33 protein-coding genes and 2 pseudogenes (1 of these 35 only partly in view) are annotated in these 45,835 nt (G+C 57.5%); 19 read left to right on the top strand and 16 right to left on the bottom strand.

Annotated elements, in window-relative coordinates:
* Positions 1 to 90: 90 nt before the first annotated feature.
* From ACR0EZ_RS10495 to ACR0EZ_RS10465, 7 genes and pseudogenes are all read left to right on the top strand, one after another.
* Positions 91 to 1,092: pseudogene (locus ACR0EZ_RS10495) on the top strand (transposase); the annotation flags it as partial.
* A 337-nt stretch (positions 1,093 to 1,429) separates the two neighbouring features.
* Complete coding sequence (locus tag ACR0EZ_RS10490) at positions 1,430 to 2,311, top strand: LysR family transcriptional regulator (protein ID WP_480612747.1); 882 nt, start codon at positions 1,430 to 1,432, stop codon at positions 2,309 to 2,311.
* A 42-nt stretch (positions 2,312 to 2,353) separates the two neighbouring features.
* Entirely contained in the window at positions 2,354 to 3,214 is an 861-nt protein-coding gene (locus ACR0EZ_RS10485) for a putative hydro-lyase (RefSeq protein WP_480612746.1), read from the top strand.
* A 20-nt stretch (positions 3,215 to 3,234) separates the two neighbouring features.
* A complete protein-coding gene (locus ACR0EZ_RS10480; RefSeq protein ID WP_480612744.1) occupies positions 3,235 to 4,272 on the top strand; it encodes a TRAP transporter substrate-binding protein in 1,038 nt (345 codons plus the stop codon).
* Between the two features lie 64 nt (positions 4,273 to 4,336).
* Positions 4,337 to 4,900, top strand: a complete 564-nt coding sequence (locus ACR0EZ_RS10475; RefSeq protein WP_480612742.1) for a TRAP transporter small permease subunit — start codon at positions 4,337 to 4,339, stop codon at positions 4,898 to 4,900.
* A 4-nt stretch (positions 4,901 to 4,904) separates the two neighbouring features.
* Positions 4,905 to 6,188: a TRAP transporter large permease gene (locus ACR0EZ_RS10470; RefSeq protein ID WP_480612740.1), complete on the top strand. Its 1,284-nt coding sequence runs from the start codon at positions 4,905 to 4,907 to the stop codon at positions 6,186 to 6,188.
* A gap of 71 nt (positions 6,189 to 6,259) precedes the next feature.
* Complete coding sequence (locus tag ACR0EZ_RS10465) at positions 6,260 to 9,844, top strand: hydantoinase B/oxoprolinase family protein (protein WP_480612738.1); 3,585 nt, start codon at positions 6,260 to 6,262, stop codon at positions 9,842 to 9,844.
* A gap of 471 nt (positions 9,845 to 10,315) precedes the next feature.
* Here ACR0EZ_RS10465 and ACR0EZ_RS10460 read toward each other — a convergent pair whose 3' ends face one another.
* Both ACR0EZ_RS10460 and ACR0EZ_RS10455 read right to left on the bottom strand, forming a co-directional pair.
* Complete coding sequence (locus tag ACR0EZ_RS10460; protein ID WP_480612736.1) at positions 10,316 to 11,158, bottom strand: SDR family NAD(P)-dependent oxidoreductase; 843 nt, start codon at positions 11,156 to 11,158, stop codon at positions 10,316 to 10,318.
* 38 nt (positions 11,159 to 11,196) lie between these two features.
* Complete coding sequence (locus tag ACR0EZ_RS10455; RefSeq protein ID WP_480612734.1) at positions 11,197 to 12,009, bottom strand: SDR family oxidoreductase; 813 nt, start codon at positions 12,007 to 12,009, stop codon at positions 11,197 to 11,199.
* Positions 12,010 to 12,169: 160 nt separating this feature from the next.
* Between ACR0EZ_RS10455 and ACR0EZ_RS10450 the strand changes: the two genes are divergently transcribed.
* Positions 12,170 to 13,060 carry an AraC family transcriptional regulator gene (locus ACR0EZ_RS10450; protein WP_480612732.1) on the top strand — a complete coding sequence of 297 codons (891 nt, stop codon included), beginning with the start codon at positions 12,170 to 12,172 and terminating at the stop codon, positions 13,058 to 13,060.
* A 404-nt stretch (positions 13,061 to 13,464) separates the two neighbouring features.
* Here ACR0EZ_RS10450 and ACR0EZ_RS10445 read toward each other — a convergent pair whose 3' ends face one another.
* From ACR0EZ_RS10445 to ACR0EZ_RS10430, 4 genes are all read right to left on the bottom strand, one after another.
* Positions 13,465 to 14,166: a hypothetical protein gene (locus ACR0EZ_RS10445; protein WP_480612730.1), complete on the bottom strand. Its 702-nt coding sequence runs from the start codon at positions 14,164 to 14,166 to the stop codon at positions 13,465 to 13,467.
* Positions 14,167 to 14,486: 320 nt separating this feature from the next.
* Positions 14,487 to 15,215 (bottom strand): DUF3299 domain-containing protein, encoded by a 729-nt coding sequence (locus ACR0EZ_RS10440; RefSeq protein ID WP_480612728.1) that lies wholly within the window; start codon positions 15,213 to 15,215, stop codon positions 14,487 to 14,489.
* Positions 15,215 to 16,528, bottom strand: coding sequence for a metal-dependent hydrolase family protein (locus ACR0EZ_RS10435; protein WP_480612726.1), 1,314 nt, complete (start codon positions 16,526 to 16,528; stop codon positions 15,215 to 15,217). Before ACR0EZ_RS10435 ends, ACR0EZ_RS10440 begins: the two co-directional genes overlap by 1 nt.
* 244 nt (positions 16,529 to 16,772) lie before the next feature.
* Positions 16,773 to 16,952, bottom strand: a complete 180-nt coding sequence (locus tag ACR0EZ_RS10430; RefSeq protein WP_480612769.1) for a hypothetical protein — start codon at positions 16,950 to 16,952, stop codon at positions 16,773 to 16,775.
* On the opposite strand from ACR0EZ_RS10430, the pseudogene ACR0EZ_RS10425 reads away from it, so the two are divergent.
* A pseudogene (locus tag ACR0EZ_RS10425) lies at positions 16,896 to 17,540 on the top strand (IS6 family transposase). The gene ACR0EZ_RS10430 and the pseudogene ACR0EZ_RS10425 overlap by 57 nt on opposite strands.
* A gap of 275 nt (positions 17,541 to 17,815) precedes the next feature.
* The gene (locus tag ACR0EZ_RS10420) at positions 17,816 to 19,639 is read left to right on the top strand and encodes a caspase family protein (RefSeq protein ID WP_480612724.1); all 1,824 of its coding nucleotides are present in this window, start codon (positions 17,816 to 17,818) and stop codon (positions 19,637 to 19,639) included.
* A gap of 21 nt (positions 19,640 to 19,660) precedes the next feature.
* Here ACR0EZ_RS10420 and ACR0EZ_RS10415 read toward each other — a convergent pair whose 3' ends face one another.
* Positions 19,661 to 21,382: a caspase family protein gene (locus ACR0EZ_RS10415; RefSeq protein WP_480612722.1), complete on the bottom strand. Its 1,722-nt coding sequence runs from the start codon at positions 21,380 to 21,382 to the stop codon at positions 19,661 to 19,663.
* A gap of 250 nt (positions 21,383 to 21,632) precedes the next feature.
* Here ACR0EZ_RS10415 and ACR0EZ_RS10410 point away from each other — a divergent pair, with 250 nt between their 5' ends.
* From ACR0EZ_RS10410 to ACR0EZ_RS10400, 3 genes are read left to right on the top strand one after another with little or no spacing between them, the layout of a single operon-like run.
* Positions 21,633 to 22,286, top strand: coding sequence for a hypothetical protein (locus ACR0EZ_RS10410; RefSeq protein WP_480612720.1), 654 nt, complete (start codon positions 21,633 to 21,635; stop codon positions 22,284 to 22,286).
* A 50-nt stretch (positions 22,287 to 22,336) separates the two neighbouring features.
* The gene (locus ACR0EZ_RS10405; RefSeq protein WP_480612767.1) at positions 22,337 to 24,202 is read left to right on the top strand and encodes a CHASE2 domain-containing protein; all 1,866 of its coding nucleotides are present in this window, start codon (positions 22,337 to 22,339) and stop codon (positions 24,200 to 24,202) included.
* A gap of 60 nt (positions 24,203 to 24,262) precedes the next feature.
* The gene (locus ACR0EZ_RS10400; protein ID WP_480612718.1) at positions 24,263 to 24,970 is read left to right on the top strand and encodes an IS6 family transposase; all 708 of its coding nucleotides are present in this window, start codon (positions 24,263 to 24,265) and stop codon (positions 24,968 to 24,970) included.
* Positions 24,971 to 25,250: 280 nt separating this feature from the next.
* Here the strand turns inward: ACR0EZ_RS10400 and ACR0EZ_RS10395 are convergent, their stop codons facing one another.
* Genes ACR0EZ_RS10395 through ACR0EZ_RS10370 form a run of 6 tightly spaced genes read right to left on the bottom strand, consistent with a single transcriptional unit; the run spans position 25,251 to position 32,561 of the window.
* On the bottom strand, positions 25,251 to 26,297 hold the full coding sequence (locus tag ACR0EZ_RS10395) for an ABC transporter ATP-binding protein (protein ID WP_480612716.1): 1,047 nt from the start codon (positions 26,295 to 26,297) through the stop codon (positions 25,251 to 25,253).
* On the bottom strand, positions 26,297 to 27,544 hold the full coding sequence (locus ACR0EZ_RS10390) for an MGH1-like glycoside hydrolase domain-containing protein (RefSeq protein WP_480612714.1): 1,248 nt from the start codon (positions 27,542 to 27,544) through the stop codon (positions 26,297 to 26,299). Before ACR0EZ_RS10390 ends, ACR0EZ_RS10395 begins: the two co-directional genes overlap by 1 nt.
* A 5-nt stretch (positions 27,545 to 27,549) precedes the next feature.
* Entirely contained in the window at positions 27,550 to 28,758 is a 1,209-nt protein-coding gene (locus ACR0EZ_RS10385; protein ID WP_480612712.1) for a carbohydrate ABC transporter permease, read from the bottom strand.
* Positions 28,758 to 29,990: a carbohydrate ABC transporter permease gene (locus ACR0EZ_RS10380; protein ID WP_480612710.1), complete on the bottom strand. Its 1,233-nt coding sequence runs from the start codon at positions 29,988 to 29,990 to the stop codon at positions 28,758 to 28,760. Before ACR0EZ_RS10380 ends, ACR0EZ_RS10385 begins: the two co-directional genes overlap by 1 nt.
* A 57-nt stretch (positions 29,991 to 30,047) precedes the next feature.
* Positions 30,048 to 31,403, bottom strand: a complete 1,356-nt coding sequence (locus ACR0EZ_RS10375) for an ABC transporter substrate-binding protein (protein WP_480612708.1) — start codon at positions 31,401 to 31,403, stop codon at positions 30,048 to 30,050.
* Between the two features lie 24 nt (positions 31,404 to 31,427).
* Positions 31,428 to 32,561: a LacI family DNA-binding transcriptional regulator gene (locus ACR0EZ_RS10370; protein ID WP_480612706.1), complete on the bottom strand. Its 1,134-nt coding sequence runs from the start codon at positions 32,559 to 32,561 to the stop codon at positions 31,428 to 31,430.
* Positions 32,562 to 32,831: 270 nt separating this feature from the next.
* Here ACR0EZ_RS10370 and ACR0EZ_RS10365 point away from each other — a divergent pair, with 270 nt between their 5' ends.
* The 5 genes from ACR0EZ_RS10365 (at position 32,832) to ACR0EZ_RS10345 (ending at position 39,802) form a co-directional block, all read left to right on the top strand.
* Positions 32,832 to 34,412, top strand: a complete 1,581-nt coding sequence (locus ACR0EZ_RS10365; protein ID WP_480612705.1) for an ABC transporter substrate-binding protein — start codon at positions 32,832 to 32,834, stop codon at positions 34,410 to 34,412.
* Positions 34,413 to 34,503: 91 nt separating this feature from the next.
* A complete protein-coding gene (locus tag ACR0EZ_RS10360) occupies positions 34,504 to 36,069 on the top strand; it encodes an ABC transporter substrate-binding protein (protein ID WP_480612703.1) in 1,566 nt (521 codons plus the stop codon).
* A gap of 100 nt (positions 36,070 to 36,169) precedes the next feature.
* Positions 36,170 to 37,147, top strand: coding sequence for an ABC transporter permease (locus ACR0EZ_RS10355; protein WP_480612701.1), 978 nt, complete (start codon positions 36,170 to 36,172; stop codon positions 37,145 to 37,147).
* A complete protein-coding gene (locus ACR0EZ_RS10350) occupies positions 37,144 to 38,094 on the top strand; it encodes an ABC transporter permease (RefSeq protein ID WP_480612699.1) in 951 nt (316 codons plus the stop codon). The genes ACR0EZ_RS10355 and ACR0EZ_RS10350 overlap by 4 nt, the downstream gene beginning before the upstream one ends.
* A gap of 4 nt (positions 38,095 to 38,098) precedes the next feature.
* A complete protein-coding gene (locus tag ACR0EZ_RS10345; RefSeq protein ID WP_480612697.1) occupies positions 38,099 to 39,802 on the top strand; it encodes an ABC transporter ATP-binding protein in 1,704 nt (567 codons plus the stop codon).
* A gap of 63 nt (positions 39,803 to 39,865) precedes the next feature.
* Here the strand turns inward: ACR0EZ_RS10345 and ACR0EZ_RS10340 are convergent, their stop codons facing one another.
* The 3 genes from ACR0EZ_RS10340 to ACR0EZ_RS10330 all read right to left on the bottom strand — a co-directional run bounded on the left by ACR0EZ_RS10340 (position 39,866) and on the right by ACR0EZ_RS10330 (position 45,352).
* Positions 39,866 to 42,658 (bottom strand): bifunctional aconitate hydratase 2/2-methylisocitrate dehydratase, encoded by a 2,793-nt coding sequence (locus ACR0EZ_RS10340; RefSeq protein WP_480612695.1) that lies wholly within the window; start codon positions 42,656 to 42,658, stop codon positions 39,866 to 39,868.
* A gap of 168 nt (positions 42,659 to 42,826) precedes the next feature.
* Positions 42,827 to 44,683 carry an SLC13 family permease gene (locus ACR0EZ_RS10335; protein WP_480612765.1) on the bottom strand — a complete coding sequence of 619 codons (1,857 nt, stop codon included), beginning with the start codon at positions 44,681 to 44,683 and terminating at the stop codon, positions 42,827 to 42,829.
* Positions 44,684 to 44,908: 225 nt separating this feature from the next.
* Positions 44,909 to 45,352: a putative molybdenum carrier protein gene (locus ACR0EZ_RS10330; protein ID WP_480612763.1), complete on the bottom strand. Its 444-nt coding sequence runs from the start codon at positions 45,350 to 45,352 to the stop codon at positions 44,909 to 44,911.
* 203 nt (positions 45,353 to 45,555) lie between these two features.
* On the opposite strand from ACR0EZ_RS10330, the gene ACR0EZ_RS10325 reads away from it, so the two are divergent.
* Positions 45,556 to 45,835: the beginning of a class I adenylate-forming enzyme family protein gene (locus ACR0EZ_RS10325; protein ID WP_480612693.1), read on the top strand. 1,226 nt of this gene lie beyond the right edge of the window; only the first 280 of its 1,506 coding nucleotides appear in the window; it begins with the start codon at positions 45,556 to 45,558; its stop codon lies beyond the right edge, outside the window.

Genomic DNA, 45,835 nt, shown 5'->3' with positions numbered 1-45,835 from the left:
CAAATCCGCCGCATAATCAAACCAACCAGATGCGCCAGATCCTCTCTTAGCTCAGGCAGCCATCTGTCCCAAAATCCCTGACAACGGACACGCATGGCAATCGATGCCAGCCTGTTCGTGGCCGATGCCAACATACAGAATTCAACGCCAAAAGAAGAATGGGATGCATCAACCATCGATCCAGAAGATGCGCTTCGCGCGGTCCGCGAGTATCTCAACACTCTGGATGAGGCGGCTTTTGGAGCTGCGAGCGAGGTGTAACCAAAGTTCACCTCCCATTCTGATCCGGCCAGCCAGTGGACGGCGGCCCGTAAAGGCCCAGCATTCTTTAGCTATTCCGACAACTATCTGATCGACACGGACCATGGCGTCATCGTCCCCTCTCATCGTTTGCAGAGCAAACGACTGCCGGGCAACGGATGTGAAAGCCACACGGTCCATCCGACAAGCTGAGGTCGGATCAACCAAAACCATGCTGGACCGGGTAGAGGACAAGTTCGATCTGCATCCTGAACGGCTGATCGCCGACACGGCTTATGGCACCGGGCCACTTCTGGGCTGGCTGGTTGACCGCGAGATCGCACCGCACATTCCTGTCTTTGATAAATCCGGGCGCAACGACGGCACCTGGACGCGCGCCGACTTCGAATGGGATGCCGGGAACGATCAATACATCTGCCCGGAAGACCACGCCCTGAAGCAGTTCCGCCGCAACTACTCCGATCCGAACCGAGGTCCGACCGGCAAAGGCACGGCACGTTATCGCGCCTTGAAAGAGGTCTGTCAGATCTGTCCATCGAAAGCCAAATGCTGTCCAAACACCGATGCACGCAAATCACCCGCGAAGAACACGAAGATGCCCGCCAGGTTGCCCGCGAGATCTCCAAGACCCGCCAATACGACATCTCGATGAAACTTAGAAAGAAGGTCGAGATGCTCTTCGCCCACCTCAAACGCATCCTCGGGATCGGACGGCTCCGATTACGGGGACCATGCGGTGCAAATGACGAATTCCTCCTCGCCGCCACCGCCCAAAACCTCCGCAAATTGGCCAAGATCTTTCCCGCACCGCAGCAAATGCGCAAAGCCTGACCAGAAAGGCGTTCGTGTCGTGCTAAGCTCACCCCAATCTGCGTCAGCAACACGTTGTTTTTCAACAGAATCGGATGGAAGCAGCCATTCGCTGCGAGAGCAAACAGGTCTTCACAAATGATTGAAAGCTGCCATTCAAGTCAGAGTTTTTACCCAGTCAATTAGCTGCGAGGGCATGACAGCAAAACCCCTTGGTTCATTAACGGATCCATTCCAATGTTGCATTCAGTGAAATGTCCAGTTTTCAACAAAGTAATATCACCTCTAACCACAGACAATTTGAACGTCGACAATACGATAGTAAGATCAGGACCGTTCTCAGCAGAAAGCGATCAACGTGTCTCGGCTCAAACTTGAACATCTACAGACATTTCTTGCTGTTGTACGTTTCGGCAGCGTCAGCAAGGCAGCGGAAGTGCTTAACCTGACGCAGCCTGCCGTGACAACTCGCATCAAGTCCCTGGAAGACGCCTTGGGGACGTCGTTGTTCGAACGCGAAAGCGCCGGAATGCGCCTGACCAAGCGTGGGGATATGCTGGTCCACTATGCCGAACAATTTCAGCACCTTTCCGATCTGGTCGAAGAGCACGTTGTGGATACGTGCGCCGTTGACAGGTTGATCCGCCTTGGCGTGTCCGAGACTATCGCCCAAAGTTGGCTGCCCGAATTCGTCGGCGCGTTGCGAGCAAAGTACCCGTCTCTCAAGATCGAGATCAGCGTCGACATTTCGTTGAACCTACGGGACCAGTTGCTGGGGCGTGAAATCGATCTGGGTATCCTGCTTGGGCCGGTCTCAGACTACACGGTTGACAACGTGGTATTGCCGGATGTGCCACTGGCATGGTTCCAGGCGTCGGGTGGACCTGTTGGTCAAAATGTCGATCTGGCCGGCATTCCTATCGCGACCTACGCCAAGAACACTCGGCCGTATCGGGAATTGAGGGCCGCTCTGTTCGAACGATTCGGCTCCGAAATCTCCCTGTTCCCGTCCTCCTCTTTGTCATCTTGTTTTCGTATGGTTGAGGCCGGGTTATGCGTGGGCGCCCTGCCGATCTCGCTGGCAAAAAAACTGGTGCAAGAGGAAAAACTGGTCGAATTCAACCCGGGTTGGGTTCCCGAACCCCTTCAATTTTCTGCGTCTTATCTGGGTGAACCACGCAACCATCTGCTTGAGGCTGCAGCGGGCATCGCCAAGGAAATAGCGCTTCAACATCCATAAAAGTTTTTTATGTAGAAGGTAAAAATAATACAATTTGATTTTATGCCTCGGGCGCACGAACGTATCCCAAATGAGGGAGGCGTCGTAGTGAACGATCTGTATGAGCCACTAAAATCTGTGACAACAGCGTCTGTGCGCGCGCAGATTAGGTCACAGGCCTATCGCGGACACACCGCCGGTTTGGGCGGGAATACCCTGCAGGCCAACCTGGCCATTTTACCCGAGCACTACGCGTTGGATTTCATGCGCTACTGCCAGCGAAACCCAAAACCCTGCCCGATTGTTGGCGTTTCTGACACAGGCAATCCGAACATGGACACCTTGGGCGGTGATATCGATATCCGCACCGATACTCCGGCCTATTACATTTATCGCGATGGCATCCACACCGAAACGGTTCATGATCTCAGAAACCTGTGGCGCGATGATTTTGTGGCTTTCGCATTGGGGTGCTCTTTTACCTTCGAGCATGCTTTGCAACAGGCCAAAGTACCGCTCTGGCACATCGAAAATGACCGTACCGTGCCGATGTTCGTGACCAATATCCAAACGGTTAAATCTGGGCCGTTTGAGGGGCCAATGGTTGTCAGCATGCGGGCGATCCCTGATGCAAGGGTGGACGAGGTTGTCGAAATCTCGCGCAAGTTTCCTTTGGCACACGGCGGTCCGGTGCATTGGGGCGATCCGGCGATCATTGGTATCGCCGATGTTAGCAGCCCGGATTGGGGCGATCCGGCTCCGATCCCAGACGGAACCACGCCAATGTTCTGGGCTTGTGGCGTCACACCGCAGGCTGCGATCAGGAATGCCAAACCTTCAATCGCGATCACACACAAGCCGGGCCACATGCTGATCACCGACATCGCTGATGATGCCGAAACACCAATCTACCAATCAAAATAAAGCAACAGGAGAGAAATCAGATGAAGAAGCTCGCAACAACACTCGGCGCGCTCGCTGTTTCAGCAACCGCAGCCATCGCCGACAATCCCGTGGTTCTGAACGCTGTGGGAACGTGGTCCAGCCTGACGAATTACCAGAAACACGAAGAGCCTTTCTTTAACCAGCGGCTCAACGAGGCATCGGGCGGAGAAATAGTCGGAAAGATCCAGTCGCAATCCGGTTTGGGGTTAAAGGGCTTCGAGATCATGCGCATGGTCAAGAACGGCGTCTTTGACTTTGCATTTGGGTTGCCCGGCTACGTCGCCGCCGAAAACGCGATTTTCGAGGGCGCAGATTTGTCTACCCTGACACAGGATATCGACACTCAACGAAAGGTGGCCGACGCCTATTTCGACACGCTGTCCGCGGCGTTCGAAGAAATCTACAATGCCAAGCTGCTGATGCTGTACCCGTTCCCAAGCCAAACCTTGTGGTGCAACGCTGAAGTGAACGGGATTGCCGATCTGGAAGGCAAGAAAATCCGTGTCTATTCAACGACCTTAGGTGACTTCGTCGAGGGCGTCGGGGGCACATCCGTGACAGTCGCCTTTTCCGAGGTTATCCCGGCATTGGAGAAAGGTGTCGTCGACTGCGCGATCACCGGGACCATGTCAGCCTATACGGCCAAGTGGAACCAGGTCGCCACCCACGCTTATACCTTGCGTGTCGGCTGGGGCCTGGCATTCGGAGCCATGAACCTGGACAAATGGAACAGCCTGTCGCCCGAACAACAGGCACTCTTGGAAACCGAACTCGCAGCGCTGACGGACTCCATGTGGGCAGAGACGGCAACCGAGGATGATATTGCAATTTCCTGCATCACCGGCGGCGCATGTGAGATCGGAGAAGCCGGATCCATGACGCTCGTCGAACCCACGGCAGACGATCTGACCGCACGGGACAAAATCGCAACCGATGTCGTGCTGGCCCGTTGGGCAGAACGCTGCGGCGCCGATTGTGCCGCAAATTGGAATGAAACCGTTGGCCCGATCCTTGGTCTGAAAGCCGAAGCCAAGTAATCCGGCCCATTCGGTGGGGCGGCCAGACTCCCGCCGCCCCACCACAAAACATCAGGTAATCAAAATGTTAGACAAGCTCTTAGGCGGCGCGCAAAGGTTGGGCCTTTGGATGACGTGGCTGGGTGGAACACTGATCGTGTTTTCAGCCTTCCTCATTACTCTCGAAGTCTTTCTGCGCAAAGTTTTCAACATCTCTCTGGGCGGGGCGGACGAAATCTCGGGCTATGCCTTCGGTGTGGCAACCGCTTTGGCGCTGTCTTTTGCGCTGTTTGAACGCGCGCATATCCGGGTTGACGCCCTGCTTGGAGTAATTCCCAAGGCGCTGCACCCGTTTATCAATTTGTTTGGCCTGGTGCTTTTGACAGGATTTGCCTTGGTCATCGTCGTGATGGTGTGGGGCATGGTGGCCGATACGCTGGCTAACGGTTCCCGGTCAATTACACCGATGCGCGTACCGCTGGCCATTCCGCAGATACCTTGGCTGCTGGGTTGGATGTTCTTTGTTGGCTCGGGCGTACTGATCGCTCTGGCTGCAATCAGACAGTATTTTCGAGGCGATCTGGCCCGCGTGCAGGATCTGATTGGCGTGAAATCCCTGGACGAACAAATAGAAGACGAGACGGTGTAGACCGATGCTGATCAAGACACTTCTGATCCTTCTTGCTCTCATCGGTTTGGCCGTTCCTATTGCCGCCTCTTTGGGTTGGCTGGGCCTGATCCTGCAATGGACCGACAGCCCGATGCCGCTGCACCGCGCGATATCGGACATGGCATGGCAGACCAGCACGGACTTTCTGCTAGTGGCTATCCCGATGTTCGTAATGATGGGAGAAATTCTTTTGCGAGCTGGCATCACCGAACGGATGTATGACGGCATCGTCAAATGGCTCGGTTGGTTGCCAGGTGGGTTGATGCATTCCAACATCGGGTCCTCGGCCTTGTTTGCGGCAACGTCTGGGTCGTCCGTGGCAACAGCGGCAACGATCGGAACGGTGGCTGTGCCGCAGATCAAAAAGCGGGGTTACAACGAACGGCTGTTTCTTGGCACGGTGGCTGCCGGAGGAACGCTCGGCATTCTGATCCCGCCATCGATCAACCTGATCCTGTATGGTTTATTGACTAATACGTCGGTGCCGGAACTGTATCTGGCGGGCTTCCTGCCCGGATTTCTGCTGGCACTGCTGTTCATGGCGACCGTCGTTGTGGCATGCATGATCAAGCCGGAATGGGGCGGGGACCAACTACGCCACAGCTGGGCAGAGCGGCTTGCTGCGCTTCCTGCACTGATCCCTCCACTTGGCATCTTCATGGTAGTCGTCGGCTCCATTTATGCGGGACTGGCAACTCCGACCGAAGCTGCAGCTTTGGGGGTTGTTGCCTCGATGGCGCTTGCGGCGTTCAACGGCAAGATGTCGATGGAAACCATGCGTCACGCAATCGAAGGCACGATGCGCACGACCGCCATGATCATGCTGATCATCATCGCTGCGGTGTTCCTGAACTTTGTCCTTTCGATCATCGGCCTTACCCAGGCTCTGACCGAATTCGTAACAGGGCTGGGCTGGAGTCCCATGCAAACCATGTTGACGATCGTCGCGGTGCTGATCCTGATCGGCTGCTTCATGGAGACGCTTTCGATGCTGTTAACTATGGCACCGCTGGTCACTCCGATCGTTGTGGCGCTCGGCTTTGATCCGGTTTGGTTTGGCATCTTGTTGATGGTACTTCTGGAAACCGCTCTGATCACGCCGCCCATTGGGATCAACCTGTATGTGGTGCAAGGGATCAGAAAAGCAGGACCCATGATGGATGTGATCCGCGGCGCATTGCCATTTGTTGTCACCATGTTCGTCATGCTCGGGCTTCTTTTGGTCTTCCCTAAGCTCGCAACCTGGTTGCCTTCTCTGGTGTACTAAACCGCCAAGGCACCTTTCCCCCTTCATGAAATTCAATGCCGGTTGGGTCGGCAAACAGAGGAGCTATGTCCATGTGGCAGTTTTGGGTAGATCGGGGTGGCACGTTCACCGACATCGTTGCACGCAAGCCGGATGGGAGTTTGCAGACACATAAGTTGCTGTCAGAGAATCCTGAGCGCTATGCTGACGCCGCCGTACAAGGTGTCCGTGAATTACTGGGTTTGGAAAGTGATCAGGACATCCCAAAAGGGTCAATTCGTGCGGTAAAGATGGGAACCACGGTTGCAACCAACGCGTTGCTGGAACGGAAAGGCGACCGAACCATCCTGTTCATAACCAAGGGGCTGCGTGATCTTCTGCGGATCGGATACCAAAACCGACCGCGCCTGTTTGATCTGAATATTCAGTTGCCCGAGCTTCTGTACGAAGACGTTGTCGAAGTCGAAGAACGCGTCGCGGCGGATGGCGAGGTCGTAACACAGCTGGATATCGACAAAACGAAAGCCGCGTTGGAAAAAGCCTATTCGGAAGGATATCGTTCCGTCGCTGTCGCGCTTATGCACAGCTTCCGGCATCCCAATCATGAAAAACTGATTGGCGAGCTGGCGCGTGCCGTTGGGTTTCCACAAATCTCGCTTAGCCACGAGGTGAGCCCGCTGATCAAACTGGTGGGCCGCGGAGACACCGCAGTGGTTGATGCCTATTTGTCACCCATTCTTCGTCGATACGTAGAGCAGGTAGCGACGGCTCTGGGCGCCGATGAAGGCGGGTGTGATCAATTGATGTTCATGCAGTCTAACGGCGGCTTGACCGACGCGGATCTCTTCCAGGGTCGTGATGCCATCTTGTCCGGTCCGGCGGGCGGTGTCGTCGGGATGGTACGCACCGCTGCCGATCATGGCTTTGACAAACTGATTGGTTTCGACATGGGCGGTACGTCTACGGACGTGTGTCACTATGCCGGTGAATATGAACGATCCTTTGAAACCGAGGTTGCCGGCGTCCGGATGCGCGCGCCAATGATGTCGATCCATACCGTCGCTGCAGGTGGCGGATCTATCCTGTCCTTTCGCGATGGCAGGATGCAGGTCGGGCCGGAAAGTGCCGGCGCCAACCCCGGACCAGCTGCCTATAGACGTGGTGGCCCGCTGACCGTCACCGACTGCAATGTTTTGCTTGGCAAACTGCAGCCCGAGCATTTTCCTTCGGTTTTCGGCCATGAAGGCAACGAACCGTTGGATAAGGAAATTGTGCGCAGTAAATTTGAAGCTCTGGCGGCTGAAATGGGCACGGATAAATCGGTTGAGGAACTTGCCCAGGGCTTCTTGCGGATCGCTGTCGAGAACATGGCGAACGCGATCAAGAAAATCAGTGTGCAACGCGGTTACGACGTCACCAAATACACTATGAATTGCTTTGGCGGCGCTGGGGGACAGCACGCCTGTCTGGTCGCCGACGCGTTGGGGATGGAACGAATTTTCATTCACCCTTATGCAGGCGTTTTGTCAGCCTTTGGTATGGGTTTGGCGGACATCACAGCGATCCGGGAACACCAGTTCCAGTCCTCTATTCTGGATACAGAGGCACAGAATATCTGCGATGCTCTGGCGAAGTCCGCCAGGGCTGAGGTTGCGGCTCAGGGCGTGGCCGAAGTAGATATTTCGGTCTCAGCGACTGCCCATATCCGCCCCGCGGATGCTCAGCAAAGTCTATCGGTGCCATTTTCCGACCCGATTTCGATGCGCGACGCGTTTGTTGTGGCGCACAAGCAGCGCTTTGGATTCGCGCCGGATACCAGCGATCTGATCATCGAGATGCTGGTGACAGAGGCAATCGGAAAGACGGGTGAGCAGGTCACCTTGCTCGATTGTGTCGCAACCAACGCCGCTCGGATTCCGGTGACGCTTTATTGCAGCGGGCACCACCAACAGGTTCCTCTTATCGATCGGACGCAGCTTGGCATTGGTCAATCTATCAAAGGCCCGGCGATCTTGACCGAACCAACTGGAACAAATGTCGTCGAAGACGGTTGGACCGCCACCTGTCTGAGCGGTGGCAACCTGGTCCTGACGCGTGAAACACCGCTGCAGCGGGTTGAGGCAGTCGGCACAAATGTCGATCCGGTTATGCTGGAAGTGTTTAACAACCTTTTCATGTCCATCGCGGAACAGATGGGGGCAACGCTCGCGAATACGGCGTATTCAGTGAATATCAAAGAACGGTACGACTTTTCCTGCGCGATATTTGACCAAAAAGGTGATCTGGTTGCCAACGCACCGCATGTGCCCGTGCACTTGGGTTCGATGTCGGAAAGTGTTCGAACTATTCTGCGCCAAAACAAGGGTAAGATCCGACTAGGCGACGTGTTCATGATGAACAACCCCTATAATGGCGGCACCCACCTTCCCGACGTTACAGTCATCACCCCGGTTTTTGACGAAGCAGGTGAGAAAATCGTGTTCACCGTCGCCTCGCGCGGCCATCACGCTGATATCGGAGGGAAAACTCCCGGCTCGGCTCCGCCCGATAGTCGCCACATAGAAGAGGAAGGCGTGTTGATCGACAATTTCTTGTTGGTCGATCGGGGTGAGTTGCGAGAAGACGCTGCGCGCGACCTGTTGGCTTCGGGGCGTTACCCATGTCGCAACGTCGATCAGAACATGGCGGATCTTGCGGCACAGATTGCCGCGAACGAGACCGGAGCAGCCGAACTGCGCAAAATATCGGCACAGTTTGGCCTGCCGACGGTCCACGCCTATATGGGGCACGTGCAGGATAACGCTGAGGAGAGCGTGCGACAGGTTCTCGACGTCCTGCGAGATTGCAGCTTTTCCTACCCATTGGATGGAGGGGCAAAAATCGAAGTGGCAATTTCGGTAGACAGGGCATCCCGAACCGCCACGATCGATTTTTCGGGCACATCCGGTCAATCGCCCCTCAACTACAATGCGCCACTGGCGATTTGCCGTGCCGTCGTCTTGTACGTTTTCCGAACGTTGGTCGGCAGCGACATCCCGATGAACGAAGGTTGTATGAAACCTTTGAATCTGATTGTTCCGGCAGGAACGATGATCAATCCCAACGCGCCCTCGGCTGTCATTTCCGGCAACACAGAAGTCTCGCAAGCCATTGCGGACACCCTCTATGGCGCGCTTGGGGTTGTGGCCGGCAGCCAGGGCACGATGAACAATTTTGTCTACGGCAACTCCACCTATCAAAACTACGAAACCATCTGCGGGGGCACCGGAGCTGGCAAAGGCTTTGACGGCACGAGTGCAGTACACAGCCACATGACAAACACCCGCATGACGGACCCGGAGGTACTGGAAAGCCGGTTCCCGGTGCGGTTGGAGGAATTTTCAATCCGCTCTGGTTCAGGCGGGAACGGTGAGTTCCAAGGTGGTGACGGTATCCGCAGGCGGTTGCAGTTCTTAGAAGAAACAACCGTGACCGTCCTTTCGTCCCACCGGGATACCCATCCACACGGTGCCTCGGGCGGCGCCCCAGGCGCGACGGGACAGAACGCAATTGTTCGTAGCAACGGGTTGATTCAAGAGCTCAGCGGTAACGACCAGTCAGTGCTGCTTCCGGGAGACGTATTCGTAATGGAGACTCCGGGCGGCGGCGGGTTTGGCCAACCAGACAAAGTTGTATGATTTGCAGATACACGATGAAAGAGGGATTGTTGTGGAAAAAGGGTGTTCTTGACTTGCTCGGGATGTGGCAAAAACGCTTTCTTTTGTGACAGGGAAAACAGCTGAGGCCAGTTTCGTCCAGGGACGCTGGCTCACTGCCAATCGGCTATCGCTTATGTTATGAACGACCGCTTTGGGGATCTGTTTTGCGGCATCGAACTGGAGGTTGAAAGGCATCTGTGGGCCGTCTGCTATGAGCCGTCAGGCCGCGTGGCTGTAGACGCTGCATCCGCCCCAATAGCGGCCATGAGCCCAAAGTACTTGATACTGAGATTCTTACGAAATTCCGCTTATGAAGGTCGCGGCACAGCACCCGGTTTCGCCCGCTCAGTTTCAAATTGAGGTGTGAGCTCTGTTGGATGCACTACGGTCGTACTCTCTCAATCGGCGGGCAAGTTCGGTGTATTTTGCACGACCTCTTGCTTGGTTCGACTATTCCAAGACCTCGTGCGCGGCAAAGGCATCCGCATAGTCGGGATGCCAGCGTGAAAGAGCCGGGCGATTGTTGATAATATCACCCGCGGCCCATTCAACCCGTTTGTGGTCGCGCTCTTCGGATACATCATTGTCGGGACAAAGAATATAGAAGTCCCCGTCCGACATGCGCTTCAGCAGATAGTCAATTGCCTCTTCGCTTGTCCAAGCGGCGGCAGGTTTTTCCGGCATGAATTTCACGATCATACCAGTATAGGTAAATCCCGGCACAAACAGATGGGCGGTGATATCCAACTCGGCCTGCCGCAAATCATGCGCCAACATTTCCGTCATGACCTTCACGGCGGCTTTGCTGGTATTGTAAGCGGGGTTTCCGGGCGGTGTGGTGATGCCCTGTTTTGACCCGGTGTTGATCACCACAGCCGGGCGCGCCGCTTTGATCATGCGCGGCAGGAAAGCATGCACGCCGTTCATGACGCCAAAAAGGTTGACCTCTAACAGTTTGCGCCAGTTTTCCGCGTTGTCCCAACTGCCGGACGGCACCGCGATACCGGCATTGTTCATCAGGACAGCCACCTCGCCGAGGGCAAAGATCTGATCCGCCAATGCATTCACAGCAGTGGCGTCGGTAACATCAGTCGGAACCGCCTGAACAGTCGCGGCACCCCCAGCCTGATCGCGCAATTCCGCCTCGGCTTTGTCCAAGACCTCACCCGCAAGATCGACCAGCACGACCCCCAGACCGTCTTGAATAAATCGTTGGGCCGCGGCTTTGCCAACACCGTTTGCTGCCCCGGTTACAACGGCCAGGCCACCTTTATCGATTGCTTCGCGGTACATGGATCATCCTCTTTTGCTGTGAATGACTAAGCGGCCTTTCAGGGCGCCATCTTTTGCTTGACGCCACCGATGAACGTCTCGTCATCCTGTTGTTTGCGCGCATCGAGCAGTTCTTCAGCATCAGGCCCTGCGCGAAAACGCAGGCGGTTGCCGGTCTCGTTGGCCGCATCCCAAATGACCTGCGCGACAGTTTCTGGTGCCGAAGGGTTCGCGGCCAGCTTGCCAAACAGGCGCCCCATGGCTTCGGCCATTGGTGCGTAATCCGGCAGGTTCTCATCCATCGCGAAATCGAATGAGCTGCCGCCAAAGTTGGTCTCTATCATTCCAGGCTGGATGATACGGACCCGAATGCCAAGAGGCTCCAACTCGTAGTGCAGCGCCTCGGAAAGCCCCTCTACTGCGAACTTGGTGCCATGATAGAGCGCGCCAAGTGGGAATGTGATCTGTCCTCCGATGGACGAGATATTTATGACCGTGCCCGACCGGTTCTGACGGAAATGGGGCAGAACCGCTTTGGTCACTTCCATCAACCCGAGTACGTTGGTGTCAAACTGACGCCGGATGCGGTCCATTGTGAAGGCCTCTAACGCACCGTAGGCGCCGTAGCCCGCATTGTTCAGCAAAACATCAATCTGCCCAAACCGTTCGATGCCAGCGCCCACGGCCGATGCGATTAAGTCCGAATCCGTCACATCCAGTTGGGTCAGATGTACGTTGTCCAAATCCCCCAGATCCGTGCTGCCCGCAGGGTTGCGCATCGTGGCAATGACATTCCAACCGTTCGCTTGGAAATGTCGGGCGGTTGCCGCGCCAATACCGGATGAGGCCCCGGTGATCAGAATGGTTTTCATGTTATTGCTCCGCAAATTTCTAAGCACACAATAATCATCAGGAAAGGATGTATCTTTCAGTATTCTCCGTCTTTCTTGCTCAATTCTCCGGAAATGGAAGTTTTCAGTAATAGCGTTTTTGGTTCCGTGCTAACGATGAGGGCAACGACAGGAGGCAGTCATGGGACCTCAGACATTATTGGACTATGTTCTGGCGCTGCTTGACCACGCAGGCGTCGCGCAGGGGGTCCTGACACATAAGGAAAGCGGGACGGTTTTTCTCACCCACCCGTCGACCACCCAACATGACGCAAATGTCTACCGTCCGCTGTTGTGCGCGGTCCTGCAAGGCGCCAAGGAGGTCGGAACCGGCACCAGAACACTCACCGTCCGGGCCGGGCAGTCGCTGATCGTCAGTAACGCGCTGCCGGTTGTCTCAAGGATTACCGAGGCCACACCAGAACGTCCCTATGTCGCGCTCGTGTTCCCCCTTGATCTGGATCTCTTGCGTGTCCTGGCCTCGTCACTGCCGCAGTCATCCACCCATCGAGTGTCGGATCCATTTTCGATCTGCCTCGCTGACACCGGTGATGACATGAAAAGCGCCCTGTTGCGGTATTTCCGCCAGTGCGAAGGCGAAGAGACGCGTCACATGCTGGCGCCGATCACGGTGCGGGAAATCCATGCCCGCCTGCTGATCGGGCAACATGGCGGCACGCTTCAAAAACTGGTGTGGCATGAAAACACGGCCAGCCGGATTTTCGCGGCGACTCACGAAATCCGGTCAGACCTGGCCAATCCCCTTGTCGTCGGAGAACTCGCCGGGCGCGTGGGTATGAGCAGTTCGGCCTTCTTCGAACGGTTCAAGGCCGTCACGGGAACCTCGCCGTTGCAATACCAGAAAGACCTGCGCCTACTTCATGCCCGCAATGAGCTTCAAACCACCGGCGCAAAGATCTCAGAGATTGCCTACGGCGTCGGATATGAAAGCCCCGCTCAATTCTCACGAGAATATGCCCGTAAATTCGGACGTTCCCCGAGGCAGGATCGAGTTTCCGAAACTGTTCGGTAAGGCTGCAGGGAAAAAACGTAAACGTCAGAGCCTTCTCACGAAACATGGCTTTCGAGCCAATCAATTTCTGAAAGCGACAGTTGGCGCAGCTGCGGAGAATTGGTGCTTCGTCCCACATTCAGGTATCGACCATCACTTGAGCTAAGCAGGCACAGTGAATGCTGTGCTCAAAGTCGGCTTAGGGATGTACCAGCTGCTTCACCCAGCAGGTTGCCGTAAATTTTTTCGACTCGTTCAAAACCATCGCTGCTGAGGCAGTGGATGCGCTGATCAACAGGACAACAACGGTCATTGAAGAGAATGCTGGGCCTGTCCAAGTGTTGGTGGTTACGTCACAAAAAGACCGAGAAAAATCGAGCGCCTCATACTAATGCAAGCCCAGTACTTCGTTCAGCGTCGCCGGGTCAGTACCGGGTGACCTCGACTGCGACCGCAGCAAACACCACGCCAATTAAAAGCGCTTTTGTATTCACTGCCGAAAGGCTGGGTAGTTTAACCCGAAGAGACAGGGCAATTATCACACCCCCAGTCAACCCAGTCGCAATTGAATAGATCATGCTACTTTTGTCCGCGTTGAGACCGATCAATATGCCGATTGCAAGCGACGCGACAAAGTATGCGCGTAGCCATCCAGACATATGCCCGGGGTGGGTCTTATAGAGAAAAATATTCACTCCAAACAAATGCAATGAATAGGCCAACGTTCCAATCGCGTACAGCTCGGGTGATGTTCCCGTCGTTTGCATGACTGTAATAGCAAGCAAGCAGTTGTAGGTTCCAAGTGCCACTGTATCCAAGCCAAGCGACAACCGGTTATCGGCCCCCACGTCGCGTCTGGCTTCCAGCAAGTAGTAAAGGAGAAATCCTAGCAGAGAGTAACCATACAGCGAGTGCTCCCACTTCCCGGATGCAGCTAATACAGCGGACAATTCACCGATTTTTGGCAGTAAGAAAAGGAAAGCATAGCCAAGTCCAATCCCAGACGAAAAATCAGATAGCCAGCTTGCTTGGGCGGGGAATCTTCGAAAAAAAGACACGCAGAAGACGTGAACAGTGCCGATGACTGCAATCGATGTTATCGCGAGGTTTGTCGACGCGTCGAACACGGCTAAGATCCAATGAAGACATTACAATTTGTATGAGACACCCGTTGGGATCAAAAGCACAACCCAGAAAATGAGGAAGGTGCGACAGTGGCTTATTCATCGTCCATTCCTCAATGGCTATGAAGAGTGACAAACCCACCCTTAGCAAATTACCATACTTGGACCGACAGGCTCTGACGTCAGACACGTTTGGATACGTGCGATTGGCAAGTATTGACAGTTGCAAGACTCCAGCAGCCACGTGGCAAAGGAAGGTTTCTGATGCCGAGATTTACATCAATTGAGATCCGCATCGGACCTATGGCTGAAATCTTCCGAGGTCATGATGCCGTTCCTCGAGAGCATGGGCCGTCGCCGCTTTGCGAACTACCATCGAAAGCCTCCGGACGCTCCAAAGTCGCTGCGTTGAGCATCCATGTGGTTTCCATCTTTTGCATTCCGTCTGCAACAAAAACAGTTTGTGAACTTGGCTCAATCTGAAGCGGGCCAGTAACTTGCAGCCGTTCATATAGGCGAACCGTGTTTTCACCCTCAGGCAAACGCAGGCGTAAAAGCTGGTTGGGTGGTGGTGGCGGTAAGTGGCTACACATGCCTAGCTGCGGCACCAGATAAGCCATTTGTGTTCCGTCCGCGTTCGGCGGCGCTGGTATCGCGAAACCGGTTATCGACACCTGCCGTCCATTGAGACCGGGATTGCCCGATTTTGCGGCGCGCTCTCGTTTGTCAGCCACGACAAAACGCTGCGAAATGTACCAGTCAATATCCACACCCGCCGCATCGAGAGTTGCTTCGGCCTCTGCCAAGCGGGATTTGGCCAGTTCCAGTTTTTCCGGGTCAGTTATACCATTCTTCAGCAGTTCGCGAACGCGCACCACAACCTGCAAGTTCACGAGATCAATGGCACCAAGTTTCTTGAATGGATCCTCAAAGGTCTGGGCCGACGGGTCGACTAGGTCGCTCCAACTGACAACACGAGGGTTCGCGGCCACGGAAGTCACCACAAGCAAACCCAATATCCCAACCACAAGCAGCCGCATGATGACGCTCATCAGTTCTCAAGCGTGTTTTTGTAGATGACCCCATCCTTCATAATAATCAGAAAGTTCTCTTCCGGTTCGACCAGAAGATTGATGTCCTCGACTGGGTCACCGTCGACGAGGATCAAATCAGCATATGCCCCAGCCTTAATCACCCCAAGCGGGCCTTCCTGGTACGGGTTTCGCGGTCCTGACATCTCGACCAGCTTTGCGGTGTTGTACGTGGCCTGTTGCAAGACTTCTGCCCCAGACCACCAGCGACCACGGCGTTCGAACTCAAGGTTCTGCATTGCCAAGAGCTCTGGGGCTCCGAACAGGTCCACGCCAAAAGCAATCGGAAGGTCGTATTTTTTGATCAACGCAACGTAGTTTTCGACGTTGTCGCGCAGCGGCGCGCCCTTTTCGATGGTAGCAGGATCGCCCGCGGCCAACATTTCCTCATCCGGTGTGAAGATTAGAAACTGCGGGTTGAGAACGGCCCCAGCATCGCGAATGGCGCGAATGGTCTCTTCCTCGAATATCATGTTGCCGTGATCGATGCTCTTTACTCCGCCCTCTAATGACCTGATGACGGATTCATCTGTGTAGGCGTGAACGATGACATAGGTGTTCCAGTCTTCAGCAGCCTCCACTGCGGCACGGATTTCTTCGGGACTGTAATGGGTTGTGTCCAATGGATCGTAAGGGGTTGAGTTACCGCCACCCAGGCTGATCTTTACCTGAGTGGCCCCAAGGCGCAGCACCTCACGGGTGGCTGCCCGCACTTCAGGCACTCCGTCAGCAATGAACGCCCACTCGCGCTCAAAAGCCGTACGTTCAATACGCTGTCGGTGGTGGGTGTCGTTATATAGGCGGAAGTCGAAGTGCCCAGATGTCTGACCTATCCAATGCCCGGAACTAAAGATACGCGGTCCGGGCACGATACCCTCGTCAATGGCCTTGGCGATGCCATAGGACGGACCACCTGCATCGCGCAGCGTCGTAAAGCCCCGCATCAACATAAGTTCAGCTTCCCGCGTGACGAGAGCCCCGGTGTATGTCCAGTGAAGGTTGTACGCCAATGCCAGAGGATTGGACGGCAACATGATGTGGTTGTGGCCGTCGATGAGTCCCGGGATCAAAGTCCTTCCTTGACCGTCAATGACCACGGCACCATTGGTTTCAATCGGATCGGTCGAAACCCTCGCAATCAGATTGCCTTCGACAAGAACATGGGCATTTTCGATCACTGCTGCGTTTTCGCTGTCAAAAACATCGACATTGACAAACAGGGTTCGTTGCAGGTCTTCTTGTGCGATTGCTCCGAATGCCAACAAGAACAGCATTGCAGCGGAGAGAATTGCTCGTATTGAGACCATAGTAATTGTTTAACCCATTCGAAGATGTTGGAGTTCAAGCCAGCATTGCGTCTGACTTGTTTTTAGTCAATGTAGCGGCTTGTATTGGCACACCAATTTGGTGCCGTGGCTCGGCATTTCGGGTTCTCAACTCCGCATTGTTTCCCCCTGAGGGCTACCTCAATTCGACACAAGTTGCTGTGAAAACTGGCGTTAAGCCGGGCGTGGTGCTTTAAAGGGCCTTTTCAGAAGAACTTTGCGTGAGCGGGGCAGGGCGGTTGCGTAGCTTTTGCTCATGACCAGACCTGCCTCTTTCAAGTGCTTTAAATCCATTCCTGAGATCATCTGCCTTGCAATGATGCTGTTCATCCGTTTCCCGCTCTCGCTTAGGAATGTCGAAGATCTGCTGCATGAGCGAGGCATCGACGTGAGCCACGAAACTGTCCGATATTGTTAGAACAGGTTTTGCCCGATGTTTGCTGCTGAGATCAGACGGAAGCGTGTCCAGCAGCTGCGCGCGTTTTCCAGATGGAAGTGGCACTTGGACGAGGTTTTCGTGAAGGTGAATGGCCAACGGCATTATCTTTGGCGGGCTGTTGATCACGAAGGCGAGGTGCTGGAAGCCGTTGTCACCAAACGCCGAAACAAAGTTGCAGCATTGAAATTCTTCAAGAAATTTATGAAGCGACACGGTAAAGCGGAAAACGTTATCAGGGATCGCTTCGCATCGTATCGGGCCGCTCTCAGAGAGTTTGGTGCTACCAAAAACAGCAGACGGGCAGGTGGCTCAACAACCGCGTCGAGAATTTGCACCTGCCGTTCCAACGACGCGACCGCGCGATACAACGGTTCAGGCGCATGCGAATTTTACAGAAATTCGCCTCTGTCCATTCCTCGATACAACCACTTCAACCAGGAAAGATCTCTCACCAGCCGAGACACCTTCAAGCTGACGCGCACCGCGGCTCGCGCCGAGTGGCGCCAACTTGGCGCGGGATAAAGGGCAGCGCCACTGGCCTAACCGAGACAAGTTCGAATTCGTCTCACAACACCTGAGCCCCAGCCCTGGTCGAGACTGGTTCGAATTCACCTGACCGTACCCAACGAAAAGAAGCGGCTCATCAATCAAGACCTTCGATCTCGTGACATGAAGCTCTCAGAGCAAAACGTTTCATTTGGCCTTTTATCGTGAAACAACAGTTGCTCCGTTAGAAAACGACCGGGTTTATGCTAACATCGCTGTAATTATCGGTGCTAATCCCTGAGTGGTTGTTCATGTTCCTCAAATTTTGTCTACGATTCAAAACTTGGCGTCTGCTGTTTTTTTTGGTTTTTGCGACCTCCGCGAATTTGACCCAGGCTAAAGACAAACACGTGGCACTTGTGATTGGTAACTCCGCTTACCAACATGTCTCGAACTTGCGAAACCCGTCGAACGACGCCGAGGATTTATCCCAGTCTCTGAAGCGGATCGGGTTCGACGTCACCGAAGGGTTGAATCTTGACTACAATGGGATGCGCATTGCGTTGCGTGACTTCGCAGAGGCCGCGGCTACTGCGGATGTAGCTTTGATCTATTTTGCAGGTCATGGCATAGAAATCGAGAATACCAACTATCTGATACCCGTTAATGCAACGCTCAAAAGTGATCGCGATGTAGATTTTGAAACAATTCGACTGGATGCCATTGTCAATTCAATCTCAAACTCTCCCGGCCTAAAAATCGTCCTTGTCGACGCCTGCCGGAACAATCCGTTTCTGGCTCAGATGGCACGCGTTTCAGATACGCGATCAATCGGGCGTGGTCTGGCAGCGGTGGAACCGGGGGGTGTTGTCGTTGGCTACGCTGCCCGGGGCGGGACTTTGGCGCAGGATGGCGATGGCAGGAACAGCCCCTACGTGCAGGCCTTGTTGGAGCACATTGAGCAGCCGGGTCTGGAACTGGGCAAGATGTTCCGCAGGGTCAGAGACCGTGTATATGACCTGACCGAGGGGTTTCAGGAACCTTTCATCTACGGCTCGCTTCCCGGGGAAGACATTTACCTGGTGCCCCATGTTGAGCCCGTCGCGTTGCAGGTGCCGAAAAGTCAGGGTGCAGCTGCGCCGGTTCCTCAGCCGGTACCGGTAACACGCCAGGATGTAATGGCGGCCGCGATGAAAACCAACACAATGCGTGGTTGGGCACTGATGGCACAGAAGTACCGTGCCGCTTCGATAACCGAACCTGACGCCCTGAAGCGAATGGCCGAAATCACACCGAAGTGGTTGGCAAAGAGCGGGAAATTGAAAAGTCTGGAAGATGCTCTGGTGCCGGATCGTGATGTCAAAAAGCGCGTTCAGGAAAGTCTCAACAACGCTGGTTTTGACGTTGGCGCAGCCGATGGTGCTTTCGGGCCCAAGACCCGGTCCGGCCTCCGGGCCCTTCAGGCAGCGAATGGGCTAGAACAGACCGGTTTTGTCGACCCCGCCGTTTTGGCCATATTGAGGCTGAGATCGCAGCAAGAGGACAACGAGACTTTCATTAGCAACCCGTTCGCAGTAAGTCAGAAAGTAAGCGAACTGGAGTTGCTAGGAGAATCCGAAGAAACAACGGAGATACTGCGGTGCTTGGGATTGCGGCGGAGCGTTTATGGCAAATTTCGCGGCAGCTTATACGTGATTATGACGTATTGGGGTAATCTCCAAAATGCGCGAAGCGAGGCTCAGAAGTGCGGTGTTGATCTGGCGTCGATCACATCTGCTGAAGAAAATGCTTTCATCGTCAAAATGATGGCAAATGACCCGGCATTCTTTGAAATCGCATACGATAGCAGAACCAACTACAGCTTCAAATCAGGACCCTATTTTGGTTTCAGAAAGGATCCGAAAGAAGGTGACGCCGTCATCGGCTGGCGTTGGTACAGTGGAGAACCAGTGGCTTACACAAACTGGTTGCCTTCTAAGCCGAACAAGACCCACGGTCATGGCAAAAAGGCTTTCGCGCAATTTGCGTATCAGAAGCGTGGGCGTCGGGATCTAAGCAAAGCTATACCTTCGGAATGGTTTGATGGTAATGGCAACCATGCGCATTCAGTTGTACTCGAAGGCCGTCTGAACTGATGCGCCGGAATCAAAACTGCGCTATCTGCTGACCGAGATCGTACATTTCGACCAATCCGAGCCAACAAACTTGTTTGGAACATCTGCGGGCTCAAAAAAATAGGATTGTCGGCTGCCATTTGTCGTCACATGCGTAAGTGACAGTACCCGGTCAGACAGTCGCGCGCCTATTGCCCGCTTGAAAGCGCCGTTTTCATAAGCCAGCCTGCCGGAATAGACCCCATCGCCATCGTGTTTAAGCTGTATCCGCCTGAGATTGAAACCCCCGGCCTCGCCTGGACATGTGACTGTTCGAATCTTCCAGACGCCTTCCAGAAGTTTGGGCTCTTTTACGGCCCGCTTGAGGAACGAGCACTCGGCAGTCGGTTGAGCGCGCAGAACGTTCAGTGTTCGCGCATCGTCCAGCGCAGCCCCTTTTTCGAGTTCCGAAAGCAACGACGCGGCGAGATCATAAGCATTTCGCGTTTGGGCACCTATCACGCCGTCAGGGTCACCGGCTCCGCAGCTCATGCGGTTGAGCTCTTCCTGAACCGAGCGGACCACCAGGGCCGTTGGCATCGCGGCGTCGTCGAATTCGACCAGTGCAATCTTTCGCAGCTTGTAGGATTTCGCGATGCAAGTCGGATCGCTGCCGCATTCATCCCGCGACAGACGCCAATTCCTTTGTTCCACAAGGGCCTGCCCCCGTGCCGCGCCGCTTCGAACAGCATCCAGTCGTCTTTGAAACAGTTCTGATACTTCGCTGTCTCGTTTGAGAAGATCAGGATCGCGGCATATAAGAGACTGGGTTTCGTTCTTGGGGCTATTGCACCATTTCGGCAAGTCGGCAGGCGGCAAGGTCTGAGCAGTGTTTTCACGGTAGCGATCTGCAATCGACAACGCCAGCGCGGCATAGGCCGTGTCGGGATAAGTCTTGGCAAACGCCTCCAGAGCATCCGGTGACGTGCTGTCGCGAAAATCATCCCAGGCTGCTTCGGCTTCTTCGTCAGGTGACCGAGGATTGATTGCGGTTTGTTCGATTGCGACTGCAGGCTGCGGAACGGGCGGGGACACGAGATAGATGTCATGCCCCGGCAACGATCCGTAGGTAAATGGTTCCTGATAGCCATCGGTCAAATCAAACACTGTATCCCGGACCTTGCGGAACATCTTACCCAGTTCCAGACCGGGTTCTTCGATATGGCTTAGTAGTGCTTGCGCATAGGGGCTGTTTCGACCGTCTCCGTCCAGCGCCAACGTGCCGCTGCGCGCCGCATAGCCCACCAAAACACCGCTTGGGTCTATCCGCGCCAGCCCATGGCCAATGGACCGGGTGGAAGAGGTGCGGGCCATGTTCGGCACGAACGGGTTGTTGCGGCATGCATCGATCAGGATGATCTTCAGCCCATCGCCGCCGGAAACCGAGCCAATCAGCGTGTCCAGCCGGATCGCTTCCAGTTCTATGTCCCGGTCACTCTGCAACTCGGCGTCGATTGGAATGAGGTAATTGGTGTTGTCGATTTCAATGCCATGACCTGCGAAGTAGACTACGACCACCTTGGCGTCAGCCGCGGCTTCTGCAAAATCGCGGATCGCTATACGCATATCCCGAAAGCTCAAGTCCAGACCGCGGGTGACTTCGAAGCCTATGCGCTCTAGCGCGTCAGCCAGATCGCGACTGTCATTCTTTGTATTGGGCAAACTGGAAACACGTTCATAGCCGGAATTGCCGATCACCAGCGCGACACGCGCGTCTTCGGCCATTGTCGCTGCCGGGACAGCTAAGAAACACGCCAAAACAAAAGCCCGAATAAGCAAAATGATGTTCTGAAAACCTAAAATCATACAAGAGAACCCGAACCAGCACAGTCAAACATCGCATACCGTACCACATCTTACCGCGCTTTTCGATACGCGGACGACGTGGCTCGGAAACTGGACTCAATCCTGAATCCGACCTAAGCTGACGTCACAAATGGTCTTCTGTTAATCAGTTTGTTTCGCGAGGCATTGTGTGTCGTGCATTGATCTTTCCAAAAACGCCCTGTTTGCTTTTTTGATCCTGATGGCAATGCCGGGCGTCAAGCTGGCGGCTGCCGATGAGAGTGACGCAGCCGACGGCACCGACGAGATCGTGTTTGTCCCCCCTAAGATGGGAACTCCGAAAGATCGGATGGGCGCGGGTACGCGGGGCACTTCCGTGGATGGCGAAGACGGCGTGCTTTTGCTGCTGGCGCCGGAAGACGGTGGCCTGACGACCCTGTCGTCTCCGCCCTTGATCTGGCATTTAAAGTCCGGGCACCGAGGTGATCTGGTGTTCGCCCTGAACCCTGCTGGCGCTCCTGGCGGCGAGCTGCTGATCAATGGGCCGTTTCCGCCGGGATATTATGGGGTGGATTTAGGTCGGCTTCAGCAACACCTGGAAACAGGCAGGATTTATGAATGGCAGATTCTGCTTTTGAACAGCAAGACGAGCACGGTGAGCGAACGGTCGATGCGTCTTGTCGAACGCGTTCCGGAGAGTTTGAGTTCCGGGAATCCGTCCGCGGACGGGTTGTGGTTTGATGCGCTGTCCCCACTGGTTGACATCAGCCTGAGTGGCCGTGTCAGACCTGTGAACACTGATCAGTTTGAACAACTCTTGCAGTCTGCCGGGGTGGCTTATTGAAATCGAAGCGCCGAAAGCAAGCTGGCACTCTGGCCACGCCGCTTTTGCCGATGTGGCAGCGTTGGCTTCTGGTCGTTTCGATTACTCTGATCGTAGGAGCTTCCATAACTTTGCTGCGCAACAAAGGGGCGTTAGAGCCGCTTGAGCTTGCGCAATACGATTGGACCACATCTGCAATTTCCGAAAAAACGCAGGCGGAAGACGTTCATCTTGTTGCAATATCCGATCAGGATCTGAGCAAATGGGGTTGGCCAGTTCCGGACGCCCAGCTTGCCAAGCTAATCGAGAATTTGCTGGCGGCTGGCGCGGCGGCGGTCGGGGTGGACATCTACAGGGATGTTTCAGCCGGTTCCGGCCGCGAAGACCTGCTTGATGTTCTGCGTGATCCCAAAGTTGTTGTGATCTCGAAACTGCCGGATGAAAGCGGTGCGGGCATTGCTGCCCCGCCAGGGGTGAGAACCGGGTTTGCCGATATACCCATCGACCCCGATGGGGTGGCCCGGCGCGCGTTGCTGCTGGTCAGTGATGCGCAAGGATTGTCACTGTCGCTGCCCATGCAATTGGCGGCGGAGTTTTCTGGTCGTCCGGCGCTGCAAGCGGATCCCGAAAACCCGAGCTATCTTATGTTTGGTAGTACGGTGGTGCCTCCGTTGACGGCCGGGTCAAACCTATTTCGAAGTGCTGATACGTCCGGTTACCAAATCATCATAGACTACCAGAACGCGTTGCCGATCACGCACCGGATTCCCGCTGCAGATGTTCTGGCCGGGCAAGGCATGCAGCGCATCAGAAACAAAGTTGCGATCATCGGGCTAACCAGCCAATCCGTTAAGGATTACTTTCAAATCCCGCTCAAACGCGCGTCAGGTGCGAGTTTTGCTTACGGGGCCGAAATACACGCGGCCATTTTTCAGCAACTGGTCGACTATGGGAATGACCGTCTTTTGCCGTTGCGCTCGCTGAGCAGTTCATCTGCCTCATTTATGATCTTCGCCTGCGTCTTTGCAGGCTCTTGTATTGCGATGTTCGTACGGGTCACGGCCCCCTCCTTAGCGATAGCGGTGTTCGGGGGAGGGGCGCTGCTAATCGCGCTGTCGTTGTTCCAGAAAAATGCCGTGCTGATGCCTGTTGTGCCGTCCGTGTTGGGGTGGCTTTTGGGGTTCTTGTTTGCGTTCGCGGTCATCGCGGGTATTTCGCGAAACCAAAGGCGCGCAATCGTGCGGATTTTCTCGTCTCACTTGTCGGACGAATTGTCTGCTGAGATATGGCAACAGAGGAAAAGCCTGTTGTCCGGGGGCAAACCAAAGTCGCGCCGATTGTTTGTTACGGCCCTGCTTGCCGATATCGAAGGCTCTACGCGTATTGGCAACTCGATGGATGCCGAGGACTTCATGGCCTGGGTTTCGCGCATTCTGGACCAATTGGGTGAAGTCGCCCGCAAACATGGCGGGTTCGTCGAGAAGTACACCGGGGACGGCATCCTTGTGATCTTTGGAGCGCCCGTGCCCAGCACCACTGAAGAGCAGAGACAGCGGGACGCCCTTTCGGCCCTGCAATGTGCCCAGGATATGCGCGCGATTGCGCTGGAACTGAACCGCGGAATGGACGGGAGCCCAGGCTACGGGTTGCGAATTGCCCTGAACAGCGGCGAAGCCTGGGGGGGCACATTGGGTGTAAGCGGCTCTCTTCGGTACAACGTCATCGGTGACACGATTAATGTTACCGCCCGGCTGGAGAACTGGATAAAAACACTTGATAAGAACACGGATGGCAGTCGACCTGTTTGCATGTCAAAGGTGACCGCGCGGATCGTAGACCCTCGCAAAAACTGGCCCGTCCATTCCAGTTTTGTTCATGATGATGGTGTCACCAGGATCGAAGTCGTCAACGTGGATCAGACAGGTTTTGAGCGTTGAACAGGTCTTGTCAGAAGAACTTGGGTTGAGGCGGTCAGGGTGCCCTCGTAGCCTTCGCGCATGATCAAACAATCGCTATTCAAGTACTTCAAGACCAGTCCAGAGGTCATTCGTCTGGCAGTCATGCTGTACGTTTGGTTCCCTCTATCTCTGCGAAACGTGGAAGACCTGTTGCACCAAAGGGGAATTGAGGTGAGCCACCAGACTGTTCGATATTGGTGGAACAGGTTTGGCCTGATGTTTGCTGCTGAGATCCGAAGAAAGTGTGTTCAGCAACTTCGAGCCTTTTCAAAATGGAAGTGGCATGTGGACGAGGTTTTCGTGAAGGTGAGTGGCAAGTGGCATTATCTTTGGCGAGCTGTTGATCATGAGGGCGAAGTGCTGGAAGCAGTTGTCAGCAAGCGCAGAACCAAAGCTGCAGCATTGAAATTTCTCAAGAAATTGATGAAGCGGCATGGTTGCGCCGAAGAGATCGTTACCGACCGTTTTGCATCCTACAAGGCTGTGCTCAGAGAATTGGGCGCGCTCGAAAAACAACAGACGGGAAGGTGGCTCAACAACGGTGTCGAGAATTCGCACCTGTCGTTTCGACAACGCGAACGCGTAATGCAACGTTTCAGGCGCATGCGCAGTTTACAGAAATTCGCGTCCGTCCATTCCTCCGTCTACAACCACTTCAATCAGGAAAGATCCCTCACCAGCCGAGACTCCTTCAAGCTGACACGCACCGCCGCTCTCGCCGAGTGGCGTCAACTTTGTTCCGAATAGGTTCACGGTTTCTGCGGCAAACTGAGACTGGTTAGAATTCCTCTGACAGCACCAAGAGGACAGGGTGAGGCCGATCAAGGCGGAGTCCTAGAAGACACTTGCGGGTCACCGAAAACAGTGCGGGAAAAAGGATGACCGACAGGGTTTGGCACAACACCCATCAGCCATCACTTAGGCTTTGTTCGTTCCCATAAAGCCCCGGCGCTTCAAGCCCGGTGCAAGTCCGAAAGCCGACGGGCCCGAAGCGGGTTGCTCCGGCCCCGTAGCGACGGTTTTGGGATCAGAGCGCCTGACCCTCCCCATCGAAGAAGTGCAGCTTTTCGGGGGCGAAGCGCAGGCCGATTTTGGTTCCGGGCTTCAGGTCAGTATCGCCATTTATGCGCACGGTGACCTTTTCTTCGCCGCCGCAATCCACGATCAGGAATGTGTCTGCGCCAAGGTATTCGATGACCTCGATCGTGCCGTCGCTTTGGCCTTCGCCGGGCGCGACCGGGGTGATGTGTTCCGGGCGGATGCCCAGTTTGGTTGCCTCGCCCGCCCGGTCCAATGCGCCGCTGCCGCCGTTTTCCAGATGGTAGTGACCGTTGCGCGTGGTGCAGGGCAGGATGTTCATTTTCGGGCTGCCGATGAACTGGGCCACGAACAGGTTGGCCGGGCGCTCGTACAGCTCGCGCGGTGTGCCGACCTGTGCGATTTTGCCGTATTCCAGAACCACGATCCGGTCGGCGAGGGTCATGGCCTCGACCTGATCATGCGTCACATAGATCATCGTGCGCTTGAGGTTTTGATGCAGTTTCGCGATCTCGTAGCGCATCTCGACCCGCAGGGCGGCATCGAGGTTTGATAGCGGTTCGTCGAACAGAAATGCGGTCGGGTCGCGGACGATCGAGCGCCCGATGGCGACCCTCTGGCGTTGTCCGCCGGACAGGTCCTTGGGGCGGCGCTCCAGAAACGGTCCGAGCTTCAGGACATCCGCAGCGCGGTTGACCTGCTCTTCGATCTCGGCTTTCGGGACGCCTGCGACTTTCAGCGAAAAGCCCATATTCTCGGCCACGGTCAGGTGCGGGTACAGGGCGTAGGATTGAAACACCATGGTCAGTCCGCGTTTCGAGGGCGGATGATCGGTTACGTCATTGCCGTTGATCAGCAACTCCCCGCGCGAGATGTCTTCGAGCCCGCCGATCATGCGCAGCAATGTGGATTTGCCACAGCCCGAGGGGCCGACGAAGACGACGAACTCACCTTCTTCGATCTGCAGGTCGATACCCTTGATCACCTGCGCGCTGCCGAACCATTTTTCGACGGATTTCAGTGCGATACTGCCCATCAGTTCCTCCCTGCCCAGTGCAGCCAGACAGCGGCCGTCCAGGTGAATGCGTTGCCGCCAGCGGGGCTGCCGGTCATGGGGTCAAAATATTCGGCAAAGCCGAAGGTCGAGATCAGCTCGGCGGTCTTGCTGCGCAGCTGCGCGGCCTCGTCACCGTGGCCCATATCTTCCAGCCCGAAGCCGATCATCATGTTCATGATCGCCCAGGTCGGCCCGCGCCAGTAGCGGCGGGCGTCGAAACCGGGCATGCCGGGGTCATAGCTGGGGATCGGGTGCGGGACATTTGCCAGAGTGGTCCGCACCCGATCCAGCATCTTGTCGGATTCAACGCCCGCGAACCAGCACATGTAGGACGCGTTCGACAGGGTGCCGGACCATTCGCCGCTATGCGCATCGCGGGAATCGAACGCATTCAGCGTGTCGTTCCATAGCGAGTGCGCCCCCGCCTCCAGCCGTCTGATGTCGGCTTCCAGCCCTTCTGCCGCTAGTCCGAGTGCAGTACTGATCGCCAGCAGATCCCGTGCCGCGCGTAGGGTGGTGAATGTCATTGTCGGGTCGGCCACGCGGAAAGGGTTGAGGGTCAGCAGTTCCTGCTGATCCCACCCGGCGTTGCGACCGATCTGGACCAGCTTGATGTAGCGGTCATAATCGAACTTGGTCGGGCGATCCTCGCTGTTCACATGGGTGGTATCGCGGCGCTGGTATTCACCGACGCCCGAGGCATCCATCCGCGCCATCGTTTGATCCCAGTCCGGCGCATTGTCGCGGCCCGCTTCCCAGGGGTGCGTGGTGCAGACGGCATTCCGGTCGTCCAGACGCCACTTCATGATCCACCGGTGCCAGGCCAGCATCGCGGGGAACAGGGCGCGGATGCGCGCCTCGCCCGCCTTGGGGTCTTTCTCCCAGATTTTCCGCGCCATCGTGGCGGCAATCGGGGGCTGGATGATGCCCGAGGACGGGATGGGGCCGTTGCAGCCCCAGACATCCGGGCCGGGAAAATAGCCGTCATCTTGCTGGTGAAACAGGATATGCGGCACCATGCCGTCATCCCATTGGCCCGAGAACAGGGTTTCCAGTTCGACCCAGGCGCGGTCGATGTCAAACTCGGCAAAGCCAAGTGCCGCAATCGCGCTGTCCCAGTTCCATTGATAAGGGTACAGTCCTTCGGTCGGGATGGTGTAGCCGCCGCGGTCATTGGCGATCAGGATATTGCGCGCCTCGCGGTCGGGGTTTGTATGTTGGTTCATCTCGGTCATCCTTTGACGGACCCCGCAGTCAGGCCCTTGGTCATGAAACGTTCAAGCCCCAGGAACAGCGCCATGATCGGGACGGTGGCGATCACCGCACCGGCCATCAGGTGTTGACGGGGAATCTCCGAGGAGTTCAGCATCGTGACCCCTCGGGTAAGTGTGAATTTCGACGGGTCGTCCAGCAGCATGAAGGCCAGCAGGAACTCGTTCCAGGCGATCATGAAGACATAGAGCGAGACCGATGCCAGCGCCGGCAGGCTGAGCGGCAGGGTGATCTTCCAGATCACTGAAATGCGCGACAGGCCGTCCATCAGGCCCGCTTCCTCGACTTCGGTCGGCAAGCCCCGGAAATAGCCCTGCAGCATGTACAGCGAAACCGGGATTGTCGTGACCGGGTAGATCAGCACGATGCCGAGGATCGAGTTGCGCAGGCCGGTCATCGAGAAGGCGATATAGATCGGCAGCGCCAGCACGATCATCGGCACCATGTAGATCAGCAGGATCGAGCGCGAGAACGCCTTTTGCCCTTTGAACCGGAACCGTGCCACGGCGTAGGCGCCGGGAACGCTGAACAGCAGGGTGATGAACACGGTCAGGACCGAAACGTAGAACGAGGTCCATAGGTAAGTGCCGAAATTGAAGTCGCGGAACAGTTCGGTGTAGCTGCGGAACAGGGCGGTGCCTTGTGACAGGTCAACCGAGAAATCCAGCGGGTTCTGCAGCAGCGCCTGTTGCGATTTCAGGCTGGTCATCACCATGACGTAGAACGGGATGATGACGATGGCGGTGAAGAAGATATAGCCGAAGCCAGTGCAGAAGCGGATCACCACGTCCTCGAACTCGTGCCGGGTCAGCTCGCCGAAAGGAACCTCTTTCAGGATCTCGGCCATCGACAGATGCATCACGATGGCGATCGCAATCACGGTGATCAGGGTCGCCTGCAGCGTGGTGTCCGAGCCGATCAGAACCGGGCCGAACCCGGTCAGACAGGACAAGCCCAGCAGAGCCGAAACACCCAGCCGGGCGGCGGCCTGACGGGTCGGGAACCGGACATAGGCCAGGCCCGCGACCGCACCCCAGATCAGGCTCAGCAGAACCTGCGGGCGGAAAGCGGCACCCGTGGCAAAGGACATGGTGATCGCGATGGTGGTGGCGATCACCACCAGCCAGAGCGCACCCAGAACCGGGCCGGTGACAAAACCATTGCGCATCACAATCCCTCCTCTCGGCTGATGAAACGGAAGAAGACGAAGCTGAAGGCGATCAGGCACATCAGGATGACAACGGCCACCGCCGCGCCCGCCCCGATGTTCGAGATCGCAAAGGCCTGCTCATAGACATTCACGGTCAGTGTGCGGGTGCCTGCATTGCCGCCGGTCAGCAGGAAGATGTCGTCGAACTTGTTGAAGGTCCAGATGAAGCGCAGCAGGAACAGCACCGACAGGATACCCAGCAGTTGCGGGATGCTCAGCAGCCAGAACTTCTGGAAGGGCGAGGCGCCGTCCATATCCGCTGCCTCGTACATGCTCGAGTCGATGGACTGCATCCGCGCAAGGATGAACAGGAAGGACAGCGGGAAATAACGCCAGATCTCGAACACGGTGACCATGATCAGCGCCAAAGGCCGCTCGCCGAAGAAGTTGATCGGATCATTGCTGAGACCCATCTGCACCAGCAGCGCGTTGGCTGAGCCCGAGAACGGATCGAACAGCGTGACCCATGTGAAGGCCACCGCAATAACCGGGGCGACATAGGGAAACAGGTAAAGGCCGCGGATAAAGCCCTGCCCGCGGAAGCTTTTGTTCAATAGCAGGGCGGCGAACAGGCCCATGACCAGTGCGCCGATGGTGCCGAACACCGTGTAAAACAGTGTGACCCAGAGAACGCCCCAGAACTCGGACCCGTCAAAGATGCGGGCGAAGTTCTCGAAGCTGAATTCGAAACTGGTCAGCACATTGGGACCGCTGCCGGTGGTGTCAGGTTCCGATCTTTCGATCAGGTCCTCGAAGGCGTCCGGGTCCCCGTCGATTGTAACGGGTATGCGGATGCGCTCGCGCTGTCCGCCTTCCAGCGTGCCGAAGTCGCAAAACAACGCCTGCCCGTCCAGTACGCAGGGCGCGGCGACCTCGGCGGGCGAGACCCCGTCGGGCAGCACGTCCGTCAGGGTTACGCCTTCAATGGCGATCTCCTGGCTGGAATTGCGCAGGCGGTATTCGATCCGCAGATCGTCGCCCGATCCGCGCAGGCTTTCGCGCACAACAGGCGCGGGTGGGCGCAGGTCGGACAGGGTGAAGGGCTTGAAGCTGATCCAGAGGATTGCCAGCAGGGGCAGGATCACCACAAGCGATACGCTGATAACGGTCGGAGCAAGCAGCGCCCAGGCCAATCGCGCCTCGCGTTTGGCAAGCGCCCCGGTTCCGGTCGGTGGGGTGGCCGAAGACATGGGATACCTCGAAGGGTTGGGTGCAGCGGCGTGACTGCCGCTGCGTGTGCCGAAAGGTTATTGGACCTTGGCGAGCTCTTCGTTCATGGCCGCAACGGCGGCGGCCGCGTCGATTTCATCGTCGATATACTGCCGGACCACGCGGTTGATGGCCTGAGAGTTGATCATTTTTGAGGCCAGCGCCAGCTGGCCCTCGGCCACGCCCCAGCGCTGCGCCACGTCCAGACCACCGACGATCTCGTCGATCATCGCCTGCTCGTACAACTCACCCAGCGGCGCCTTGCGGTCGACGCCCACGGGCAGTTCGGCCCAGGCTTCGGAAAACGCGGTCGGATTGTCGGCATTGCCGCGACGCACCGGGAATTTGCCCTCGGGCGCAATCGCCAGCGTCTGGGTATAGCCCTGATCCATGGCGTATTTCACGAACTCCATCGCCGCGTCGGTATCGGCGTCGTTGGTGATGCCGAAGTAACGGACATCGCCCCAGGCCGCGCCATCAGGGTTCGACGGGCCGGACAGTTTGGTCACGATGCCGGTCTTGCCCGCCAGATCGCGCGAGGTCGGGTCGTCATTGATGGTCGGCGGCGCGCTGTCGCGCAGACCGGCCAGTTCGTCCAGAATGAAGGGCGACCAGATGATCATTGCGGCCTTGCCGTCAAAATACAGCTCGCGCGACTGTTTCCAGAATAACTCACCCGGAGGCGAGGCTTTCGAGATCGCCTTGTAGAAATCCAGAACTTCGGTCGTTTTGGCTTCGTCCAGCGGCTGGAAGCCGTCGGGACCAACAGGCGAAACGCCATTGGCAAGGAAGACATGTTCCAGCACCTGGCTCATGAAGTTTTCGTCAACCTTGGTGGCTGAGACAAAGCCATACATCTCGGGCGGATTGTGCAGCTTTTCCAGCGCCGCCTGAATGTCGCCGAACGAGGACGGAGCGCCTAACCCGGCCTCATCGAACAGGTCCTTGCGGTAGACCACCATCTGGGTCCAGCCATCGACGGGGACCGAGGCGGTTTCGTCATTGAACGCGGCCATGGCCAAAGCGCCCGGCGCGAATGTGTCGGCGCCCAGTTCCTCGATCACTTCGCTGGCGGCTTCGGTGTCCAGAATACCGGCCTCGGCCCAGGGCAGGGCGTATTGCAGCGGGTGATAAACCACATCCGGCAGGTCTCCGGCGGCAAAGGCTGCGGTGGCGCGGGTACCCAGATCGGTTTCCGTGACCGGGATCACCTCGACCGTGGTGCCGGTTTCGGCCTTAAACTGGTCAGCCATCTCTTGCTGTTTGGCGAGGCGCTCGGGTTGTTCCTCGGTTGTCCAGAAGCGGATCGTGTCGGCCTGCACGGATAGCGCGGTCAGCGCCAGTGCAAGGGACGAGCCCATCATCAGCCGTGCGGCTGTGGGTGTCAGTTTCATCGGTTGTTTCCTCCCCGTTTGTGTTTAGTGGGTGTTTCGTAATTTCCGCGCCAAGCCTTCGGTGGTCAGCGCCGGCGGGCCGTCGCTGAGCCGTTCGATCAAAGTGGCGTCAGCCAGTTCCCGCAGCGTTCCGGCGGCTTCGCCCCGGATCTGGCGGATCAACAAGGTTGCCAGCCGGTGCCCGGCCTTGCGCGAGTCGACGCTGAAGGTGGTCAGCGGCGGTTTGGCATAAGCGCATTCGGGAATTCCGTCATAGCCGATGACCGAGATGTCCCGTCCAATCTCCAGCCCCTGTTCCGCAGCGACCGAGCAGAACCCGAGCGCAGCAAGATCGGTTGCAAAGACAATGGCGGTCGGCGGGCGGTCAAGCTGCAGCAACGCGCGCCCCTCGGCGGCCCCTTCTTCGCGGGTCCGGGCCCCGTTTCGGATAAGATCGGAATCGCAGGGCAGACCGGCGGCGGCCAGCCCTTCGACAAACCCGTCCTGACGCAGGTGGCTGTAATTGAACTTGGGGTCGCTGCCCACATAGGCGATCCGGCTGTGCCCATGATCGTCCAGCCGCTGCACGGCCTTGTGCATGGCGGTTTCACCCGAAATGTCGTACCACGAGATGTCGTCCTGCGACTCGTCGCGCCCATATCCTGTCCGGCCGAACAGGATGGACGGAACGTTCAGATCACGCAGCAGATTGGCCCGTGCATCTTCGACTGCGGTACGGGGCAGGATGAACCCGTCGGCCTTGTGCTCTTCGACCAGACGCCGCAGCACGGTCAGGGTGTCGGCTTCGGATTTTGCGGTCGAAATCGTCAAGGTCCAGTCGAATCCACTGGCGGCTTCACAGGCGCCGGCCAGGAATTCCTGCAGGAACGGGTTGTGCCCATCCGGCTCATCACTGTTGAGAACCATTGCGATGGCGCGTACCCGCCCGGTGCGGATCGCCTGCGCATGGCTCAAAGGGCGATAGCCCAGCTTGCGCGCGGCGGTTTCAACCCGCCTGCGTGTCACCTCGGAAATGTCCGGATACCCGTTAAGCGCGCGCGATACGGTGCTTTTGGACAGCCCCAGATGCTCGGCCAGTTCATTCAGCTTGACGCGGCCCGCCATCGCCGTGCGAGGGGCGGCCGATCCTATGCGAAGGGTATCCAGATTCGCTGTCATAGGATCAATTAGGAGTTCCGAAACCGGTTTCGGCAACTGAAAAGTTCAAAAAAGTTGCAGGACGGCTAATTTTTGATGGGAAAGGCTTATCCGGGCCAGGGGCAAGGCAGCCGGATCGCCGCAGGGGCTGATCCTGCGTCAACCGGACTTGGCGGGCAAATTATGCGGTTGAAAGTTTCAGTCTGATTTGGATGATCAGGGGCATGAAGACCGAACAACACGGTCTCCCGCCACGTGTGCGGGCAAAAACCAATAGGGGAGATATCCAAAATGAAACTGAAACACTTGCTGATCGCAGCCAGTGCAACGGCGCTGCTTGCCGGTAGCGCCTCGGCCGAGACGCTGCGCTGGGCGCGCGCGGGCGACTCGCTGACGCTGGACCCGCATGCGCAGAACGAAGGGCCGACCTCGACCCTGGCGCATCAGATCATGGAAACGCTGGTCATGCGCGACCATTCCGGCGCGCTGGTTCCGTCGCTGGCCACCGAATGGTCCCCCTCGGAAGACAACCCGAATGTCTGGGTGTTCAAACTGCGCGAAGGCGTGACGTTCCATGACGGGGCCGAGTTCGACAGCGAAGACGTCGTGTTCTCTCTGAACCGGGCGATGACACCGGATTCGGACTACAAGGAACTGCTGGCCTCGGTCAAAGATGTGCGCGCGACCGACAAATACACGATCGAGATCGAAACCGACGGCCCGAACCCGATCATGCCGAACAACCTGACCAACATGTTCATGATGGACAAAGGCTGGGCCGAGGCGAACAACGCGGTCAAGGTTCAGGACTATGAAGGGGGCGAGGATACTTTTGCGGCCAAGAACGCCAATGGCACTGGCCCCTACAAGGTGGTCAGCCGCGAGCCGGACGTGAAAACCGTACTGGCGGCGCATGAAAACTACTGGGGCAAGGATGAGTTCCCGCTGCAGGTGACCGAGATCGTCTACACCCCGATCCAGAACGCCGCGACCCGCGTGGCAGCCCTGCTGTCGGGTGAGGTGGACTTTATCCAGGACGTGCCGGTGCAGGACCTTGAACGTGTTGCCAGCGCAGATGGGCTGGATGTGCGCACCGCGCCGCAGAACCGGGTGATCTTCTTTGGCATGAACATGGGCGATGCGGATCTGGCCAATGACAATGTGGACGGCAAGAACCCCTTGTCTGATGTCCGCGTGCGTCAGGCCATGTCCAAGGCGATCAACCGCGATGCGATCAAACAGGTCGTGATGCGCGGCCAGTCGGCCCCGGCGGGCATGATCGCGCCGCCCTTCGTCAATGGTTGGGATGAGGGTATGGACAGCTCCTCGACCACCGATATCGAAGGGGCCAAGGCCCTGATGGCCGAGGCAGGCTATCCTGACGGCTTCACCATCCAGCTGGACTGCCCGAATGATCGCTACATCAACGATGAGGCGATCTGTCAGGCCGCTGTCGGCATGCTGGCGCAGATCGGGATCACCGTGAATCTGGACGCCAAGCCCAAGGCGCAGCACTTCCCGCTGATCAACAACCTTGAGACCGATTTCTACATGCTGGGCTGGGGTGTTCCGACCTATGATTCGGAATACATCTTCAACTTCCTGGCGCATACCAAGGGTGAGAAGTATGGCTCGTGGAACGGCACGCGCTACTCGAACCCTGATCTGGACGCCAAGATTCAGGCGCTGGCTTCGGAAACCGACCTGCCTGCGCGGGATCAGCAGATCGCGGAAATCTGGCAGGTTGTTCAGGACGAACAGCTTTACATCCCGATCCACCATCAGGTGCTGAACTGGGGGATGAAGTCGGATGTCGGCACTATTGTTGAGCCGGAAGATTCGCCGAAAATCAAATACTTCACCATGAACTAAGGTGAAAAACCGGAAACAGGGCGCGGTTTCGCGCCCTGTTTTGCTTTACGATATTCAAAACCGCCTGCGGGCCAATCAGGGAGTCGTCGCCATGATCCTCAGAAACAGTGCCATTGGTTTGGCCATGCTGGCCGCAAGCGCGGCACAGGCTGCCGAGTTCAAATGGGCCTCGACGACCGATCCGCAGACGATGGACCCGCACGCAGTGAACTCTGCCGCCGTTCTGGGTTTTCTCAACAATGTCTACGAGGGGCTCGTGCGCCGGGGCAAGGACATGCGCATAGAGCCTGCCCTGGCCGTAAGCTGGGAGCAGATCGGCGATGGCGAAGGCTGGCGGTTCAACCTGCGCGAAGGTGTCACCTTCCACGATGGCAGTACCTTTGACGCGCAGGACGTTCTGTTCAGCTATCAGCGTGCCTCGGACGAGGTGGCGGATACCCGCAGCTGGTTCGCGCCGATCAGCGAGGTGAAGGTGGTCGATGACTACACGGTCGATTTCTTGACCTCGGCCCCGAACCCGCTGTTCCCGTCCTCGATTGCCAACTGGATGATCATGGATCAGGGCTGGGCCGAAGCCAATGAGGCTACCCTGCCGGACAAGGAAACCGGCAACTACGCCACCCTCAACGCCAACGGCACCGGGGCTTTCCGGGTCACAGCGCGCGAGCCGGGTTTGCGCACTGTACTGGAACCTTTTGACGGTTGGTGGGATGAGGCCGCGCACAATATCACCCGGGCCGAGTTCACCCCGATCCAGAACCCCGCCACCGCCGTTGCCGCCTTGCTGTCCGGCGATGTGGACATGATCAACCCGGTACCCATTCAGGACGTGGCGCGGTTGCAGGGCAGTGATGACGTGGACGTCATTCAGGGCATCGAGGCGCGCGTGATCATGCTGGGCTTCGATCATCAGGCCGAGGCGCTGAAATACACCGACGATGCGGGAAAGCCGAACCCGTTTAGGGATGCCCGCGTGCGTCAGGCCATCGCCAAGGCCGTGAACGTCGACGCAATCCTTGCCACCATCATGCGCGGCAATGCCGAGGCTGCGTCGCAACTGGTCAGCCCGGTGATGAGCGGGTATTCGCGGGCCAATTCGGAACGGCCCGCCTTCGATATCGAAGCCGCAAAGGCGCTGCTGGCCGAGGCAGGGTATGCGGATGGGTTCTCATTCGGTCTGAAATGCCCCAATGACCGCTATCTGAACGATGAGGCGGTCTGTCAGGCCGTTGTCAGCATGCTGGCCCAGATCGGGGTCACGGCGGAACTCGACGCGATGCCCGTGCGCAACTACTGGCCGGAACTGCGCGAGGACAAGTACGACATGTATCTGTTGGGCTGGAGCCCTGGCACTTTTGACGCGGAGCACCCGGTGCGGTTCCTCGTGGCGACCCCGAACGAAGAAAAGAAACTGGGCAGCTGGAATTTCGGAGGTTTCTCGAACGCGCGGATCGACGAGCTGCTGCCGCTGATCCAGTCCGAACTGGATGCGGATAAACGGCAGGCCATGCTGGATGAGGTCGCCAAGATAATTCAGGACGAACAGGTCTATGTGCCGCTTTACGTCACGCCGCTGGTTTGGGGGAAGGGCAGCAATATCGATCTGACGCAACGCCCGGATGACTTTTTCATCCTGCGCTGGGTGACGGTCAACTGACGACCCCAGGTAACGGCCCCGGTTCCGGTTTCTTTTGCCAGCGGTGCCTTGACCATCTGCTGCGCCAGGGCTTAGACGGACCGATCAATGGGGAGAACGCATGTTCGCATTTATTGTCCGAAGGATGTTCCAGTCCGTGATCGTTTTGCTGGTCGTGGGTCTGGTTGCCTTTTCGATGTTCCGGTTTGTCGGCGATCCGATCGACAACATGCTGGGTCAGGAACGCACGCAGGCCGATATCGACAGGCTGAGAACCGAACTTGGCCTGGATCAGCCCTTTCCGGTTCAGTATTTCAAGTTCCTGCAGGGGGCCGTGCAGGGGAATTTCGGTGTCTCATACCGACAGGGCCGTCCGGTCTCGACGATCATAGCCGAACGCGCGCCCGCGACGCTGGAACTGGCCTTTGTGTCCGGGTTTCTGGCGATCACCATGGGCATCGCGCTGGGTGTGTTCACCGCGATCCGACGACAGGGGATCGCGGCCAATGTCATCATGACCGTCAGTCTGATCGGAGTATCGCTTCCGACCTTCCTGATCGGGATATTGCTGATCTACATCTTCTCGGTCGAACTGGATCTTCTGCCCAGTTTCGGCAGAGGGGAAACCGTGATGATAGGGGGGTGGTCAACCGGATTCCTGACCGCCTCGGGCCTTAAGGCCCTGATATTGCCCGCAATCACGCTGGGCCTGTATCAGATGACCCTGATCATGCGGCTGGTCCGTTCTGAGATGCTGGAAGTCTTACGCGCCGATTACGTCCGCTTTGCCCGCGCACGCGGGTTGTCGGACCGGGTGATCAATTTCCGGCACGCGCTGAAGAACACTCTGGTCCCGGTGATCACCATCACCGGTCTGCAACTGGGCTCGATCATCGCCTTTGCCATCATCACCGAGACGGTGTTTCAGTGGCCCGGCGTGGGCCTGCTGTTCATCAACGCGATTCAGTTCGTCGATATCCCCGTAATGGCCGCCTATCTGATGCTGATTTCGGTCATGTTCGTGGCGATCAACCTGATCGTGGATCTGCTTTACTATGCCATCGACCCGCGCCTGCGCGTCGACGCGAGGGCCACATGACCGATACGCCTGTAACCCCCAAAGCACCGGCCCAATCGCGCTTTGCGAAATTCTGGGACAGCGATTTCGCCTGGTCCTTCCGCCACTCTCCGGTGGCGGTGATCGCCACGCTGGTGGTTGTAGTCCTTGTGCTGGCGGCCATTTTTGCGCCGCTGATCGCGCCCTACAATCCGTTCGATCCGGCCACTTTGAACCTGATGAACGGCTTCACCCCGCCCGGCACACCCAACGCCTTTACGCAAGAGACGTTCCTGCTGGGCACCGACGATCAGGGCCGCGATGTGTTTTCGACCATCCTCTATGGCCTGCGCATTTCGCTGTTCGTGGGGTCGGCCGCGGTTCTGCTGGCGATGATCATCGGCGTGATCCTGGGGCTGGTCGCGGCCTATTTCGGCGGCTGGGTCGAAACGCTGATCATGCGCATTGCCGATGTGCAACTGACCTTCCCGGCCATTCTGGTCGCCATGCTGATCTTTGGCATCGCCAAGGGTGTCACGCCGCCGGAATACCGCAACGAGATGGCGATCTACGTGCTGATCGTCGCAATCGCCCTGTCCGACTGGGTGCAGTTCGCCCGTGTCGTACGTGGCGCGGCGCTGGTGGAAAAGAACAAGGAATATGTGCAGGCCGCGCGCCTGATCGGGCGCGGGTCGATCCCGATCATGTTCCGGCACATCCTGCCCAACGTCCTCAGCCCGGTTCTGGTGATCGCCACCATCTCGCTGGCGCTAGCGATCATTGCCGAAGCGACGCTGAGCTTTCTGGGCGTTGGCGCACCGCCGACGCAGCCCTCGCTGGGCACGCTCATTCGCATCGGGCAAGGGTTCCTGTTCTCGGGCGAATGGTGGATCCTGTTCTTCCCGGCCTGCACCCTTTTGGCGCTGGCCTTGTCGGTCAACCTGCTGGGCGATTGGCTGCGCGACGCTTTGAACCCCAAACTGCGGTGATTTTATGAGCCTTCTTACGATTCAGGACCTCACCGTCGAGTTCCCGACCCGCCGGAAACTGTTCACTGCCGTGGACCATGCCAGCCTCTCGGTCGAGCCGGGCGAGATTCATGGTCTGGTTGGCGAATCCGGGGCCGGGAAATCCACCATCGGCGCGGCTGTTATGGGGCTGCTCGAACGTCCCGGACAGATCGCCAGTGGTCAGATCAAGCTGGGTGGTGATCAGATCAGCGGGCTGGATGCGGATGCGATGCGCGGGCTGCGCGGCAAGAAGATCTCGATGATCTTTCAGGACCCTCTGACCTCATTGAACCCGCTGTTCACAGTACGCGAGCAACTGACCGAAACCATCCTGACCCATCTGGGCGGGTCCGAGGCCGAGGCCAATACCCGCGCGCGCGACCTGATCGACCGCGTCGGCATCCCTGACCCGGACACGCGGCTGGATCAGTATCCGCACCAGTTCTCGGGCGGGATGCGGCAGCGCGTGGTGATTGCGTTGGCGCTGTGCACCGAGCCGGACGTGATCATCGCGGACGAACCGACCACGGCGCTGGACGTATCGGTACAGGCGCAGATTCTGGACCTGATCAAGGAACTGGCCCGCGAACGTCAGGTCGGTGTCATCCTGATCACGCACGATATGGGCGTGATTGCCGATACGACCGACAAGGTGACGGTGATGTATGCGGGCAAGGTGGTCGAATCCGGCCCGACCGCGCAGGTCATGGGCCAGCCCAGCCACGAATACACCAAGTCGCTGATCGCCGCCGTGCCGCGCCCGACGCTGAAACTACACCGTTTCCCGCAGATCAGCTATGGCGGGCGCGAGACGCGATTTGCCATCGAAGACATGGCGCGTCACTGGCCCAAGGTGGACAATGACACCTCAAAGCCGGTGTTCGAGATCCGCAACCTGACCAAGAAGTTCCTGCAAAAACGCGGCCTGCTGCCCTGGGACCGCACCTATTTCACCGCTGTCGACAACGTGAGTTTCGACGTGCAGGCGGGCGAGGTGTTCGGCGTCGTGGGCGAGTCCGGTTCAGGCAAATCCACCGTCGCGCGGATGATCGCCGGGCTTTACCCGGTCGATGGCGGCACGATTACTTTCGGCGGGCAACTGGTCAGCGATCTGGGAAACAAGGCGGTGCAAGAGGAATACCGCAAGAACATCCAGATGATCTTTCAGGACCCCTATTCCTCGCTCAACCCCCGGATGCGCGTGGATGAGATTGTGGCTGAACCGATCCGCCATCACCGTCTGATGCAGGGCGCCGACATCAAGCGCCGGGTGGATGAGTTGCTGGATCAGGTCGGGCTGGGCCACGAGGCCGGGCTGAAATACCCGCATGAGTTTTCGGGCGGTCAGCGGCAGCGCATTTCCATCGCACGGGCGCTGGCTACACAGCCCAGATTCCTGATCTGTGACGAACCGACCAGCGCGCTGGATGTCTCGATTCAGGCGCAGATTCTGAACATCCTCAAGGACCTGCAGGAACATCTGGGCCTGACCATGCTGTTCATCAGCCACGACCTGCCGGTGGTCCGGCAGATGTGCGACCGGGTGGCGGTGATGAAGGCCGGGCAGATGGTCGAGATACAAGAAACTGACGCGCTGTTTGCCAACCCGCAGACGGACTATGCGCGCGAGCTGCTGCGGCTGATGCCCAAGCTTGACGATCTGTCGACCGAAGGTCTGGACGTCTAAAACGAAAAGCCCCGACGGTGAGCGTGACCTCAGCCGCCGGGGCCTTTCTTTCAGGTTAAGCCCTTAGAAATGGGCCGACTGCGTGCCTGCCGGTTTCTGCAGCGGCGGGGCGAACTTGGTCAGGTCGATCCCCTCAACGGCGGTCTTGTATTCCTCGACCGTCGGTGTTCTGCCCAAAATGGCCGAGAGCACCACAACCGGGGTCGAAGCCAGCAGAGACTCGCCTTTCTTCTCGGACGAATCCTCGACCACGCGCCCTTTGAACAGGCGTGTTGAGGTGGCAAGCACGGTGTCGCCTTTGGCCGCCTTTTCCTGGTTGCCCATGCACAGGTTACAGCCGGGGCGTTCCAGATACAGGATATTCTCGTACTCAGTGCGGGCCGCGGTTTTCGGCATGAAATCATCGAACTCGAAGCCCGAGTATTTCTGCAGAACTTCCCAGTCGCCCTCGGCCTTCAGCTCATCGATGATGTTGTAGGTCGGCGCGGCCACGACCAGCGGGGCGTTGAACTCGACACTGCCATTGGCCTTTTCCAGATTCTTCAGCATCTGCGCGACAATCTTCACATCACCCTTGTGAACCATGCAGGAGCCGACGAAGCCAAGATCGACCTTCTTCTCGGCCGCATAGTAGGAAATCGGCCGGATCGTATCGTGGGTGTAGCGCTTGGAGATATCGGCGTTGTTCACATCCGGGTCGGCGATCATCGGCTCGTTGATCTCATCAAGATCGACGACAACCTCGGCGCTGTATTTGGCGTTGGAGTCGGGGGCCAAAGCGGGTTTGTCGCCGGACTTGATCTCGGCAATCCGCCGATCGGCAATGTCGATCAGGCCCTGCAGGGTCTGGTTGTCATTCTCCATGCCCTTTTCGATCATGATCTGGATGCGGCTTTTGGCGATTTCCAGCGATTCAATCAGCGTTTCGTCTTCCGAGATGCAGATCGACGCTTTCGCCTTCATCTCGGCGGTCCAGTCGGTGAAGGTGAACGCCTGATCGGCCAGCAGGGTGCCGATATGCACCTCGATCACGCGGCCCTGAAAGACGTTTTCGCCGAATTGCTTCAGCATCTGTGCCTGCGTTGCGTGGACCACATCGCGGAAATCCATGTGGTCGGCCATGGTGCCCTTGAAGGTCACTTTCACCGATTCCGGGATCGGCATCGTTGCCTCACCGGTTGCAAGCGCCAGAGCCACGGTGCCCGAGTCCGCCCCGAAGGCCACGCCTTTCGACATCCGCGTATGCGAGTCGCCGCCGATGATGACGGCCCAGTCATCCACCGTGATGTCGTTCAGCACCTTGTGGATCACGTCCGTCATCGAATGATAGACGCCCTTGGGGTCGCGCGCGGTGATCAGGCCGAACTTGTGCATGAAGCTCATGAGTTTCGGGATGTTCGCCCGCGCCTTCGCGTCCCAGACCGATGCCGTGTGACAGCCCGACTGATACGCGCCATCAACAGTCGGAGAGATGACCGTGGCGGCCATCGCTTCCAGTTCCTGCGAGGTCATCAGGCCGGTCGTGTCCTGCGAGCCCACGATATTGACCTTGACCCGCACATCGGAACCCGCGTGCAGAACCGCACCATCAGTGACGCCAACGGCGTTTTTGTTGAAGATTTTCTCGACCGCCGTCAGGCCCTGATCCTGGTGCGAAACCTCTCGGGCCGGTGCAAAGGCCGATTTCAGTTCCACGCCCAGCGTTTCGGCCGCAAATGCCTGCAGCTTTTTGCCGAAGACAATCGCATAAGACCCGCCGGCCTTTATGAACTCGACCTGCTGCGGCGTGAACGCCGAGGAGACATCCACAAGCTCTTCGTCACCGGCTTCGTTGCACAGTGTCTTGTCCTTGGTGTTGATGGTCAGAATGGTCCCGGTCTCGACCGTGTATTTCTGCTCAAGGACCGGATTGTCGTCATTGTTCAGGATCGGGTTGCCCTCGGAATCCACCTTTTTGACCCAGTTCTTCAGGTCGATCCCGATGCCGCCGGTCACGCCCACGGTGGTCTGGAAGATCGGAGAGATCCCGTTGGTGCCCGCCACGATCGGCGCGATATTGACGAAGGGCACATAGGGGCTGGCCTGCTTACCGGCCCAGAGCGCCACGTTGTTCACCCCCGACATTCGCGATGAGCCGACGCCCATCGTGCCCTTTTCGGCGATCAGCATCACGCGCTTGTCCGGATGCTGCAGCTTGAGCGCTTGGATTTCCTGCTGCGCCTTCTCCGAAATGAAGCACTTGCCATGCAGTTCCCGGTCGGACCGCGAATGCGCCTGACCGCCCGGCGACAGCAGATCGGTCGAGATATCGCCTTCGGCGGCGACATAGGTCACAACCTTGATCTCTTCGTCCACATCCGGAAGCTTGGTGAAGAATTCTGCCTTGGAATAGCTGTCCAGCACGTCCTTCGCCACCGGGTTCCCGTCGGCATAGGCCGCCTTGAGCCGGTCTGTGTCGGCATCATACAGGAACACCTGCGTTTTCAGAACCTCGGCGGCCTGTTCGGCGATGGCCAGATCGTCGCCCAGGGCCAGATCCAGCAGAACCTCGACCGAGGGGCCGCCTTTCATGTGTGACAGCAGCTCAAACGCAAAAGCGGGCGTGATCTCGGCAACTTGGGCGTCGCCCAATGCGATCTCTTTCAGAAACTGCGCCTTTTCACCTGCGGCGCTGGTTGTGCCGGGCAGGGTGTTGTAGATGAAATGCTTCAGCGAGTCCGCCCGGTGCGCTTTCCCGGTGTCCTTGATCTGCGCGATGATCTCTTTCACCAGCGCGCCGTCATCGATGGGCTTGGGGTGCAGCCCCTGTTCCTTGCGGGTTTCGATCTCGGTTAAGTAGTCTGTATAATGGCTCATGGCTATCCCGACGTGTAAGCGTTGAATCAGGCGAGAGCGCCGGGCGCAAAGGGGGTTCGCGGGTCCGGCCAAACTCATTGTATGCGGCGGTATACTAATTTTCTGCAGGTTGCAATACACCCGGCAGTGGCATGTTGCCCCATCTGGATATGTGGGGACCGGGGCGGTTCAGTAAATCAGGTTCAGGGTCAGCAGAGAGACGATCAGGAACACAATGGTCATCACCCCGCCCGAGCGGACAAAGTCCATCACCTTGTACCCCGCCGGGCCCATGATCAGCGCATTCACCTGATGCGTCGGGATGATGAAACTGTTCGAGGTCGAGATCGCGACAGTCAGCGCAAACACCGCCGGGTTGCCCCCGGCGGCAACCGCGATGGACACCGCAAGCGGCACCAGCAGAACGGTGGCCCCGACATTCGACATCACCAGCGAAAACGCGGTGGCCAGAATGGCGACACCGGCCTGAAGCGACCAGATCGGCCAGCCATCCAGAATGACCATGATCTGCTGCGCAATCCACGCCGCGGTGCCGGTGTTCTGAACCGCTTGCCCTAACGGGATCAGGCAGGCCAGCAGGAACACGGTATTCCATCCAACGGCGCGATACGCCTCGTCCACGCTCAGCACGCGGGTCAGCATCATGCCCGCAGCGCCGGTCAGCAGGCACAGTGACAGCCGGACATCGGTGAACAGGATCAGCGACAGGGAGATGGCGAAAAAGGCCAGCGCCCAGCCGACTTTCTGCGGCCGCAACTCATCCTGCGGGAAATCTGTCGTGACCACCACGAAATCCGGGTCGCGCTTGATCCGCATCAGGTTGTCCCATCGCGTATGGGCGACCAGCATGTCGCCCGCGTGAAACTTCTCGAGCCCGATCTGGGTGGAGTGGTGGTCTTCGGTCTCGACATGGCTCAGCGTTTCCTCGCCCCGGTGAATGGCCAGCAGCGACATGCCATAGGTTTTGCGAAACAGCAGCTCGCGCGGGCATTTTCCGATCAGCTTGCTGTCGGGGGTGACCACGACCTCGGCAATACCGGCATTGGTGGGCGCAAACTCTTCGACGAAGATATCCAGGTCCGGCAGGACGGTCAGGCCGAATTTCTTGGCAAACTCCTCGACCACCCAACGGCGGCCGATGATGGCCAGGCGGCAGGGGGCGGCGATTTCCGCCGTCAGAACCTGAACCATCGAGGTTTTGCCGCGATAGAAGGTCGAGATGATGTACAAGTGGTTTTCATGGTTGATATCCGCCAGAACCTGACCCACCAGTGGGCTGTCGGCGGGTACGACGACCTCGAACACATCCGCGTTCAACCCGTAGACCCGTTGCAGGTATTCCTGCGTGCCCTGACCGGTGCCGGTATTGTCTGTCCCGTCATCGCCCGGTAGAACCCAGCGGCCCAGCAGCAGGAAATACGCGATCCCCGACAGGATCAGCACAACGCCGATCGGGGTGACAGCAAACAGCCCGAAGGGTTTCATTTTCTGGCCGTCGGGCAGCCCGTCATTTGCCGTCTGGATCAGGTCATTCAGCAGGATCAGCGGCGAGGACCCGACCATGGTCATCGTCCCGCCCAGAATGGCGCAGAAGCCCATCGGCATCAGCAGCCGAGACAGCGGTATGCCCGAGCGCGACGAAATCCGGCTGACGACCGGCAGGAACAGGGCCGCGGCCCCGACATTCTGCATGAAGGATGAAATCACGCCCACGGTTCCCGATATGATGGGCAGAACCCGGCTTTCGGACGTGCCGCCATATTTGAGGATAACTGCCGCCACCTTGTTCATGATGCCGGTCTTGTCCAGACCCGCACCCACGATCATGACCGCGATGATCGAGATCACCGCGTTCGAGGCAAACCCGTCGAACAGATGCGGCACGTCGGCAAGGTTTTCCAGCCCAGGTGCGTAACTGAGCAGACCGATGAGCACCAGAACCAGAATGGCAGAGAGGTCAATTCTGACGATTTCGGACACGAACAGGAAGACGGTAAAGGCCAACAGCGCGCAAACCACACCCATCTCGAACGTAAAGGTCACGTATTCCACTAAATTCACCGGGACTTAAAGCTTGGATTAAAAGAAACAATTAGACTATCGCGTTTGGATTGTCATGAAGTTTCGTTTTTGCCTGTCTGCGCGAAACATAATTTCCCTTTGGCGCAAGAGCCAGTTTCGCGCGCGCCCTGTACTATGAACCGTGTTTGCCGGGACCGCAGAAAGGCGACCCTAAGGATTGTTCTCGGCTCAGCCCAGTGACAGGCGCAGAATGTCTGCCACCCGTTCTCCGATCTGCGAAGCCTCGGAGCTTCGGGGGCCCGCGATATTCAGCGCCGCAATGGGGTGAGAGTCCAACCATGCACGTATCTGTCGGGCGCAGGTCTCTGCCCCCTCCCGAACATCGACGATCAGACAGGGCTTTCCGGTCTCTTCCGCGAATTCCACCGTCAGTTGGGTGCCGGGGCTCGGCGATCCGTCTGAAAAGACCAGCAGCGCATCGCAGGATTGGACATTGAGCCGTGTACGCTCGCTGACATCCTCGGACTGTGTTTCAACCAGACCGCTGAAATGATCGGGGATTCGGCCCGCCTCATTCATGCGGCCCCTGGGCACCCAACCGCCATAGGGGATGCCGTTCTGGCGCGCAAATTGCAGCGCCGCCAGATCAACCCCGGTTTGTCCGCCCGTCATTATCTTCACGTCGCCTGCGCAGCTCCCTTTTGATGATCGGAAATCATCGGTTCTGCATCATAGCAGACCACAGTCCGAATTTCTCGCTCGCCCGCCTGTGCGAGTGGTCAACGGCAAAGCGCCGCAATGCGGACCACTTGAGCGTATAGTGATTTGCTTTAGCATGCCCGCTGAACCGGCTGATTGCGCTCAGGGGGAAGGCGGTGCACCGAATTCACCAGTTGATCGAGGGCAAGGCAGCCTCGGATCTGGCTGTCATCGACCATGACGGCGCGCGCCTCAGCTATGGGAATCTGTCGGATGCAGCGCGTGCGGCGCAGGCTTTGCTTGGGGCCCATGGCGTGCGTCCGGGGGACCGGGTGGTGGTGTTGGCCGAGAATTGCGCGACCTATGCGATGGTCATTCTGGCGCTGAGCCTGCTGGATGCCTGGATCGTCCCCCTCAACGCCCGCGCGACCGAGCACGAGGCGGACACCCTGATCG

It is taken from the genome of Ruegeria sp. AK4, from assembly GCF_056541025.1.
The sequence above is the reverse complement of the archived record's forward strand: the minus strand, read 5'-3'. Positions and strand labels throughout refer to the sequence as shown.

What these genes read in the sequence shown, in the direction of transcription:
- ACR0EZ_RS10335 (WP_480612765.1), bottom strand. Translation starts at nt 44,683, where the DNA reads ATGGGTGTGGTTTGCGCGCTGTTGGCCTTTACCGTCTTCCTGTTCGTG.
- ACR0EZ_RS10485 (WP_480612746.1), top strand. Translation starts at nt 2,354, where the DNA reads ATGCCTCGGGCGCACGAACGTATCCCAAATGAGGGAGGCGTCGTAGTG.
- ACR0EZ_RS10330 (WP_480612763.1), bottom strand. Translation starts at nt 45,352, where the DNA reads ATGACGGGCGGACAAACCGGGGTTGATCTGGCGGCGCTGCAATTTGCG.
- ACR0EZ_RS10385 (WP_480612712.1), bottom strand. Translation starts at nt 28,758, where the DNA reads ATGCGCAATGGTTTTGTCACCGGCCCGGTTCTGGGTGCGCTCTGGCTG.
- ACR0EZ_RS10340 (WP_480612695.1), bottom strand. Translation starts at nt 42,658, where the DNA reads ATGAGCCATTATACAGACTACTTAACCGAGATCGAAACCCGCAAGGAA.
- ACR0EZ_RS10465 (WP_480612738.1), top strand. Translation starts at nt 6,260, where the DNA reads ATGTGGCAGTTTTGGGTAGATCGGGGTGGCACGTTCACCGACATCGTT.
- ACR0EZ_RS10345 (WP_480612697.1), top strand. Translation starts at nt 38,099, where the DNA reads ATGAGCCTTCTTACGATTCAGGACCTCACCGTCGAGTTCCCGACCCGC.
- ACR0EZ_RS10400 (WP_480612718.1), top strand. Translation starts at nt 24,263, where the DNA reads ATGATCAAACAATCGCTATTCAAGTACTTCAAGACCAGTCCAGAGGTC.
- ACR0EZ_RS10350 (WP_480612699.1), top strand. Translation starts at nt 37,144, where the DNA reads ATGACCGATACGCCTGTAACCCCCAAAGCACCGGCCCAATCGCGCTTT.
- ACR0EZ_RS10395 (WP_480612716.1), bottom strand. Translation starts at nt 26,297, where the DNA reads ATGGGCAGTATCGCACTGAAATCCGTCGAAAAATGGTTCGGCAGCGCG.
- ACR0EZ_RS10440 (WP_480612728.1), bottom strand. Translation starts at nt 15,215, where the DNA reads ATGAGCGTCATCATGCGGCTGCTTGTGGTTGGGATATTGGGTTTGCTT.
- ACR0EZ_RS10415 (WP_480612722.1), bottom strand. Translation starts at nt 21,382, where the DNA reads ATGGCCGAAGACGCGCGTGTCGCGCTGGTGATCGGCAATTCCGGCTAT.
- ACR0EZ_RS10455 (WP_480612734.1), bottom strand. Translation starts at nt 12,009, where the DNA reads ATGAAAACCATTCTGATCACCGGGGCCTCATCCGGTATTGGCGCGGCA.
- ACR0EZ_RS10480 (WP_480612744.1), top strand. Translation starts at nt 3,235, where the DNA reads ATGAAGAAGCTCGCAACAACACTCGGCGCGCTCGCTGTTTCAGCAACC.
- ACR0EZ_RS10405 (WP_480612767.1), top strand. Translation starts at nt 22,337, where the DNA reads ATGTGGCAGCGTTGGCTTCTGGTCGTTTCGATTACTCTGATCGTAGGA.
- ACR0EZ_RS10380 (WP_480612710.1), bottom strand. Translation starts at nt 29,990, where the DNA reads ATGTCTTCGGCCACCCCACCGACCGGAACCGGGGCGCTTGCCAAACGC.
- ACR0EZ_RS10420 (WP_480612724.1), top strand. Translation starts at nt 17,816, where the DNA reads ATGTTCCTCAAATTTTGTCTACGATTCAAAACTTGGCGTCTGCTGTTT.
- ACR0EZ_RS10475 (WP_480612742.1), top strand. Translation starts at nt 4,337, where the DNA reads ATGTTAGACAAGCTCTTAGGCGGCGCGCAAAGGTTGGGCCTTTGGATG.
- ACR0EZ_RS10375 (WP_480612708.1), bottom strand. Translation starts at nt 31,403, where the DNA reads ATGAAACTGACACCCACAGCCGCACGGCTGATGATGGGCTCGTCCCTT.
- ACR0EZ_RS10390 (WP_480612714.1), bottom strand. Translation starts at nt 27,544, where the DNA reads ATGAACCAACATACAAACCCCGACCGCGAGGCGCGCAATATCCTGATC.
- ACR0EZ_RS10360 (WP_480612703.1), top strand. Translation starts at nt 34,504, where the DNA reads ATGATCCTCAGAAACAGTGCCATTGGTTTGGCCATGCTGGCCGCAAGC.
- ACR0EZ_RS10460 (WP_480612736.1), bottom strand. Translation starts at nt 11,158, where the DNA reads ATGTACCGCGAAGCAATCGATAAAGGTGGCCTGGCCGTTGTAACCGGG.
- ACR0EZ_RS10470 (WP_480612740.1), top strand. Translation starts at nt 4,905, where the DNA reads ATGCTGATCAAGACACTTCTGATCCTTCTTGCTCTCATCGGTTTGGCC.
- ACR0EZ_RS10370 (WP_480612706.1), bottom strand. Translation starts at nt 32,561, where the DNA reads ATGACAGCGAATCTGGATACCCTTCGCATAGGATCGGCCGCCCCTCGC.
- ACR0EZ_RS10450 (WP_480612732.1), top strand. Translation starts at nt 12,170, where the DNA reads ATGGGACCTCAGACATTATTGGACTATGTTCTGGCGCTGCTTGACCAC.
- ACR0EZ_RS10430 (WP_480612769.1), bottom strand. Translation starts at nt 16,952, where the DNA reads ATGCAGCAGATCTTCGACATTCCTAAGCGAGAGCGGGAAACGGATGAA.
- ACR0EZ_RS10355 (WP_480612701.1), top strand. Translation starts at nt 36,170, where the DNA reads ATGTTCGCATTTATTGTCCGAAGGATGTTCCAGTCCGTGATCGTTTTG.
- ACR0EZ_RS10435 (WP_480612726.1), bottom strand. Translation starts at nt 16,528, where the DNA reads ATGCTGTTCTTGTTGGCATTCGGAGCAATCGCACAAGAAGACCTGCAA.
- ACR0EZ_RS10365 (WP_480612705.1), top strand. Translation starts at nt 32,832, where the DNA reads ATGAAACTGAAACACTTGCTGATCGCAGCCAGTGCAACGGCGCTGCTT.